Genomic DNA, 57,671 nt, shown 5'->3' with positions numbered 1-57,671 from the left:
AATTGATTACAGCAATATCCATTAGATTTTTCCAGCCTGTTTGATAATGAGAATTCAAAAAGGCCATATCTAAAACTTGATCATTGACTTCACCTAACGGATCTAAATGTTGCACTAAAACGACTCTATCTTCTGTAATCGTCCCAGTCTTATCTGTACAAAGAATATCCATACTGCCTAAATTTTGAATAGATGGCAATTCTTTCACAATGACTTTATGTTTGGATAAGCTTAATGCACCTTTTGCTAAGTTACTGGTTACGATCATCGGAAGCATTTCAGGCGTTAAACCAACTGCCACAGCAATTGCGAAGAAAAAGGCTTCACCCCATTCACCTTTCGTGATACCGTTGATCAAAAATACGATTGGAAACAGGATCATGACCATACGTAGTAAAAATTTGCTCACTTTCGTTAAGCCAATATCAAAAGAAGTTTTTCCACGTTGTGTGGTTGCATTTTTAGCGATATCACCAAAAAAGGTATTTTGACCTGTCTTCAAGATAATTGCTTTTCCTTGTCCACTCAATACATCAGTGCCCATAAAAATCAAGTCCTGCATGTCTAAAGCAGAAACAGATTCGGAATTTTTATCGATTCCTGCATCCACAAATTTTTCGACTGGCATTGATTCTCCTGTTAAAGAAGATTGGTTGATAAATAAATCCTTTGTCCAAATCAGTACAGCATCCGCTGGAATCATATCTCCTGTCGCAAGTGTAACAATATCGCCTGGTACAACTTCATCCATCGGAATTTCTTTGGTTTGACCAGCACGCGTTACAGCTGTTGTGTTTTCGATAAGTTCTTTTAAATTCAAACTTGCTTTTTGGGAACGGTATTCTTGAATAAATGCAATAATAACACTAGCTAAAATCATGATTCCCATAACAAGCGCTGCTTCAAAATCTTTTGTTACAGCTGAAACGACCATCAATAATGCTAATACATAAACAAATGGATCTTTAAAGGCTTCTAAAAACATAATAACTGCAGGTGTTGGTTTTTGTGCGGATACTTCATTTGGTCCATATTCTTCTAAACGATTTTTAGCATCTTCTTCGGATAAACCATTTTCTGATGTACGGAGTTCCATCATTAATTCACGTTCAGACAACATTGCTAATTTTCTTAATTCTTGGTCTTTTGTTGCTTTTTTTGTATCTGCTATTTTTTTATTCATCATTTTCTTTTCCTCCTTGTGCTTCATCTTATCTAGAAGGAGAAGAGAATTATTATTTCAATTCCATCGTTCCTAATAAGATGAAGGGGACATTTAGTTTATTTTTCGACTGACTGGGGTCTTCCATGTGGCTCTTCCTCTCTTTTGTTTATTTTAAAACGATGGATTTTTTTTAACTGTTAGGTTCGCATTTTATTATCTGGCTTACGTTTTTCTTCACGCTACTTGTTTCTTTTGGCGGAGACGCCTCATTATTTCAAATCTTGAAGCTTTCGCCTTCTGACTTATGTTTGCTTTCTGGCTGTTTGTTTCTTTTTGCGGAACTTCGCTCCCTATGGTCGCCAAGTACTGTTCATCATCAGCTCTGGCGGAGACGCCTCATTATTTCAAATCTTGAAGCTTTTGCTTTCTGACTTAGGTTTACTTTCTGACCGTTTGCTTCTTGTTGCGGAACTTCGCTCCCTTTGGTCGCCAAGTACTGTTCATCATCAGCTCTGGCGGAGACGCCTCATTAATAYAAATCTTGAAACTTTCGCCTTCTGACTTATGTTTACTTTCTGGCCGTTTGCTTCTTGTTGCGGAACTTCGCTCCCTTTGGTCGCCAAGTACTGTTCATCATCAGCTCTGGCGGAGCTGCCTCATTAATACAAATCTTGAAACTTTCGCCTTCTGACTTATGTTTACTTTCTGGCTGTTTGTTTCTTTTTGCGGAACTTCGCTCCCTTTGGTCGCCAAGTACTGTTCATCATCAGCTCTGGCGGAGCCAGTCGCTGTGATTCACAGCAAAAACGCACACTCAACAATAGAGTGTGCGTAAAATAGCAACTTAAATAAAAGTTTCTCTATCGTTGAGCTTTAGCACTATAGGGCGTAGATAATTTCTTATCAGCTACGTTATGAATGACCTTCACGATCATTCCTGTTAAACCAACTAAGAGTCTCTCGATTCTTTCGCGGCAGCAGCATGTGTCCAAATAGGAGCCTCACCTAACAATTATTCAGTTCTTAATCCTTAACCATCATAGTTCATATTTTTACAATTGTCAAAAGAAAAATGATTACTTTTACTTTTTACCCAAGCTCTCCCCTACCTTGAGCAATTTCCATTCTTGAAAAGTTTGCCATTTCTAATTCTTCATCGGATAAATTCTCCACCAGATCATAAAACCAATTACCTAAATCAAGAAATTGAGCGTTAGTCATCTGGTCAGATTCTGCAAATAGGATATTTTCAGCTTGATTTACTTTTAATGTCAAAATCAGTTCTGAGAGATAGCTTTGAATCGGTACCGAATAGTTTTCTCCAGTACCTTCATCGGTTACTAGAATCGTTGGCATAACTTGAACCTCTGATGCTTTTTTAAAAGGGTTAAACACTGCCGCTTTTACTTGTCTCATAAACCAATCTTCTTCGTATTCCATCGTAACACTCCACTCCTTTTCTAAATTGTCATTAAAATACTGAGCAAAATTCCCCTCATTGTTTTCTAATATTACTTTTAATTTTACCATTAATACTAGGAATTGCTAGGGCAAACTCAATAATACATCAAAATTAAAACTCATAATATGCGACAGTTTCTACCAAATAATCATATTTTTCAACACTGATCTTTTTGAAATAGCGAATCATTCCGGAAAATCTGTCTGTATTTTTTCATTATTGACGATTTCTTCGATCGTTTTAAAATTTAGACTCATCGGCTTCACTGCCTTTAATCAAATAAAAATAGATCTAAATCAAACCTTAGAAAGGTTTGATTTAGATCTTGTTCAGTCGATTGATTACTTAACTTCTTCAACTTCTGCCATATCTTCAATGTATTTGTAAACTTGTTGTCCAGCAATTCCGCCTTCACCAACTGCCGTCGTGATTTGACGTAATGTTTTTTCACGCACATCGCCAATTGCGAAGACACCAGGTATGCTTGTTCTCATTTCTTGATCTGTTTCGATCCAGCCTTCTGCATTAGTTAATCCAGCTTTTTTGAACGGTTCTGTCAAAGGATCAAGTCCAACATAGATGAAAACACCATCTGCTGAGATTTCTTTCACTTCATTAGTCAAAGTGTTTCTTAATTGACCGCCTGTCACAACCATATCATTTCCAGTGATTTCTTCAAGAACTGTGTTCCATTCGAAAGAAATCTTTTCATTGGCAAACGCACGATCTTGAATAATCTTTTGCGCCCGTAATTCGTCACGACGATGCACGATCACCACTTCTGAAGCAAACTGTGTTAGGTAAATGCTTCTTCAACAGCTGAATCGCCACCTCCTATCACCAAAAGTTTTTTGTTACGGAAAAAGGCGCCATCACAAACCGCACAGTAAGAGACACCACGACCAGCAAATTCTTCTTCTCCCTTAACACCCAATTTACGATGTTCACAGCCTGTAGCAATGATCACAGTTTTCGCTTGATAGGTTTTGTCATCACAAATAACTTCTTTATAAGAACCTTGGTCTTTGATATCCATCACGATACCATAGGCATTTTCAGTACCAAATTTTTCAACATTTTCGTACATTTTATAAGCTAACTCAGGTCCCATGATCGAGTCAAAGCCTGGATAATTTTCAACCTCAGCTGTATTATTCATTTGACCGCCTGGTGCACCTCGTTCGATCATCAATACTGAAAGATTAGAACGTGACGCATATAGCGCTGCCGTCATACCAGCAGGACCTGCTCCAATTATAATTACATCATACATCATTTTTTCAACCTCCGAATTTTTCAAGTACATTTACTTTACAACTTAACTAATGGATTGTCTATCTTTCTGCCCAATGATAGTAACTGTAAAAAAGCAGCTTCAATAACTTATTTTCGTTCTCTATTATATCATGCTTTTTTCTAGTTAACAGCATTTTTGCACTTACTTTTAATAAGTAAAAAAAGAGGTCGGGTCAGAAGTGTTTAACCCCGAGAAATAAGAAGGGGTTGCTTCTGATCCCACCGTTTATTCGGATTTAAAGTCCGAAACAAAACTGATTTTTAGTTTTGTCCCGGACTCTTCTTTATTCTAGCCCTCACTATTTTGCAGCTTATACATATCTGCGTACAATCCATTTTGAGATAATAAATTATCATGATTTCCACGCTCTACAATCCGTCCTTTATCCAATACTAAAATCAAATCAGCATCACGAATGGTAGACAAGCGGTGAGCAATCGCAATCGTTGTTCGTCCTTGACGCATATTGGCTAAGCCTTCTTGAATCAAGCCTTCTGTTTCAGTATCGATATTTGCAGTCGCTTCATCCAGTACAAGAATTTTTGGATCTGTTACAATCGTTCTGGCAAATGAGATCAACTGACGCTGACCACTTGAATAACTAGCGCCACGTTCGATTACTTTTGCATGATATTTTTTGGGTAAGGTTTCAATAAATTTATCCGCCTGAACAAATTCAGCGGCTTCCTTGATTTGTTCATCTGTGATTTCCGGATTCAACATCCGAATATTTCCAGCAATATCCCCATAAAACATAAAAGCATCTTGTAAAACCAATCCCATTTTTTTCCTTAGCTCTGACAAAGAATAATCACGAATATCACGATCATCGATCAATATTTCACCTTCATAAAACTCATAAAAGCGCATCAAAACATTGATGATCGAACTTTTACCGCTTCCTGTGTGTCCAATCAATGCAACTGTTTCACCTGGATTGGCAATAAAACTGATATTGTTCAATACTTTATTCTTACCATCATAAGAAAAGCTGACATTACGAAATTCAATTTTCCCGCGAATAATCTCTGAATTAGCCCCAACATTTTGCTGCGGCATTAATTCATCGTTGTCAAAAATTTTCAAAATCCGGCTGCCAGCTACCATACCATCTGTAAACACACTTAGAAAGTCCATCATTTGCGTCATAGGATTAAAGAACGCTTGGACATATGTCACAAATGCGTAGATCAACCCAACTCCTACAGGAGAATGAAGTGCATCATAGCCAAATAAAGTCAACGTTAAACCAATTGCAAGCGTATAAAGAAAATTAATGATTGGGCCTAACAACAATGAATTGGTTCTAATCATTGAAAAGCGAGTGCGCAAATAATCATTGTTCGTTTCTTCAAACTCTTTCTCTAAGCGATGTTCTTGCCTAAACTGTTGAATAATTTGCATCCCTGAAATATACTCATTCAATTTTGTATTCAACTGACTTAATTTTTCCCGCATACTTCTATAAATTCTTGAACTAAATTTTTGATAGTACCAAATCACAATCAGTAAAATAGGTAAGAAAATCAAATTATACAAGGCAATTTTCCCATTGATTTGAAACATCGCAAGAAATGAGGAAACCACAGCAAAAATCCCTGTTAAAACCATCAGAAAGACATACCAAAATTCAAATAATGTTTCCGTATCATTCGTTACACGAGAAACGATCGAGCCTGCTGGCGTTTGATCAAAATAACGCATGCCTAATGTTTGTAGTTTTTCAAACAACTTCACGCGAATATATTGATAGGTCTTCAGTGAAGCAGTCGAATATAAAAACCATTGGAAAAACCAGACAATACTTTTAACAATCACACCGAACAGATACAATCCAGCAAATAAGAAAATCACTTGAGTTGTGGCGGTCTTCGGCGTTAAATAATCATCCATAAAAATTTGAATGATCCTTGGCAAAAGAATGTTAATAATAGCCAGGACCAAAGCAAACAAAATTGCAGTTAAAAACGTCCGACGAAACGGTTTAGCAAATTTTAGCAATCGTTTAACGATCGAAACTTGTTCTTTTAACGGAACCGATTTTGTCCATTCTGATTCATATTTTTCTTCCATTATGCTTCACTCCCTTCAATTTTCGCTTCTAATTGTTGCTTATCCCACATCCGTTTGTACCATCCAGCAAGCCTTAGTAGCTCCTGATGCGTCCCACGTTCAATGATTTTTCCTTCATCCAAAACAATGATTTCCTTAGCATGCATCACACTACTTAGTCGATGTGCTGCAATGATCGTTGTTTTTTCTTTTCTTGCTTCTTTCAAATTAGAAAGAATTGCTTCTTCTGTTTTAGCATCTACCGCGGATAACGCATCATCTAAAATCAATAATTCCGGATCTAAGATCAAGGCTCTAGCAATTGAAATTCGTTGCTTTTGACCGCCAGATAAAGAAACACCGCGTTCTCCAACTAAGGTATCATATCCCTTTGGAAAAGCTTTGATCTCATTATTGATAAAGGCCATTTCTGCTGCTTGCTCAACTTGGGCTTCCGTGAAATCAGGATCAGCAAAACGAATATTATCTCGTACTGTCATTGAAAACAAGAAATGATCCTGAGGAACATAACCAATCGAATGCATCAATGCATCCAATGAATAGTCTTTGCTATTATGCTCACCAAACATTACACGTCCTTGATAATGATCATATTCACGCATCAATAATTTTAAGATCGTTGTTTTCCCAGCACCTGTTTTTCCAACGATTCCTAAAGTTTCGCCAACACCGACTGTAAATTTGATTTGCTCTAAGGTTGCATGGTCATCTTTAGGGTAGGTGAACTGAGCAATTTCCATTGATAAGCGACCTTTCGCTGGTGTTTGGATCGCATCTTTTTTCTCGATGATATGGGTTTTTTCATGCAATAGTTCGTTCACACGATCATAGCTTGCATTTCCACGTTCCAGTACATTAAACAAACGACCAATCGCAAACATCGGCCAAACAAGCATCCCTATATAACTTATAAATGAAATTAACTGACCGATCGTGATGGTGCCTTCCATGATAAAGCGTCCGCCCATAATAATTGTCAAAACATAAGAAATCCCAATGATCAACGTGATAAACGGATCAAATAATGCATCCAGAAAATTTACTCGTTTATTTTTGACGATAGCATCATCGATTTTTTCAGTAAAATTTTGAATATCTTCCTGTTCCTGACCAAACGTTTTAATTACTTTCATCCCAGTAATACTTTCTTGCGTTTTATCATTGATCGTTGAAAAAGCGGCTTGTGAATCTCGAAAAGCATCGTGTAATTTTGAACCTAAAACTCTCGATGTCACCGCTAATAATGGTAGCGGAATCAACGCAATCAACGTCAATCGCCAATCAACAAATAAAATCATCGCAATAATCGTTGCTCCACCTGTTATCAATGAATCCGCAAAGGTTAAAATCCCCGCTCCAGCAACATTTTGAATTGCATTCAAATCATTCGTCGCATGTGCCATCAAATCACCTGTCCGATACTTCTGATAGAAAACACTATCCATTTTGGTAAAATGATGGAAAAGTTGACGTCTCAAATCCTTTTCCAGTCTTGCTGCACTCCCCCAGATATAAATCCGCCAAATATAGCGAAAAATATATTGCGCTAAAGCTGCAACTAGCAACACACCAATCCAAAATAAAATAGGTTTGATCGTCAGATTTTTATCTGCTATTTTATCAACAACGATCCCAATTACTTTTGGTGGAACTAATTGAACAAGTGCTACCATTACTAATGAAAAAACCCCAATAATATAACTTTTTTTCTCTTGTTTGAAAAACCACCCTAATTTTTTAAATATAGACATGTATCATTCTCCTTTTCTAAATTGACTACTGTGCGCTCACATCTTTTATTTGTTGTTTTCCCATTTCAATACAACTCCTTTCATTTATTGAAAAATAAGTGCAAAAAAAACGGACCAAAAATCGGCCCGCTGTGCTCTTGAATTATGAATAGCAATAAAAAACCTTATTTATCTCCTTGGTTCTTCATTTGCTGCATCATTTGACGAATCTTCTTCTCAGAAGGTTTTTGTCCCATAGACATCATCATCATTCGTAACATTTCCTCATTAACGGGAGGATTCTTTTTAAAATAGTCTTGCATATATTTGCGCGCAAGGAAAAATCCGCCTGCTGCACCTGCTAATAAAGCGATAATCGCGATCAATACTACTAAACCTGTTGACATATAAATCTCTCCTTTCTACTACAAAGCTGAATAAGAACTTCTGCGAGTTTGTTATGCAGTCACTATTCTTACCAGATTCATCATTTTTCATTCTCGATGGGATATTATACCCTATTTTAATAAATTGCTCTCAAGAAACCATTTTACTAGAAACAGCCCAAAAAGAAAAGCTCTTTTGTCATATTCCTCACAAGAAATTTACAAAAGACCATTTCTTTTCTATTCCTACTGTTGATGTTCAATTTTATCCAATAAATCTGGATCAAATTTTTGTGATTTTAACATTGCAATCTCATAACCATATGGTGCTTTGCTGGTCTTTTTATCAGCACCTACATACGGCGTTTCTAAAATTTTAGGTAGCTCCTTCAATTTTTCATGATGAACCACTTTATTTAATGCATCAAAACCAATCGTTCCAAAGCCGATATTGGCATGTCGATCTTTATGGGAACCCATTGGATTTTTAGAATCATTGACATGGACTACTTTTAGACGATCTAATCCAATGATTTTATCGAATTCTTCTAAAACACCATCAAAATCATCTTTCACATTATAGCCAGCATCATTGATATGACAAGTATCCATTGTGACAGACAATTTTTCATTCAACTTTACACCTTCAATGATCGTTGCCAACTCTTCAAATGTACGGCCTAATTCAGTTCCTTTACCTGCCATTGTTTCAAGGGCAATTTGCGGAACTTGCTCTTTCCACAACACTTCATCAAGACCTTTGATAATTTGTTTTAGTCCAGCATCTACGCCAGCACCAACATGTGCGCCTGGATGTAGTGTGATTTGGGTTGCACCTAGTGCATGAGCTCGCTCAATTTCCTGACGTAAAAATGACGTTGCAAAACCAAAATTTTCTAATTTGATCGTATTCCCTAAATTAATAATATAAGGCGCATGGACAACGATATTGCTTAAATCATGCTCCGCCATAAATTTTTGACCTGCTTCAATATTCATCTCTTCAATCGGTTTACGGCGTGTATTTTGTGGTGCGCCCGTATAGATCATAAAAGTCGTCGAACCATAACTCGCAGCCTCTTCCGCTGAACCTAATAACATTTTTTTACCACTCATACTAACATGTGAACCTAATAACATAATGATCCTCCTAATTTTAAAAGCGTAGCGGGCTCGTTCAGTCTCGACTGGAAAATAGGAAAATATGACTGAGATGCTTTTTGTCTCATTCATTTTTTATCTTTTTCCCGAGAGACTAGCCCGTGAAGCTAGATAGTTTTAAAAGCGTAGCGGGCTCATTCTGCTCTGACAGAAAAATAGGAAAATATGAGGGTGGCGCTTTTTGCCACAATCAGATTTTATCTTTTTTCCGAAGAGCTAGCTCGTGAAGCTAGATAGTTTTAAAAGCAGAACGAGCTCGTTTAGCTCTGACAGAAAAATAGGAAAATATGAGGGTGGCGCTTTTTGCCACAATCAGATTTTATCTTTTTTCCGAAGAGCTAGCTCGTGAAGCTAGATAATATACGCATAAATCTTCTACTGAATTTTGCATCCTCTAAAAGAGTACGTGAAACGATCAGAAAAAACAATCTTTTTGCTTCTTTAAAAACTGTATCTACTTCTTATTTTTTTCTGTAAAACGAGTATAACTAGCGACCCATTCTGCCATCGAAATCTTACCCACTAATTCCCCAATCAACTCATAAGGAATATTTTTCGGATTACTGAACCGAATACAACTTTTACCCATGTTCAGCTTCGTTGGGACCACCTTTTGATATTCTTCTTGAAACCATGCCAATACTTCTTTATTCCCCATGATTCCCATATGATACAATGATAAATGTCTTTTCTGAGCACCTAAACTAATAAATGGCAATGGTTCATCTATTCTATTTAGATATCCTGCTGGAAAATCGTTCAAAGGAACCACATAGGTCGGCATTCCATATTGCATCTGCAACACAAATCCTTCGGGTATATTTTCAGCAATAACCTTAGCAAGACAGCGATAGGCCTCTTGCCACTTACCATCAATGTTCTCAATATACATTTGTATCTCATCCAAGCTGCGATCCTCCTTTAATTAGCTAAGAACTGCCGATATAACTCTTTAGATTTAAACCCTTTTTCTAAGATATCGATCATTTCAGCTTTTCTTTTTTCTTGCGTTGTGGCTTGTTTGGCACTAAATATGTATCTAGCCCAATCTTTTTTATAACCTGGAGTCAATTGATCAAACATTCTTTTGGCTTCCTTGCTATTTTCAAGTAATACCTCTACTGCTGGTATAAACTGAATATAATCCTCTACACGAGCACTGTTGGCAGATATTGATTTAGTTGTCCGTTCAACATTTTTCATGCCCGTCACTGTAAACGTTTCGTCCAAACTAACCATACGATTGAATTTTAGTGTACTATTTTTTATGTAGCCATCCTGATCGTCAACTTGCAGTGTGGGAAAAATTTCATCCCGATGAACGAAGGTTGGGTAACTCTTATTGCCTTTTTTTGGATATGCCACAAAAAGAACACCATCTTTAAGAAGCAACTGTTTCAAAATAACTTCTGATACAATTTGCTCAAATTCTGCCATCGATGTGACAAATACAAAAATCAAGTCCACTGGTGCTGTTGGAAGTTGGTTTGAAAACTCCTTTAGTTCTGGTAGATACGTATCATTCGGACGATTCACTACTACGCTACTTGAATAACGCATTAAATTCAATTTCTCAATAATCGATTTCCCCATTATGTCCAGCCTCTCATTCTGATTTCGAATCCACTGATAGTGTACCATAAAACGATTACTTCTTTCACTTTCGCTACATTCTAATCAAAAGAGATCCATCCTATAACATAGCATGGTATACTCAAATCAATCCCACTAAAAAGGCAGGTAAACACTATGACTATCATTGAAAACTATATCTCAAACATGCCAAAAGATCGTCAAGAAAAACTCCAACAACTTTATACTATGATTAAACAACTTGCCCCTCAAGCTACCGAAAAAATATCTTACGGTATGCCGACTTTCTACTTGAATGGTAATCTAGTCCATTTTGCTAATATGAAAAATCATATTGGATTTTATCCTACCCCTGCAGCTATTGAAGCGTTCAAAAATGAACTAACTGACTTTAAAACAAGTAAAGGTGCGATCCAATTTCCAGTTGATCAAGAACTTCCAATAGAGTTGATCAAGAAAATTGTTTTATTTCGGTTAGACGAACAACAAGTTAATAACAAATAATAATCGATGGCTAAACAGTGTGTTTAGCCATCGATTATTTACAAGTTTCTATTAAGTTTTTTTGATTAAATCCCTATAAATACCTGAACAACTGTTCATAATAGATTTTTTTTGCTATAATATCACGGAATGTATCATTTTATTGAGGTGAAGCTTTTGGACAATCAGGATAATTCCCACAGAACGGAACAACATTCTAATAAAGTACCAGAAAAGAAAAAGATTTTTTTGATCATAAATGTAGTGATTCGAGTGCTGCAATCATTGTTTGTCTTTGCAGTTGTTATCCTACTTTTAGGCGGTGCTTTAGGCATGGGGATCGGTATGGGCTATTTTGCATTTCTAGTAGAAGATACTCAACCGCCGACAAAGGAAGAACTCCAGACTGAGATCAGCGACATTACAGAAGTCTCACGAATGACTTACGCTGACGGAACAAATATCGCTATGATCAAATCTGATCTTGTCAGAACACGAGTTGATGGGGACCATATCTCTCCATTACTCAAAAAAGCAATCATTTCTACTGAGGACGAATACTTCGAAGAACATAAAGGTGTCGTTCCAAAGGCGGTCATACGTGCTTTGGTTTCAGATGCCACAGGTTTGGGCGGTTCATCAGGAGGTTCTACGTTGACCCAGCAGTTGGTCAAACAACAAATCTTGACTGATGAAACAACCTTTAAACGTAAGGCTAATGAAATATTGTTAGCTTATCGAATCGAAAAATATTTCTCCAAAGATGAAATCGTTACAACGTATCTAAATGTTTCCCCGTTTGGCCGTAATAATAAAGGTGAAAATATTGCAGGTGTTGAAGAAGCCGCAAAAGGTCTATTTGGGAAAAGTGCGAATGACTTAACGCTTCCACAAGCTGCCTTTATTGCAGGGCTTCCACAAAGTCCGATCATCTATACACCTTATAGCAACACAGGTGCATTGAAAGATGACGAAAATCTAGCTTATGGTATGAAACGAAAAGATTTTGTTTTATTCAGTATGTATCGTGAAAAAGCGATCACTAAGGAAGAATATGAAGCCGCTAAAAACTATGACTTGAAACAAGATTTTCAACCACAGCAAGAATCGAATCAAAACACTGAAGGCTACTTATACTACGCAGTATTAGAGCAAGCAGTTAGCGAAATAATGGATATAAATATTGAAAAAGCTGGTGTAAAAAAAGAAACACTAGATACATTAGGGCTTTCTCAATATGAAGATCAAGCGCGAAAAGAAATTCAAAGTCGTGGCTACACGATTCAATCAACCATTGATCAGGGCGTTTATGATACCATGCAAAATGCTGTTGCAAACTTTGGTTACATGCTAGATGATGGTTATGGCGCAGGGCTTGTTGAGACTGGAAATGTTTTAATGGACAATCAAACAGGAAAAATTATTGGTTTTGTCGCTGGTCGTGATTTTAATGTCAGTCAAAGTAACCATGCGTTAGATACAGTCCGACAAGTTGGTTCTACGATCAAACCAATTTCAGTTTATGGACCTGCGATCGATCAGGGAATGGTTGGTTCAGAAAGTCGTTTAGCCAATTATCCTACCACGTACAGTAGTAGCGGCAAGCCGCTAGAGAATGCAACAAATTCTGGGACAAATACATTTGACACCGTCCGTCATTCATTAGAATGGTCTTATAATATTCCAGTTTACCATCTAAATGAAGCCATGAAAGCACAGATGGGCGATGATAATTTCTCTTACAATAACTATCTTAGCAAAATGAATTATCCTGCTAGCGATGCTTGGGCTTATCAATCCGCTCCTTTAGGATCTGTTGAAACCACCGTTTTAACTCAAACAAATGGGTTTCAAGCACTTGCTAATAAAGGTCAATATCAAAAAGGCTATATGATCGATAAAATCACAGATAATAGTGGAAAAGTTATTTATGAACATAAAGATGCACCCGTTCGAGTCTATTCTGAAGCGACTGCTTCGATCATGAATGACATGATGCGTTCTGTCTTAGATTCAAAAATAACGACGCCTTTCAAAAATATGGTCAATGGGCTTAATCCTGCTTTTGGAAATGTTGACTGGATCGGTAAAACAGGAACCACCGATTTGTACAAAGATGCTTGGTTAGTTGTTTCAACACCGACTATTACCTTAGGTTCGTGGACAGGTTATGATATTCCGACAGCAATGAGCCCAAACAGCGGCGATCAAAATAGTGCCTACTTAGCAAATCTGGCAAATGCAATCTATTCAGTTAGACCGGATCTGTTTGGTGCCGGTGAAAAATTCACTCTTTCAAAAGACGTAATCAAGTCAACTGTATCGAGCTTTACAGGAGAAAAACCAGGCACGTTCACTTATAATGGTGGAACTTATACTGCTCCTGGTCCAAATATCGAATCATTTTATGCAAAAGACGGCGCTCCAAAAAGCCAATACAAATTTGGCTTCGGCGGATCAGATGCAAACTACAGTGCTTACTGGGGCCGCTATGCAACACCGTCCTCTTCAAACTCGGGTTCAACCACCCCTTCTTCTTCTGAGAAAAAAGAAGAAAAGAAAAAAGAGGATGATAAGAAAGAAAATAATAATTAGATATAAGAACGGTCATTTGTTTTTTTAAGATTAATAAAACCCCTGCAAAAGTTTCATTTTGCAGGGGTTTTAAATTATTTAGTTGAGCCTTTTTTATCCATACCATATGGTAAGATAACTGTTTTATCTTCAATTTCTTCTTTATTCATTAATTTTGTCAATAAACGCATTGCTACAGCACCAATATCATACAAAGGTTGCGTCACGCTTGAAAGACGTGGACGAGCAACTTCTGTTAGTAATGAGTTGTTGCTTGTAATGATTTCAAATTCCTCTGGTACTTTCACACCAGCATCAATCATACCGTCCAATAAACCGATAGCCAATTCATCATCTGTTACATAAGCGGCTGTCGCCCCACTGTTACGGATACGTTCAGCTAATGAGATACCTGCTTTAAATTTATACTCAGATTCAAAAATCAAGCCTTCATTATAAGTTAGACCATTATCAGCTAGAGCTTCTTTGTAGCCCTTAATACGGTTTTGACCATTGATTGGATCGATCAACGCACCACTGACAAAGGCAATTTTTTTATTGCCATTTTTAGCCAATATATTCGTTGCATCTTTTGTTGCTTCTGCATAGTCAATATTTACACTACCAACTTGTTCATCTGGATCGATCGAACCAGCCAGGACAACAGGTGTTTTGGAGCGAGAAAACTCACCACGGATCTCATCTGTGATATGATGACCCATAAAAATAATTCCATCCACTTGCTTAGCTAAAAGATTATTCAATACATTGACTTCTTTTTGATCGTTGCTGTCAGAATTTGCTAAAATAATGTTGTATTTGTACATTGTTGCAACATCATCGATTCCTCGAGCTAAAGAAGCAAAAAAGATATTGCTGACATCAGGGATGATAACACCCACCGTTGTTGTCTTTTTACTTGCTAAACCACGAGCTACAGCATTGGGACGGTAATCTAAGCGGTCAATTACTTCTAACACTTTTTTGCGTGTAGCTGGCTTCACATTTGGATTGCCGTTGACTACACGAGATACAGTCGCCATGGATACATTTGCTTCACGCGCAACATCATAAATTGTAATTGTTTGTTTTTCCATGTCTATTCTCCTAAATCGTTATAGTTGTCTTCATTTTCTGAAAACGCTGTTTACATTTCTCAATAAGAATAGCAGAGTTTTTTTGTTTTTGCAACCGTTTTATCCTATTTTCATGAAATTTACTTTATATTTCAAAAAGCGCTTTAGCTCATTTCATGGTATGATAAAGATAAGTTTTTTAGTAAAATAGTTTTAAAAGAAAGAAGGATATCTATGAACCAAGAAAAAATCAATGAACTAAAAAAATGGATGGCCGAAACGAATACTGATCTTACTTATATCAGTGATCCTGGGCATATTGCTTACTTTTCAGGCTATAAAAGCGATCCCCATGAACGGGTGTTAGCTTTATTTATTTCGTTAAATCATGATCCTTTTTTATTTACCCCAGCGTTAGAAGTAGACGATGCTGCAAATAGTTCATGGAATTATCCAGTCTATGGCTATCTAGATAGCGAAAATCCTTGGGAAAAAATTGCTCAACTCATCAAAAAAAATGAAACACCAACTAAAATCGCAACAGAAAAAGATGCTTTGACCGTTGCTCGTTTTGATCTTTTAAATCATTACTTCCCAACTAGTGATTTCTCGGCAAATGTCACGCCTATCATTGAAAAATTGCAATTGCTGAAGACACCAACTGAAATTTCTACACTTATGGAAGCTGGTAATTGGGCTGATGTTGCTTTAGAAATTGGCTTTAAAGCTATTCAAGAAGGTGCTAAAGAACAAGAAATCTTAGCAGAAATCGAATATCAATTAAAGCGTCAAGGGATTCGGTCAATGAGTTTTGATACCCTCGTTTTGACAGGAAAAAATGCCGCAAGTCCTCACGGAAATCCTGGAAATACAGCAGTTGCTAAACAGGATTTCGTTTTATTCGACTTAGGTGTTGTTTACAATGGCTACTGCAGTGACGTTACTCGAACTGTTGCTTATAAAGAGCCAACAGATTTCCAAAAAGAAATCTACTCAATTGTTCTAGAAGCTCAATTAAAAGCAATGGAAGCTGTAAAACCAGGGATCACAGCTGGTGAGTTAGATGAAGTTGCTCGCGGTGTTATTATTGGCTACGGCTATGGTGAATACTTCAATCACCGATTAGGTCATGGAATTGGAACGACTGTCCATGAATATCCTTCACTTGTGACTGGAAATGATTTAGTTATTGAAGAAGGCATGTGCTTCTCTATTGAGCCTGGCATATACATCCCTAACAAGGTTGGAGTACGTATTGAAGATTGCTTACATGTAACTGAATCCGGTTGTGAAGCTTTTACAAAAACATCAAAAGAATTAATGATCCTTGATTAGTAGAAAAAACAAAGCCCGCATCCTAACTAGAATGTTGGCTTTGTTTTTTGTCTGTTCTATTTACCCTTAACGTCTTCTATTGTTTCTTTAACTGCTTTTTTTGTATCTTCTTTTGCTTCTACTGCTTTTTCCGGAACATCTTGCGTTGCTACTTTTGCTTCAGAAACACCTTCCGAAACTGTTTCTTTCGCCTTTTTCGCAGATTCTTTAACGTCTATAAAAATGTCATCAGAGGCATCTTCTGCGATATCGCCTAATTCGTCAACTTGATCATTGACGTCTTTAGCAGTCTTTTTAAAACGATCAGATAAATCGCCCGTTTGTTTTTTAAATGATTCTAACACTGTATCCGAAACACCTTGAGCTTTATCAAGAGAATCTTTTGTCTTGTCTTTTACATTCCCTGCTAAATCTCCCGCTTGTTCACCTAACACACTCGCTTTATCTTTAGCAATCGATGATAACTCTGAACCTTTTTGAACAGCGTAATCTGTATAATCCGTTGCCTTATCTTTAAAATCATCTGCTTGATTGGCTAAATCTTCACGTAATTCTTTACCTGATTTTGGCGCCAGTAAAAGTGCTGCTACCGCTGCTGCTGTTCCACCAATAATTGCTCCTAAAAAAAGCCGCCTTTTTTTGCCATGTCTATTCCTCCATTATTTTCTATTATTTGGTTGTTTCATTTACCTTTGATGATTTCTTGGGACGAAAGGCTCTAAAAGCTGCTCCGCCTACTTTGCTGACAACTCCTGCTTTAGCTGTTGTTTTACCGACAGAGCCAACTTTTCCAAGTAAATTTCGACTAGAATAGTTTAATTCTGAAACACTTTCGCTTAAATCTGCCACTGCGGCAAACAATGGGTCAATCGTTGCTACTTTCTTATTGACATCATCTAGCAACTCATTACTTTTTACCAAAAGCCCTTCGACTTGTCTGGATAAAATATCTACATCTTTTGTTACAACCTCAATCGTTTTATTCGCCTCATCAACTGTAGTCGTAACTCTTTCTACTGTTTTCCCGATTTTTATCAATACTAAAACAATAAATACTACTAACACAGCAAACGCCACTGCAGCAATAATCGCTGCAACCTCTCCACCTGTCATATTCTTGCTCCTTCCATCAATTATTCCATGTTCTTAGAATAACACCAACTGCTCTTTTTCACAAATCATTCAGTTAGCTTTGTTATCTTAATTATACCAATTTACAGACTGAGTCTCTACTGAGTATTTCAAAAATCCTCACTGTAATTTATAAAAAAGGCAGAACAAACTTCGCTCTGCCTTCAAGTGAAAAAATCGTATAGATCATTTTCGTCTATTTATCTTTAGGTGTATCTTCTTTAGCAAGTTCAGCACCTAATTCAATAATGTATTCACGCAGATTGTCCTTCACTTCTGGGTGAACTAAGCCATATTCAATACTTGTTTTCATAAAGCCAAATTTATCCCCTACATCGTAACGTTTCCCAGTAAATTCTCTGGCAAAGACACGTTGCGTTTTATTCAATGTATCAATAGCGTCCGTTAGTTGAATTTCTCCACCAGCACCTGGCTCTTGTGATTCCAATACATGGAAAATTTCTGGTGTCAGTAAGTAACGACCGATGATTGCCAAATCACTTGGCGCTTCTTCTGGTGTTGGTTTTTCGACAAAATTGTTCACATTATACAATCCTTTAGAAACTTCTGCTTCTGGATTAATAATGCCATATTTTGAGGTTTCTTCATGTGGAACTTTCATTACCGCAATGGTAGACGCATGCGTTTCATCATAATCATTCATTAATTGTTTTGATAAAGGGACTTTGTCTTCCATGATATCATCACCAAGCATCACAACAAACGGCTCATTTCCAACAAATGCTTTGGCTTGTAAAACAGCATGTCCTAATCCTTTTGGATGAGATTGACGAATAAAGTGAAGATTTACATCTGTCGTTTCTTCAACTAATTTCAATAGATCCGTTTTATTTTTTTCACGAAGATTACTTTCTAATTCAAAGTTTGCATCAAAATGATCTTCGATTGGACGTTTTGCTTTTCCTGTAACGATCAAAATATCTTCAATACCTGAAGCTAGTGCTTCTTCCACGATAAATTGAATCGTTGGTTTATCTACGATTGGTAGCATTTCTTTTGCCATCGCTTTTGTCGCTGGTAAAAATCTTGTTCCCAGTCCAGCTGCTGGAATAACCGCTTTTTTTACTTTCATGCCATTGGCCTCCTAATAATTATATGGAAAATTCATTTTCCGTTTTACCATCTCGCAGCATAATTTCTTTTGCTGCTTGTTTTACATCTTGTCCTTCGTATAACACTTTATAAATCGCTTCTGTAATTGGCATATCAACATTTAACTCTCTCGACAACTCATACGCTGCTTTAGTTGTCGAAACACCTTCAACGATCATTCCCATATTTTCAAGAACTTCGTCCAAGCTATGCCCTTTTCCAAGCAGATTGCCTGCACGCCAATTACGCGAATGTACACTTGTACAAGTAACAATCAAATCACCAACACCGCTCAATCCAATAAAGGTCAAAGGATTTGCTCCCATGGCTACACCTAAACGACTGATCTCAGCCAAACCACGTGTCATGATCGCAGCTTTCGCATCATCACCAAAACCCAATCCATGAATCGCACCCGCACCGAGCGCAATGATATTTTTCAATGCAGCCCCGGTTTCAACTCCAATCACATCATCATTGGTATAAATTCTAAAATAATCATTCATAAATAGAACTTGGACATATGTAGCCAAGGCTAAATCTTCACTTGCAGCGGTAATCGTTGTAATATCATGAACAGCTACTTCTTCAGCATGACTTGGACCAGATAAAACAGCTACACCACTTCTTTTTTCAACTGGAATTTCTTCCATCAAACTTCCGATATACGTTTATGAGTCCCTTGTTCCAAGCCTTTACTTGCATGAATGATCAATGGCTGATTTTTGCACTTCGCTGTAAATTCTTGTGCAACTGAACGAATCGCTTTAGTCGGAACAACAAACAACACAGCATCTGCATCCGCAATACATTCCTCTAAAGATATTTTCCCTTGTATTGACTTTGGAATAACCAAATCAGGAAGATAATGACGATTCGTATGATCGTTGTTGATTTCATCAATCTGTGCTTTATTATGCCCCCAAATGCGAACCTCATGACCATTTTCTGCTAAAACTTGAGCCAATGCAGTTCCCCACGAACCAGGACCTAAAACGGCAACTTTTTGTTTCATTGGTGAAAATCTCCTTTCGAAATAAGAAAAGCTGAATGAATTGTTTTGCTCTGACTGAAAAATAGGGGAAACAATTAAGTCGTTCTTTGACTTAGTTCGTTTACATCTTTTTTCCGAAGAGCTGATTCGGTGAAGCTAGATTACTCATCCCTTATTCCTTTAAATAAACAAACTAAATTATTAATTTCATAACTTTCATACCCACATAACATTTTAACATAGCTTAACAAGAATAGGCAGTTCTAAACAGCCTTTTTTGTTCCTTTTTCACGGTCATAAAATGGTACTGAGCCTTTTTTACGTCGAACGATCATAATTCCAATTGCACCGAAAAATAGAACTAGAGAAAATAGTTGAGAAACTCGAATATCTCCAAAGGCATATAAACTATCTGTCCGCATGCCTTCAATAAAGAAACGGCCGAAAGAATACCAGACGATATAACTTAAAGCAACTTCTCCTTCCTTTAAGAAGTTTTTCTTTTTCCTTAAAAGAACCAATACGATAAATCCTAGGACGTTCCAGATAGATTCATATAAAAAAGTTGGCTGATGATACGTTCCATCAATATTCATATTATCGATAATAAATTTTGGTAAATGTAAACTTTCTAAAAAAGTACGCGTTGTAGCTGGTCCATAGGCTTCATGGTTCATAAAGTTTCCCCAACGACCAATTCCTTGCGCTAAAATCACACTTGGTGCTGCAATATCTAAAAATGTCCAAGTTGAAATAAAACGATGTCTTGTGAAGAAAAATAATGCCAATCCCCCACCAATCAAGCCACCATAAATTGCTAGACCACCATTTCTGGTCAGGATAATTTCGATTGGATTATCTACATAATCCTGCCACTGAAAAATCACATAATACAAGCGAGCACCAATAATCGCACTTGGTAAGCCCCATAACATAAAGTCGATCACGTCATCTTCTTTCAAACCAACGCGAACTGCTTCCCTACTACTTAGCCAAACAGCTAGTACGATTCCTGAAACAATAATAACTGCATACCAGTAAACAGATATTCCAAAAAGATTAAACGCTACTGGATTTACTTGACCTAACATTTGGCTTCCTCCCAATTTAAAAGCGAAGCGGACTCGCTCAGCTCTGACAGAAAACAGGAAAATAGGAAGGTGGCACTTCTTGCCACAATCAGATTTTATCTTTTTTCCGAAGACCTTCAATTCTTAGAACTTTAGCTCTTAGAAATTGTTGAGATCGAAACAGAGCGTAGTGCTAGCCCGCGTAGCTAGATAGTTTTAAATGCTGAACGAGCTCGTTTATCCCTGACAGAAAAATAGGAAGGTGGCGCTTTTTGCCACAATCAGATTTTATCTTTTTTCCGAAGACCTTCAATCCTTAGAGCTTTAGCTCTTAGGAATTATTGAGATCGAAGCAGAGCGTAATACTAGCTCGTAAAGCTAGATAGTAAATGGTCACAATATTTTGCTTTACTACTCTACACCAGAGTTCTCTTCAATCAATCGAGTCAAACGCTCTTCAAATGCTTTCGTTGCATCATACCCCATAGTCTTCGCACGGAAATTCATTGCGGCAACTTCAATAATGATTGCCACATTTCGTCCAGTTTTAACAGGGATACGGATTTGCGGAACATCCACACTAGCGATTTCCACCATTGCATCATCTGAACCTAAGCGATCATATTTTTTATCTTTTTCCCATGCCTCTAAATAAACCACCAATTGGACCTGCATAAAGCCACGGACGGCACTTGCACCAAATAAATTCATTACATCAATAATACCAATTCCACGAATTTCGATCAAATGCTGCAAGATTTTTGGTGGCTCACCAACCACAGTCAATTCGTCTTGTTGATAAACATCTACACGATCGTCTGCGATCAATCGGTGACCACGCTTGATCAATTCTAATGCCGTTTCGCTCTTTCCAATACCACTGTCCCCTTGAATCAAGACGCCTAAGCCATAAACATCCACTAAAACGCCATGCACACTGGTTCTCGCAGCTAGTCGACTATCTAAATAACTTGATAATTCCCCTAATAATCTTGAAGTTGAAATTGGCGAGCGTAAAACTGCCAAGCCTTTTTCTTTGGCTGCCTGTACCATTTCTTCAGGCGCTTCCAGGCCTCTAGAGATAATAAAAGCGGGTGTATCCTTCTCACATAAACGACGCATAACCATCAATCGTTCTTCTGGTATCATCCGCTCTGAAAACGTGATCTCCTTGCTGCCAAACAGTTGCAAGCGATTATGAGGATAGTAATTAAAATAACCTGTTAACTCCAATCCAGGGCGTGAAATATCGCCAGTTGTGATTTCTCTATTTAAACTTTCTTCATCGCCATAAACGACTTCTAAAGAAAGCTTTTTTACCAGTTGATGAATTTTTACAACTTCTTCCATGTCTATCATTCATTCCTTTCCTCTACTCGTACCATTTTATCATTTCAAGTAGGAAGTTTCTAGCTATTCGAAAGATTGTCCTTGTTTTGTTTATGTTCTTTGTGCTAAGACTCGCTTTATGTTTATTATTTAGCAGAAAATAGTCGGCCATATCCGTAAATGATTGACTATCCTACATTAATTTGTATACTTAATTTGTATGACTATATCCAGCCAAAACAAGCGATTGGATGTGCGCCTTTATGAAAGAACAACTGAAAAATCAAGTAAAAGCTCTACCTTTGACCCCAGGTGTGTATTTAATGAAAGACAGGTATGGAGAGATCATCTATATCGGAAAAGCAAAAAAGCTGCGAGAACGTGTCAGCAGTTACTTTGTTAAAAATAAACAACACTCCAGTAAAACACTACGTTTAATCCAGCAACTAACTGCTTTTGATGTGATTGAAGTAGAATCTGAACTTGATGCTTTATTACTGGAATGCCAACTGATCCAAACACATCGCCCAATCTATAATCGGCAAATGAACGCTTTTGAGAAATATAAATATATCGAAATCAATACCGAAACTGAAAAACTTTCAATTAATATACTTTCTGTTCCTACAAAAACAAACTGCTTTGGTCCATTCTCGATCAATAGAAAACTGTCTGAATTAAAGTTGATTTTAGAAAACTTATATGGATTGAATCAACAGAACTACTGGCAGCACTCTCTTTTAGAAAATACGCCCGAACCTTTAGAGCTAGACATTGCCGCAAAAGAACTATTAGGTGCCTTTACATTGAGCAACAAATTGCCTCAAAAACGTTTAGAAGTAAAAATGAAGTCAGCCTCAGACAATCAATCATTTGAAAAAGCACTAAAATTGCGTGAAGACTGGCAATTTCTTACTCGTTTCTTTATTCATAATGAAAAATTGATTTTAGCAAACCAAACCACTTGGCAATTATTATCCGTTCCAGTCGATTCAAAAAAATAAAATACTATCTGATTCATCAGGGACTTGTGATAAGCGATCGAACAATTACCCAACGAACGTTTACTAAGTATACGCCTGGTGAGCTAGCGAAAAAAATCCTACCTAAACGTACACCTGAAAATATTCAGCATTTTTCCAAAAACCAAGTTGATTTTATTAATATTTTATATAGTTACATCAATCAACACAAAGAATGCCAACTAGTTGATCTCTCTGATCCGTTTGCATAAAAAAGACCTGCAGCATAACTCTTTGAGCTATACTGCAGGTCTTTAAAATCCGAATAAAGGACGGCCACTCTTATTCACTTCTGAGATGAACACATCTATCTACTCTTCTTATTCACTGTATTTATCCATATTACGTTCACTGACAATTGCATTGACTAATGACATAATGACGGCCATTAGAATCGCTGCCCCAAAGCTAGAAAAACCAAAATTCATTTCTCCAACGAATGAAGAGGTCATCTTCAAAATTGCCGCATTTATAATAAAGCTAAATAACCCAAATGTCAGTAAGGTCAATGGAAGCGATAGAATCGTCAACACTGGTTTCACTAGCATATTCAATATAGAAAGAACAAATGCTGCGATAATCGCCATCCAGATACTCCTTACATAAATCATATTCGGGAAAATCACTGAGAGTGAAACAAATGTCAACGTGTTAACAACCAGACGTTGAAAATAGCTCATTAAAAGTCACTCCAGTCATCGTCGTTCACTTTTTCAGCTTGCTTTCTTTGCTTTTGATCATTCGCATAAGGGTTGGCATTACGAGTATTTCTGTTATATGGGTTTTGGTGACCATAGCTGTTATTTCTCGCTCTACCTGAAGGAATCAATACAGCTAAGACAATGTATAACAAAATTGGGCTGCCGATAAAGATAAAGCTCGCTACCACATAAATCACACGTACGATTGTAGGATCGATACCTAACCATTCTGCGATTCCCGCTAGTTCCTGTTAATACCACATTATTGGGAGATTTTGTCAATCGTTTTCTCATGTTTTTTCACCTCTCCTTTCTTAAATTTTACAATAGAATGGATAAAGAATCATCCTTTTTTTGTATTTTTTTGCCTATTAATAGTTAAGAGCGTTGCCTACTTTAGACTACCACTCTTAACTACCTTTAAGCAGTCGACACCTTTTTAAATAGTCAATATTCTACACATTTATTTATCTGTGTCTTTTAAATAAATGTTTCCTGTTGTTGTAGAAGCATTGATTTGTGCCATATTTTCATCATCTAATCGTCTAAATTGCAATAATTGATTGGTTCTTTCTTTCTTTTCACGAACTACTTCGTAATCACTTAGGCGACTATTGACGCTACCTAAACTTGTTTTTACTGTACCTTCGACTCCCAGTTCAACTGGCAACGCGATTTTCACATTTCCATTAACAGAACTTGCTTCGACTTTACGCAATGTGTGCTCTTTTGCTGTGATGCGAACATCGCCATTGATCAATGAAACACCGATCGTTTGAGGTGTTGCAGCAATCGTTACGGTCCCATTGACCGTTTCGATGATATTATCTAGAATTTCACCATCCAAGACTTTAATATCACCATTCACGCCTTCAATTTCAAGCATTGTCGCATCGATTTTGTTAAATGTAATTGAGCCATTTGTTGATTTTGTATATACATCTTTCGCTTTTAATGATTCGATAGATACATTTCCATTCAATAACTTAATCGATACATGATCAAATGTGCGCTCTGGTAAGTAGAAAATCAAGTCTGCACGAACACGTTTATTTGGAATTTGGAAAGAAATCACTTCGTCATCCACATCGATTTGGCTTCTTTCTAAGAAAGCTTCCAGCGGTGTTTCAGCATCCATTTTGCCATAAAGTTTGATTTTACCTTCTACTTTGACATCTGGTTGATCCCATGTTTTGAATACGATATTACCATTCGCTACTTTAACGTCGATCAAACTTGCAAGTGGTGCTGGATAATTAAATTCATGTTCAAATTTCGTTGTTGCAACGCCAGGAACTTTGAAGCTAACATCTTTCCATTCCATATTGTCATTCATCGTTTCTGAGAATGAACTGAATGTTTTCTTAAGGAATGAGCCTAATTGTGAACCCGCCTCACTCATTTTTTCTCCGACTTGGTTGATTGTATCTGTTGCTTGATCTTTCCAGTCATCAGGAATATCAAATTTTGAAGTGACACGGTCTTTTGTTTCTGACCATTGTTCTTTTCGAATATTTTTCAATTCTGCATCTAAAGCAACTTTTTCTTGGATTCTTTCATCTAGAGAATCTTCTAGTGATTTGATTTCAGTTTCTAGTGATGTTCTTAATTCCAACTCTTCAGCTGTTAATTCACTCAACTCTTCTTTTGTGTTTAATTCCATCAATTTTTCTTGTGCTTCTTTGATTTCTTCTTTTACACCAGCAATTTCTGCATTGACTTCATCTAACTCTACAGAAGCTCGATTTGCTTTAGTTGCTAAATCATCTAGAATTTTTTCTAAGCGTTCATGATCCGCTGCTTCTTTTGCTTTTAACTCTTCATCAGTGATCTCAGGTTCGATGGTTTCATCTTCTTCCTGATTTTCTAACTTATTTAATAATTCTTCGACTCTGTCATTTTCTTTTGTGTCAACTGTTGGATTTGTTACATTTACTTGGTCGGCAGCTTTTTTGATTTGCTTTTCATCTTTTTCTGTTGCCATATTTTCTAATAATACTAAAGCTTCCTCTGAAGATAGGATACCTTTTTTGACTAAATCTAATACTCTTTCTCTTTCTTTCATGGAAATTGCCTCCTTAGCAAATTTTTCACCCGAGGGTGTTTTCCTTATGTACCTATTATGCCTTCTTTTTGATTGTTTGTCATAGGACTTAAGAATGAATTTTGGGTAGTCCTAAAGGGTAATCGTTCCTTTATTTAATAATACTACCGATTTTGATACATTTAATAGGAAGAACACTTCATCAAAAAAAGAAAAGATAGGGACATACTTCCTAGAGTTAAACTCTAAGGCCCCAATCTCTTCTATAATATACATGCGCTTTTTATTTTTTTAACTACTTAGACTAATTGTGGATCTCACGATAAATCAATTTACTTTCTTGAACATCTGATCCTATACGGATATTCTCCTTGATCATCGCTACAACGTCAGCAACCTCTTGTTGATTAGCAAAAATCGTTACTAAGCTGTCACCTTTTTTCACTGGATCACCAACTTTTTTTCTTAAAATCAACCCAACGGCTAGGTCAATATCATCTTCTTTTGTTTCACGACCAGCGCCAAGTTTCATTGCCGCTACACCGATATTATCTGCGACGATTTCTGAAACAAAACCATCCGAATCAGAAGTAACTTCAATTTCAAAGTTAGCTTGTGGCAATCGTTTAGGCTCATCGACCCAGTTAGGATTGCCCCCTTGGTTTTTGATAAATTGTTTGAATTTGACTAACGCTGAACCATCTTTGATCACGCCTGTTAACAGCTCTCTAGCTTTTGCTAATGAATCCGTCTTACCAGAAAGAACAACCATCTGACTACCTAGCGTCAAGACCAATTCAGTTAAATCTTCTGGGCCATTTCCTTGTAAGGTATCGATTGCTTCTTGCACTTCTAATGAGTTCCCAATTGCATTTCCTAAAGGTTGTGACATATCAGAAATGATCGCCATAGTATTTCTACCAACTAAATTACCGATTCTAACCATTGCAGACGCTAGTTCTACTGCCTCCTCCTCGGTTTTCATGAATGCACCCGCACCTGTCTTAACATCTAAAACAATGGCATCTGCACCTGCTGCAATTTTTTTACTCATGATTGAACTTGCAATCAAAGGGATTGAGCTAACTGTTGCTGTAACGTCTCGTAAAGCATAAAGTTTTTTATCTGCTGGTGTGAGATTACCTGATTGACCGATCACTGAAATTTTATCGCGATTGACCATTTCAGTAAATTCATCATCCGTCAATTCTACATGAAACCCTTCGAAGCTTCCAATTTATCAATGGTGCCGCCTGTATGTCCTAAACCACGCCCTGACATTTTTGCAAATGGAATATCCAACGCTGCAACTAATGGTGCTAAAACTAATGTCGTCGTATCACCAACACCGCCTGTTGAGTGTTTATCGACTTTGACACCTTCTATATTCGATAAATCAATTACATCACCTGAATGAACCATAGCCAATGTTAAATCCGCTCGTTCTGCATCTGACATGTCTTGAAAGTAGACCGCCATTAAAAAGGCACTTGCCTGATAATCCGGAATTGTTCCATTTGTTAAACCTTCAACAAAAAATTCGATTTCTTCTTTACTCAGTTCATGACCATTTCGTTTTTTTTCAATGATATCGACCATTCTCATATTTTGTACCTCACAATCTTCATTGTTTAAATTTTAATAACCACCTGTGGTATCATTCATTGATCCATCTACTATGCAACGCTTGAACTTGCCCCTACTCTTGATGCGCCAGCGTGAATCATAGCTTTTGCATCTTCGGCTGTGCGAACGCCACCTGATGCTTTTACGCCAATCGTTGGACCAACTGTTTTACGCATCAACGCAATATCTTTGATCGTCGCGCCACCAGTTGAAAAGCCGGTTGACGTTTTCACAAAATCTGCACCTGCTTGAACAGATAGTTTTGAAGCCGTGGCAATTTCTCTGTCTGTTAACAAACAATTTTCAAGAATCACTTTGACCAATGCTTTGCCTTGAGCTGATTCGACAACAGCTTTGATATCTTTTAACACCGTTTCTTCATCACCAGATTTTAGTGCGCCAACATTAATCACCATATCAATTTCTGTTGCCCCATTTTTAATAGCATCTGCTGCTTCAAAGGCCTTTGTTGCTGTTGTGTTTGCTCCTAGGGGAAAACCAATAACTGTGCAAATATCAACAGAGGTACCAGCTAATTCTTTACTTGCTAAAGCTACCCAATATGGATTCACACATACTGATGCAAATTCATACTTTTTGGCTTCCTCAATCAAGAGTAATACTGCATCCTCATCTGCTTCTGGTTTTAATAATGTGTGATCGATCATTTTGTTTATGTTCATTGTACTCTTCCTTTCAGAAATTCCGTTCTATACAAATGAAATTTCGTTCATAATAGCTATTTATAAAAGAGTAGAAAATAATGTCTACTCCGCGTACCAAATATAATTAATAACTTAACAGTTTCAGTGCTGTAAATTTATCGATCAGTAAAACATTGGCATATCCGCCAACTAAAGCACCATGAATGGCCTTGATTTTACGATCTCCACCCGCAATTAGAATAGATTTTTCTTTAGTCTTGAGTTCTTCAAGTTCAATACCGATCGTACGGCTATTGATTTCCTCATCACTGATTTGTCCATCTTCATTAAAGAATCTAGAACAGATATCACCAACCGCATTGGCTTTGAGCGACTTTTCTTCTTGCTCGGTGAAATAGCCCAATCGGAAATGCAGTGACTCACTTTGAACTGTTCCAACAGTAAAGACCGCAATATTTGCTTGTCTACCTAATTCGATGACTTTACTGATATGACGATCTTCAACGACCAAGTCCTTTGCTTTTTTACTATCTAAAATAACTGGCAAAGGAAATGTTCTTGCTTTTGTATTTAGAATCTCAGCAAAGAGTGTAATCGTCTCAAATGCATAATTGTTAACATCAAAGTAGGCAATCCCACCTTTTAGCTGAACAACTTCGACTCCTTTGACATCCATCCGACTCATCTTTGAAACCGTCTTGTGCATTGTGGTTCCCCAACTAACGCCGATAATATCTCCGTTTTTGATTGTATCTTCAAGATATTCAGCTGCATAAGCTGTTAAGTATTCCGAAATAGAGTTGTAATTGGGATCTGGTGAAAAAGCCACATGAACTTCTGCCAGTCCATATTTTTCTTTCAATTTTTTTTCGATTCCAAATAAATCAGAAAAAGGATCAAAAATCGTGATTTGAACATAGCCTTTTTCTTTGGCATAATTCAGTAAGCGCGAAATCGTTGGACGTGATACATTTAATTTCTCGGCTATTTCCTGCTGACTAAGTGAAGATTGATAGTAGAGCCTTGCAACTTCAATACTAAGTTGTTGTTTTTCTTTATCCATACTCATTGTCCGTTCCTTATTATTTAAGCCCATTATAGCAAGAACAAACAAGGAAGACAAATTGCACTTTATTCGTCAGTCAAATAAATATTTTTTAATTCAGAAAGTTTTTCTTGATCAAAATTCAAACATTCAGCTGCATACTTTTCTGCTGTACCAAAATTTTCCTCAATCAAACGAAAGGCATGATCCAGATATTCTTCTTTTACATAGAGTGCTGTCGCTAAGGATTCAAGTTGTTCTTCTGTAAATCCTTGCTCTCTAAATTGCTGCACTAATTCATCGTTGGCTTGCTTTCTTTCGGTATTTGTAATCAGAAAATCTTTATAAATTTCTTTCTTTTCTACCTCTAATAACATGAGCAATAATGCTGAAGCATAGCCTGTTCGATCTTTACCAGCAAAACAATGGAAAATTGTCGCACCATTTTTATTTGCTAAAATATATTCCATAAATTCTGTAAAACCTTCTTGTGCACCTGGATTCAAGACCAAATCCTCATAAACACCTAACATATGCTTGTCAACAGCATCAATTGATTTAAGTTTAGCAAAGTCAGCTAAACTTGCATTTTTGGCGTTCATTTTTCCAAGGAGATCTAAATTGACATATTCAACATCAGCGATTGGTGTATCTGGTGATTCACTGATTTCAAATTCTCTTCTAAAATCAATGATCCTTGTTAAACGAAAGTCATTAACTAAAGCAGTCTGTGTTTCTTGATCTAAATCGACTAGATGACCCGAGCGTAATAATTTTTTTTCTTTGACTGCTTTTCCTGCTTTATTTTTAATACCACCCAAATCTCTAAAATTTGTAATTTGTTTGTTCATTCGTCTTTTCCACCTTTATGCGTTTACTTTTTTTCTTCTTTTTTCTTCTGCCAATGCAACGATTCCTAAAAGAACAGCAATGATCACGATCGAAATGTAAAAGATGATAAAGGTATCATTCCAACCATGTAGTACATGTCCAAAGAAATTCACCCCATCTTTTGATGGATCAGAAATCTTAGCTAAAAGAATTTTTGCCATCGAATCACCAAATAGGTAAGCAAACGCTCCTAGTAACCCACCAGATACAACTGTCGCTTTTTTCGGAACAAAGCCCAACATAGATAAATTGATTAATAGTTGTGGACCAAAAACCATCATCCCTAACATAAACAGTGAGGCGTTGATCACAAATTCTGTTGTTCCCAACTGATACCCAATAATCCCAATCGGTAATAAGATCGTGCTGATCGTTGCGACTAAAGCCGGACGTCCTTTTAGCAAGTCTGAAATATAGCCCCAAGCCAGGCAACCGATCAAAGCACCCATTTCAAAATAAAAAATAGTTTGAGCTGCTGCTTCTTGTGAGAAATTCAAATGCTCTGTCACATATAACGGTGCCCAGTTATCAATGCCAATTCGCACGATATAAACAAATACGTTGGCTACACAAAGCACCCAAATATAAGGATTCGTTAGCAAATATTTTTTGAAAATCTCCCATTTTGTTAGATTTTCAGCGTCAACATTGGCTTCTTCTACTGGTTCACCAAAGATTTCCTCGCTTGAATTCCAACCTAAATCTTCAGGTCTATTCTTACCAATAAAGAATGTTACAACAGCTACAACAGCCGCTACCAACGCTGGAATAATAAACATTCCCGCAACTTGTCCCTTGAAAAAGGTCTGAGCACACCAAACAGCAAAAATTCCAGCAAAACCGCCGCCAATATTATGTGACGCATTCCATAACCCAATATATCTTCCACGATTACTTCTAGTTGTCCATTGCGTAATGACAGAAGCACAGCTAGGTCCACCCACACATTGAAACAACCCATTCAATGACCACAAAACCACGATCCAGCCCATCGGAACATTATTCATTGTAAACAATATTCCCATACACAAAACGGTAATTGAAGACAATAACAATAAAATAGATAAAATTTTCTTCGTGTTTTTGCCATCCACGATATAGCCGACAATAAATTTACCGAAACCGTACACGATAGAAAAGACAAAACCAATGTAGCCAAGATCTGTCGTTGTTAGGCCTAACTGACTTTTCAATAATGGCTGTGCCGCTTTAAAATTATTACGGATCATGTACATTGTGATGTAAATAACCACAACGACCAAAAACGGTTTCATAAATTCTTTGAACCAACGTTTTCTTTGTTCTGTTAACGTCAACTGACTTGTTTCACCAACAACTGCATTCGTTTCTTCCAAATTCACTCACCCCAAAATTTTAATTATAATGGTTAGCGCTTTCCAATATAAGTGTATAATACACGAGCACAGAACAAATGTAAACAGGTTATTGAAATTATGTTCATAATTATTTTTTACATTTTAGTCACTAATATTTTTAGACAGAAAAAATAAGTGTAGGATATAACTCGCGGAGTTATATCCTACACTTAAGGAATCCGAATAAACGATGGGCGTAAAAGTTTGTCTCACCCTCATCGTAATTGATTCTAGGTTATTCATTACTCATCGTGATTGCTATTCAACTCTGTGATTTTCCCTGTTGCCAAGTAGACAATCCACTCACAGATATTTGTCACATAATCACCGATACGTTCTAAATACGTAGCAACATGCAGATAATCGGTTCCACTGACAACCGTTTCCGGATTTGCCTGCATCGCTTTGATCGAATGACTGTAGATGCTGTCAAAATACTCATTCACACGAGCATCCATTTTAGCAATCATACGTGCATCTTTTTGATCAGTTTTCACATAAGCAATCAAGACATTATCAACCATTTTCTTCACATAGTCAGACATATCTGAAATTTCTTTTTCAATCTCAGGAATTCTGGTCTCACCTTTCAAGCGAATTGTTGATTTAGCGATTGATACGGCGTGATCCGCCATTCGTTCTAAGTCTGAGCTTGCTTTCATGACTGTAATGATCATTCTAAGATCTGTTGTCACCGGTTGTTGTAAGGCAATCATTTCAAAACTTTTCTTTTCTAGTTTTACTTCCATATCATTGATTTCTACATCATAATCAATGACTTCATTGGCAATTTTTTTATCATGGTTGATATAAGCACGTACAGACTTATGTACCACATTACTCACCATCATACCCATTTCATAAAATTGATTGTGCAAATTCAGTAATTCTTCTTCAAATTGGCTACGCAACATCTGTGTTCCTCCTTTTTTTATCCAAATTTTCCAGAAATATAATCTTCTGTTTGTTTTTCTTTGGGATTCAAGAATATTTTTTTCGTATCGTTAAATTCTATCAATTCTCCTTGTAAAAAGAAAGCAGTTTTATCAGAAATTCGTGAGGCTTGAGACATATTATGCGTCACCATAATCATTGTATATTTTTCTTTCAGTGTTAAAAGCATATTTTCGATTTTACCACTTGAAACAGGATCTAGCGCACTCGTTGGTTCATCTAATAAAATAATTTCAGGATCAACAGCTAAAACGCGAGCAATACAAACACGTTGTTGTTGTCCACCTGATAAAGATAAGGCGCTTTTATGCAGTTTATCTTTCACGTCTTCCCAAACAGAAGCTGCTTTTAAACTATTTTCCACAGCTTGGTCCAGCACTTGTTTGTCCTTTTCACCTTTTAAACGCAACCCATAGATTACATTTTCATAAATAGAAAAAGGAAACGGGTTGGGCTGTTGAAATACCATACCGATTTCTTTACGTAAATCTACGATATCTGTTTTTGGCCCATAGATATCTTTGCCTTTGTAAACTACACTTCCTGTGATCGTCACACCCGGAATCAAATCATTCATTCGATTCAGCGAACGTAGATAAGTTGATTTACCACAACCAGAAGGACCGATCATTGCAGTGATCTCTCCTTGGTTGATACTTAGATCGATACCTTTTAAGGCTTCTTTTTTACCATAATATAAATGCAAATCTTTTGATGAAATAATCTCTTTTGTCATCTTTCTCCTCCTAACCAAAATGTCCAGAAACATAATCTTCTGTCGCTTGAATTTTTGGTCGTGTAAAGATTTTTCTTGTTTCATCGTACTCAATTACTTTTCCTAAGTAGAAAAAGGCAGTGTAATCACTGATACGGGCAGCTTGTTGCATATTATGTGTAACAATAATGATTGTATAATCATCTTTCAAATTGACTAATGTTTCTTCGACTTTCCCTGTTGAGATCGGATCTAACGCACTTGCCGGCTCATCCAACAAAAGAATATCCGGCTTCATAGCGATAGCTCTAGCAATACATAGGCGCTGTTGCTGCCCACCTGATAAAGCTAACGCACTTTTACCTAGATTATCTTTAACTTGATCCCAAAGTGCAGCTTGTTTTAAGCTCGTTTCAACAATTTCATCGAGTTTTTTCTTGTCTTTTTCACCATGTTGTTTTAAGGCGAAGGTAATGTTTTCATAGATTGATTTACTAAACGGATTCGGGCGCTGAAATACCATGCCGATTCGTTTACGCATTTCATAAACATCAACTTCTTTGGTATTGACGTTCACACCTTTATACATGATATTTCCAGTCACTTTGGTGTTGGCGATTCCATCATTCATACGGTTCAATGAACGTAAATACGTCGATTTACCACAACCAGAAGGACCGATCAAGGCCGTGATTTTATTTTTTTCAAATTCTAAATCAACACCTTTGATTGCTTCATTGTCTCCATACCAAACATGTAGATCATCGGTATGTAAAGCGATTGGCTCTGGTAATTTAATAATATTGGTATCATTTAAATTATATTCTTTCATTCTGATTCCCCTAACATTAGGCTGATGTCATTCTCTTGTATAGTCTGTTTCCAATAAAGCGTGCGCCAAAATTAAAGAGTAACACGACTAAAATCAGAACAGCCGAAGCACCTGCAGAAACAGCTGCCCCATCCGGCATCGTGCCTTCTGTATTGATTTTCCAAATATGAACTGCCAAGGTTTCAGCTTGACGGAAAATACTGATTGGACTTGAAACACTTAGTGGATTCCAGTTGCTAAAATCAAGTGCTGGTGCACTTTGTCCAGCTGTATAGATCAACGCAGCGGCTTCTCCGAAAATTCTTCCAGAACTTAGAATCACTCCAGTTAAAATACCAGGTAACGCTTCTGGTACAACAACTTTCATAACCGTCTCCCAACGAGACAAACCAAGTGATAGACCTGCTTCTCTTTGTGTGTAATGAACAGCTTTTAATGATTCTTCGACATTTCTCGTCAGCAATGGTAAGTTGAAAAATGTTAATGCCAACGCACCTGAAATAATCGAAAAACCATACCCGATCTGTACAACAAAGATCAAGAAACCAAACAAACCAACAACGACTGAAGGAAGTGAGCTTAAAATTTCGATTGATGTACGAATCACATCAGTCACCCAATTTTTCTTTGCATATTCAGATAAATAAATACCCGCACCTAGCGAAATTGGAAAACTGATTAACATTGTAATTAGTAATAAGTATAGCGAGTTGAATAATTGAATTCCGATGCCGCCGCCTGCTTGATATGCTTTAGATGGTTTTGTTAAGAAGTCCCAAGAAATATGGGGAATTCCACGAACCAGAATATAAAGTAGCAAAGCTGCCAAGATCAAAACAATCACACCTGAAATAGCGTACAAAATACCTGTTGCAATTTTATCTGCTTTTTTTGCATTCATTATTTCAAGGCCCCTTTCTTACCGATGATCCGAATAATGATATTAAAGAATAATGACATCAACAGTAAGATCAACGCAAGTGACCAAAGCACATTGTTTTCTACTGTTCCCATAATCGTATTTCCGATTCCCATCGTTAAAATACTTGTTAAAGTTGATGCTGGAGTAGTTAAACTAGACGGCATGATTGCGGCATTTCCGATAACCATTTGAATTGCTAAAGCTTCACCGAAGGCACGTGCCATCCCAAAAACAACAGCTGTCAAAATACCAGGAACTGCTGCTCGTAAGACTACTTTATAAATCGTTTGCCAGCGTGTAGCTCCTAAAGCTAAAGAGGCTTCACGATAATGACGCGGCACTGATTTTAAAGCATCCACCGTCATTGTAGTAACCGTTGGCAATATCATAACAAATAGCACAAAAGTTCCAGCTAAAATCCCAAAACCTGTACCACCAAAAATCGAACGAATAAAAGGAACAATTACTGATAATCCAATAAAACCGTAAACAACAGAAGGAATACCAACTAGCAGTTCAATAACTGGTTGTAAGACTTTTGACCCTTTTTTAGGTGAAATTTCTGTCATGAACACAGCGGCACCAATCGCAAAAGGAGTGGCAATAATCGCCGACAAAAACGTTACAATAAAGGAACCGGCAATCATCGGTAAAGCCCCTACCATTGGCTTACCGTCTGTTCCAGTTTCACTTGGATTCCAATTTGTACCGAATAAAAAATCAGATACTTTGATTTTATTTGTAAAAAAGGTCGCTAACCCTTTGCTTGCAACAAAATAAAAGATCGATAAAACTACCAAAACAATCAAAGCGATACATAGAAAACTAATAAATTTCCCGCGCTGTTCCATTCTGGCGCGCTTTGATTTTGTTAACAATTTCTTCTGCACATCTTCCAAGAAAATTCCTCCTTAAATTAAAAGCTGAACAGGCTCGTTCAGTCTTGACAGAAAAATAGGAAAAATTGACTGTGACGCTTTTTGTCACATTCACTTTTTATCTTTTTTCCGAAAGGCTAGCCTGAGAAGCTAGACAACATTAAAAGCTGAACAGGCTCGTTCAGCCTTGACAGAAAAATAGAAAAAATTGACTGTGACGCTTTTTGTCACATTCACTTTTTATCTTTTTTCCGAAAGGCTAGCCTGAGAAGCTAGACAACATTAAAAGCTGAACAGGCTCGTCCAGTCTTGACTGGAAAATAGGAAAAGTTGACTGAGATGTTTTTTGTCTCATTCACTTTTTAACTTCCAAAAAACATCCAGATTCTCAGCAATTCCCATAATAAATTCAGTGTAACTTTTGAACATCAATTTGTGTTTAATAACATGTAAATCTTATGTTAAGTTTGTAAATTTTGTGTAAAGGTCGATTATTTAACAAGATTTCCTTGCCAATCCCGTTCTACTTTCATTTTAGATACAGGGATATAGCCTAATTGAGCAATAATTTTTTCTTGTACATCATCTGATAGCATAAATTCCAAGAATTCATCAGTCAATTGCTTTGGTTTTCCTAATGTATACATATGTTCATAGGACCAAATTGTCCATTTATTGGTTATAACATTGTCGTCAGTTGGTTTTACACCATCAATGCTTAACGTATTGACTTCATCATTAACATAAGAAAAAGCAGTATAACTGATTGCTCCTGGCGTATCAGCCACAATCGAACGTACCATTCCACTTGAATCTTGTTCTTGGGCTTGGATCGCTGTTTTACCATCTAATACCCAACGTTCGAAAGTCACACGTGTACCACTTCCTGCGGCACGATTTAGCATGACGATAGGAATATCTTTTCCACCGATTTCTTTCCAGTTGGTTATTTCACCTAGAAAGATTTTTCTAAGGTTTTCTAATGAAATATCTGATACCCCAACATTTTTGTTGACGATTGGTGTGATTCCAACTACAGCAACCTTATGATCTGTTAGTTTAGCTGCATCGATCCCCTTTTTTTCTTCAGCGAATAAATCTGAATTTCCAATGTCTACTGCGCCAGACTGAACTTGGCTCAATCCCGTACCGCTTCCGCCTCCTTGGACATTGACAAAACGTCCTGGGTTTTGACTTTGAAATTCCTCTGCCGCTGTTTCAACTAGGGGTTGTAGTGCTGATGAGCCGACTGCTGTAATCGATTCACCTCGATCGATCCACTTAGCACAGCCTGATAAAGTTAGTATTCCAATTAGACTAAAAAATAATAGCATTTTCTTTTTCATTTATCTGATAATCCTCCAAACTCAATTCAATCAATTCATTTTAACATTAACTGTTTCCCTTGAGAATTATAAGTTGTCGACATTAGCAATTTTTTAGAATAAAATAACAAAAAAGGGAAAGTAAAAAGCACAGCTGATCACACAAGCTGCACTTTTTACATTTGTTTATAGTAATGGCGAAATCAAACGGGCTAATCCTTCTTTTAATTTGATGAATACACCACGATTGCGGTATTTTTCTTCTGTCAAAAGTTCGGACACTTTAGAATCTTCATAAAAAGCATCACGGACTTTTTTCGAAAATTCTTGATCATAAATAATCGTGTTGACTTCAAAATCAAGTCGGAAAGAACGAACATCGATATTCGCTGATCCAACAGAAACGATTCCTCCGTCGATGATCATTGTCTTCGCATGAATAAATCCCCGTTCGTATGTCTCAATAATCGCTCCATATTCCAATAACTCAGCCGAAAATGAATACGTTGCCCAGTAAACCAACATATGATCGGGTTTATTAGGGATTTGCATTCGAACTTTGACGCCTGATAGTAGGGCTAATTTTAATGCTTCATGAATCGAAGCATCTGGTATATAATAGGGCGTTTGAATCAAGATTTCTTTTTTCGCTATTGAAATCATTTTTAAATAGGTCATCTTGATTTGTTCAAGTTCTGAATCAGGACCACTAGTTACAACTTGAACAGCTTTTTTCCCATCAGAGTGAATTGGTGGAAAATACGCTGCGTCATAGCTAAGTTCTTTTCGATGTTGTGAATTCCAATCCATCAAAAAACGATTTTGTAAGCTGTAAACAGCTTCACCATGAATCCGTAGATGATTATCGCGCCAATATCCAAATTTTTCAACTTCACCTAAGTATTCATTTCCAACATTAAAACCACCCGTGTAACCGACTTCACCATCGATCACTACTATTTTTCGATGATTACGATAGTTGATTCTTGGATTTAAATAGGGAACAAATAATGGGAAGAAAAAAGCAATTTCCCCACCATTTTTCTTTAATTCTTCAAAAAATTTCATATTTACCTGTGTTGAACCCCAAGCATCCAACAGTAAACGGACTTTTACACCTCTTTTTACCGCTTCAATCAGCTCTTGCCGAATTTCTTTTCCTAAGGTATCTCCACGATAAATGTAATACTCCATATGAATATGATCAACCGCTTTGCGAATGTCTTCGATCAATCCGTCAAACTTCTCTCTTCCATCTGTATATAAACGAATGTCATTACTCGTTGTATATAATGAACTTTCAAAAATAGTCAGCATGTATATTAGTTGCTTAGGGTCCACTTCACCTGTTGGCGGATGCGGAAAAAGTCCCCTTAATAGTGATTGTTTTTCCGATTCTATTTCGGCATTCATTCCAATTTTTGCCTGCATTTTCATATCAAATATCTTATCTTTAGAAATTCCTCGACCTAAAAATATATACAGCACAAAGCCTAAAACTGGAATAAACATCAGGACCAGTAACCATGACCATGTCTGAGCCGTTTGTTTTCGTTCCCTAAAAACGATGATTAGCGATAATAGCATATTAGCAATAAAAATAATAACAAATAAATTATCATATAAAAATTTCATTTATTCCCCCCTACCATACTCTCATTTAACCCCATTAAAGCATATCGAACTTATGAAAATAAGTAAAGAAAAAGCAGACAAAAATGTCTGCTTATGTTTGTTAAATTTTTAAGAAACGACGCATTGATATAATTGAACCTAAAGATCCGATAGTCATACCAATCACAACCATTAATAAGTCTAACTGCCAAACAAATGATTCTGGTTTCAGTAATGAATAATTCGATTGTAACAATTGACGGTTAAATATATTATAGAATTGTTGATACCCGAAAGTTAATAATAAGATTGGAATGATCGAACCTAATAAACCGATCCAAGCACCTTCTATAAAGAACGGCCAACGAATATATCCGTTTTTAGCACCAACTAAACGCATGATTTGGATTTCTCTTTGACGTGAAAGAATAGTGATACGAATCGTATTAGAAATCAGGAATACTGCAACAAACAATAGTAATAGAGCCGCACCCAATCCCCATGTTCTAACTTTTCCGGCAAGACTGAAGATCTTATCCGAAGAAACACCACCATAATCTGCTTTGAACACATTTGGAAGTTTCGCTGCTTTTTCAGATATTTTCTTTGTATCTGCTGGATCTTTAGCACTTACTAAATAGACATCATAAAGTGGATTGCTATCTCCTTCAAATAAATTCCACGCTTCACCCATTTGTTTTTGGATTTTCTTTAATTGTTGGTCTTTATTTGAGTAAGAGATAGTCTCTACATCTTTAATCTTATTTAGTTCTTTTTCTAATTTTTGCATTTCGTCGGGTGTTGTACCGATATCAACGAAAACCGAAACGGTTACGTTCTCTTCAATATCTTTTGCTAATTTTGTTGCATTGAAAATTACTGCCATAAAAATCCCAACAAGGACTAAAGTAATCGTAACGGCACTGGCAGAAGCGATCGTCATCCACCCATTACGTTTTAAACTTTTGATACTTTCTAGGACGTGAGAAAAGAACGTTCTAATCATCGTAGCCATAGTCTCCTTCCGCTTGGTCTCGAATAATTCGGCCATTTTCAATGGCGATTACGCGATGACGGATCGTGTTTACAATCGTGCTGTTATGTGTCGCCATAACGACAGTTGTTCCTTGTGCATTGATCCGATCTAACAACTTCATGATTTCCCATGAGTTTTCTGGATCAAGGTTCCCGGTTGGTTCATCGGCAATTAGAACTTTTGGTGTATTTACGATTGCGCGTGCAATTGATACACGTTGTTGTTCACCACCGGATAATTCACTTGGAAATACACGAACTTTGTGTTTTAGACCAACTAGGTCAAGCACTTCCATAACTCTTTTCTTGATATCTCTTGGTTTACGTCCAACAACTTGCATCGCATACGCAACGTTTTCATAAACCGTTTTTTTCGTCAATAATTTATAATCCTGAAAGACGATACCGATTTCTCTTCTAAGATAAGGAACTTCGGCATTTTTTATTTTCATTAGATCATGACTCGCAACTTTCAAACGACCTTTCGTTGCTTTTTCTTCACGGTACATCAATTTAATAAAGGTTGATTTTCCGGCTCCAGAAGGGCCAACAACATAAACGAATTCACCTTGCTTTATTTCTATTGAAATATTTCGGATAGCAGTCGTACCATTCGAGTATTTCTTCATTACATCTTTCATTTCAATCATGGCGTATTCTCTCCATCTCTGTTTTCTAGACTATCAATCATTATAACATGACTTTGTTTCAAGGCTCTTTCAACAGTTTACAATTTTGTTTCATTTCTGTGAATTGATCAATTTAATTTTTGTTTTAAGTAAGCATCGATAAACCCATCTAAATCTCCGTCCATTACTGCTTGAACATTTCCAGTTTCATAATTGGTACGATGATCTTTGACCATTGAATAGGGATGGAAAACATATGAACGAATTTGCGAACCCCAACCGATCTCCAATTGCTCTCCACGTAACGATGCGGCTTCTTGCGCCTTTTTATCCATTTCTAATTGGTAAAGTTTGGCTTTCAACATGCCCATTGCTTGTTCACGGTTTTTTAATTGAGAACGCTGTGCTTGACTAGCAACAACGGTCCCTGTTGGGATATGCGTGATCCGCACAGCTGATTCTGTTTTATTGATATGCTGTCCACCAGCTCCACTAGCACGGTAGGTGTCGACTTTTAAATCGTCCGTATTGATATCGATCTCAACATTTTCATCCAATTCAGGCATGATATCAACAGAACAAAAAGAAGTATGCCGACGTTTTGCTGAATCAAATGGTGATATCCGTACTAAACGATGAACACCTTTTTCCGATTTTAAATAACCATAGGCATTATAACCTTTAATTAAAAGCGTCACACTTTTAATGCCTGCCTCGTCTCCTGATTGGTAATCAAGAGTCTCTACTTGAAATCCGTGACTTTCAGCCCAGCGTGTATACATTCGAAGCAACATACTGCCCCAATCTTGTGATTCAGTCCCACCAGCTCCTGGATGAAGTTCCATGATAACATTATTTTTGTCATAAGGCTCGTTTAACAATAAAGATAGTTCATAAATACTTAACTTTTCTTTTAAAGCAAGTAGACGTTCTTCTAATTCTACTTGCGTATCTGAGTCGTATTCTTCTTGTTGCATCTCACTCATGATTTCTAATTCTTCTAGCTCATCCGCAAACTGGTGAAATTGTTGATATTTTTCTTTGTAGGAATTGGTTTCATTGATCAATTGCTGTGCCGTTTCTGAATTGTCCCAAAAACCTGGCTCTGCCATTCGATTTTCAGCTTCCGCAATATCTTCTTCTAACTGATCTAAGTCAAAGAGACCCCCTGAAGCTTGTAATTGATTGATTCATTTCATCTAAAATAGTTCGGATTTCAGCATTTTCCATGATATTTTCTTCCTTTCATTTTCAATACTCTATTACGCAAACAAATGAAGGCGAAGCAAACGCCTCACCTTCATTGATTCTTACAGTCCTTTACCGTGACAATTTTTGTATTTCTTGCCACTGCCGCATGGACAAGGATCATTACGGCCAATTTTTTCGTCAACATGGATTGGTTTTTTCTTAGCACTTGTATTACTTTGCGGCTCTTCTTCATCTGATGAATGAACAGCTTCGCCTTGCGCTACTTGTTCACGCTGAACATTTTGACGAATTTCTGATTTCATGAATAAGCGAGTCACTTCGTATTCAATTGCTCCAATCATTTCTTCAAACATATTGTACCCTTCTGTTTGATATTCAACTAATGGATTGTTTTGACCATAAGCACGCAAACCAACAGATTGACGTAATTGATCCATTGCATCAATATGATCAGTCCATTTTGTATCTACAACACGTAAAATAACAACTTTTTGGAACTCAAGAATTTGCTCTGCTCCATTTAACTGCTCTACTTTTGTATCATAGACTTCTTGGGCACGCGTTACTAAATATGCTTTGATTTCTTCTGGCGATTTAGTCTCAATATCTGCTTTAGTAATAGAATCTTCATGAACTAAAGTTGAAGCAGCAAAATCGACAATGCCATCTAAGTTCCAATTTTCTTTTTCTAATTGCGTGTGACTCTCCACAACACGTGTGATCGTCCGTTTTACCATATTCAATAACACTTCAGTCAAATCGTTTTCTTCCATAATGACTTCTTGGCGTTGTGCGTAAATGACTTCACGTTGTTCACGCATTACATCATCATATTGCAAGACATTTTTACGTGTATCATAGTTGTTTCCTTCCACACGTTTTTGAGCAGACTCTACTTGTTTGCTGAACATTTTACTTTGAATCACTGCATCTGACTCTTCAACGTTCATACGATCCAAGAACGCTTTGATTCGATCTGAACCGAAACGTTTCATCAGATCATCTTCAAGTGACAGATAGAATTGAGAAACCCCAGGGTCTCCTTGACGTCCAGCACGTCCACGTAATTGATTATCGATACGACGAGATTCATGACGTTCAGTCCCAATCACAGCTAAACCACCAAGTTCGATAACACCCAGACCAAGCTTGATATCTGTACCACGACCAGCCATATTGGTAGCGATCGTAACCGCACCTTTTTGACCAGCATTCATGATGATCTCCGCTTCTTTAAAGTGATTTTTCGCGTTCAATACTTCATGCGGCACTTTTTCTTTATTTAATAACTCTGATAATAATTCAGACGTTTCAACAGCCACTGTACCAACTAAGACTGGTTGACCGTTATGGTAACGTTCTTTGATGTCTTGAACCACTGCTTTAAATTTACTTTGCAGTGTTGGGTAAAGTAAATCTGCACGGTCATCACGAACGATTGGACGGTTCGTTGGAATTTGGAAGACTTGAATATTGTAAATTTCACGAAACTCTTCTTCCTCGGTTTTAGCGGTACCAGTCATCCCAGATAATTTCTTATACATACGGAAATAGTTTTGGAACGTGATTGTCGCCATTGTTTTAGTTTCATCTTCGATCTCTACGCCTTCTTTGGCTTCGATTGCTTGGTGAAGACCATCTGAATAACGACGTCCATCCATGATACGACCAGTAAATTGGTCAACGATCAAGACTTTGCCTTCTTGTACCACGTAATCAATGTCGCGAAGCATGATGAAGTTTGCACGCAACGCTTGATCCATGTGATGAGTCAAGGCAGTATTTTCAATATCATAAAGATTTTCTAAACCAAAGTTTTCTTCCGCTTTTTCGATACCCGCTTCTGTTAAGCTGATCGTTTTAGATTGAACATCGATTTTATAATCTTCTTCTTCTTTTAGACGCTTAACAAAATTATCCGTACGCGTGTATAGTGCTGTTGATTTTTCAGCTTGACCTGAAATGATCAACGGTGTACGAGCTTCATCGATCAAGATCGAATCGACTTCATCCACAATTGCATAGTTCAATGGGCGTTGTACCATTTGATTGCGGTAAACAACCATATTATCACGTAAGTAGTCGAAACCTAATTCATTGTTTGTACTATAAGTAATATCACAATTATAAGCATCACGTTTTTCTTCCGATGATTTTGAATTAATGTTTAAACCAACTGTCAAGCCTAAGAAATTGTATAATTCTCCCATTTCATCCGAATCACGAGTTGCTAAATATTCATTTACGGTTACTACGTGAACGCCTTCGCCTGTCAATGCATTCAAATAAACTGGCATCGTAGCAGTCAAAGTCTTCCCTTCACCTGTTCTCATTTCAGGAATATTCCCATCGTGTAAAACGATCCCACCCATTAACTGAACATGGTATGGATATAATCCTAAAACGCGTTTCGCTGCTTCACGAACAACAGCAAAAGCTTCTGGTAGTAGTTGATCTAGTGTTTCTCCCTTTTTGTAACGAGCTTTGAACTCGTCTGTCTTTGCTTTCAATTCTTCATCGCTTAATGCAGCAATAGCTGATGCATGAGTATCTACTTGTTTGGCAATACCATCCAAGCGCTTTAGTTCCTTTTTATCATTTTCAATTATCTTTTTTAAAAAATTCGCCATGTTTTTAAGTGTTCCTTTCAGTAAACTCTAATTTATTTTTTGCACTAAATGCACAATCATCCTTTCTATTTTATCACTAGTTGCTAAGAAAGGAAATAACTTCTCTTAATATTAATAATATATTAGTTCTTTTTTTATGTACACAAGAAGGAAATGAGGAAAGAGACTGCGGCAAAACGTGTGCCGTCCTGCTTCAGTCTCTTAAAAATCGAATATTCGAAAGGAAATAATTCTTGATAATAATTTTCTAAAAATACCTTTTCTTTTAATCTTCCAGTTATTTCAGAACAATTTTATTAAATCAAAATTATTTTCCCACATTGGTTCAATCTAGTCTGTTTCGATCAAGCCATATTTGCCATCTTTACGACGGTAAACAATACTTGTTCCGTTTGTTTCTGAATCTTCAAAGATAAAAAAGTTATGTCCTAACATGTTCATTTGTAAAACAGCTTCTTCACTATCCATTGGTTTTAATGAAAGACGTTTTGTACGAACAATGTCTAATTCTGGCGTTTCTTCAGGTGTTTCTTCACCATTTAAGAAAATAGCTGCTTTAGCAGTATTCATCCCTGTTTCACGAGATTTACGGTTAATTTTTGTTTTAAATTTACGAATTTGTCGTTCTAACTTATCTACAACTAAATCAACACTTGCATATAAATCAGGTGATGTTTCTTCCGCTCGTAAAACTAAATAAGGTAGAGGAATCGTAACCTCAACTTTTGCTGTTTTTTCAGTATAAACTTTTAAATTTACATGTACAGTTGCTTCAGGTGAATCACTGAAATAACGCTCTAATTTGCCTACTTTTTTCTCTACATAGTCACGGATAGCTTCAGTAACTTCGATGTTTTCTCCACGCACATTATATCTAAACATAACGATTACCCCTTTCATCTGCCACTAAAGAAGGAATAAAAGGACCACTCTGTTATCCTTCTTCTTAATTCTATTATAACGAATTATCCTGCTTTTGCCAACATAATTGCAGTCGTTTTTTTATTTTAATTTCTCTTTCACCTCGCGAGAGAAACGTATACAGTTTTGCAGGTTCTTTTTCTAAAATAACTTGTGCTGCATGGAAAATCGTCCGCCCGGTTGTATAAATATCATCAACCAAAAGAATGTCTTTATTTTCAACTTCTCTGAGCCCTTCCTTTGTAAGCTTAAAGGGCTGTTGTAAAGTTAATCGTTCTTTTCTTGTTTTTTGAACTTGAGAAACACCCTCTGCAAAGCGAATAAGATAGGGCTCGTATGAGATACCAGCAGCATCTAGTATTCCTTCGACCTGATTAAATCCGCGCATTTCCATACGTTTCGTTGAAATTGGCATCGGGATCACTAAAAAATTTTTCTTTTTTTCAAAGTACCGCTGTAAAGCTGAAGCAAAGCTATACCGAAGACGATAATTCCCTTTAAATTTATATTCTTCAAACCATTCTTGCATCGCTTGATTGTAAGTGTATATCGCTTCATGATGAAAGTCATAACCTGGATAATACTGTTGCCACTTTAAGCAATCCTCGCAATACGTATGCTTAGTCTGCCGTTGACAGCCATGGCAATTTTCTTTTTTCCCCAATAATTGAAATTTTACGACACATTGTGAACACAATTGTTCAGACATGATTTTTTTAGGCAAAAAAATTTCTTTTATAGTTAAATTTCTAGTGATCGTTTGCCTGCAATAATTACATTTCATCAATCAAGCCCCTCTCCACTCCTAGCCTATTCATCCTTTTGATTTGTCTGATTGCCTCTTTCATGCTTTCGTACAGCCATCATGTAAAAACCAAACCTCACCTGCAGTGTAGTTCATTCTTCGATCGACTCTACCAGCAATTTGAACAAGAGCTGACGTTGCAAAAACAGAATGATTTGCTCCTAAAACAATCACCGAAACACCATCAAAAGTCACCCCTCGTTCCAAAATAGTAGATGTTATTAAAATTCTATATTTTTTATTTCTCATTCCCAGCACTTTTTCCAATCGCTCTGAATCTTGTGAATGAACGCAAGCTAGTGGTACTTCTGGAAATTCCTTTTCTATAGCGTTCTTTAATTGTTCCATCAAAGAAATGCTTGGACAGAAAATCAATACATCATTTTTATTCATCAACATACGGATTTTAGTCACAAGTTGCTTTGGACTGCGACCTTTTTTGATTTTTTCATGCCAGTGACGACACCATTTTATTTTAGGAACGGGTAGTGCTCTCCGATGATAACGGGCAGGTAAGATGCTGATTTTCAAGTTCGTTTGATCATTTCTTTTAGTTGATGCATCTGTCGGAGTTGCAGTTAAATAGATGAGTGAGCTCTTGTTTTTGCTTGATTGTTTTACAGCATATTGCAGTAATGGATTGTTCACAAAAGGAAAAGCGTCCACTTCATCAATAATCAATACATCGAAAGCTTGAAAAAAACGTAATAATTGATGCGTAGTACATACTAGTAATTTAGTATAATAATATCTTTCGTCCATCTTTCCATGAAGCAAGATAGCTGGTTCATCTGGAAACACGGCTTGGATTCTAGGAAAAAGCTCTAAACAAACATCTACTCTAGGTGAGGCCACCCCAACGCGATAGCCACATTCCAAAGAATAATGAATCGTTTTAAATAGCATCTCTGTCTTTCCTGCGCCTGTCACCGCCCAAATCATTCTAGATTCCCCTTTTTTTACAGAAGCTAATAGCTCATCTGATACAGCTTGTTGTCCATCAGTAAGCTTTCCTTCCCAGGCAAAATGAACTGTCTTTTTTATCGACTCCGGCTCTGGTAAATGATAAAATTCTTGCTAGTATCTACTCTGCCTAGTTGAATACACTCTGGACAAAAATAATTTCCATTACTCAATCGGACAGTCACTTTCCTTTGAATTTGACCGCATCGTAAACACTGGATTTCCTTATCATTTAACTCCTCCATTGTTGGCATATTTTGGCTAGAAACTTCAATGATTTTGTCATTGTCGATCTCTTTTTTTAAAACTTTTCTTCCCCATAATTCTTGCATATTTCCCCCCTTCGTAATATAACTACGCACTTTTCGTGAATTATTTTTTTGAGGCACAAAAAATGAGTAAGAAAAAACGAATCACGTTTTTTTCTTACTCATTTTTTATTTATTCATCATTACCAATCAAATTTAACGCTTGCTGTAAAACTTTTTCCCCATTCATCATGCCATAATCTGCCATATTGATGACTTCAAGAGGAATTCCTTTTGGTGCTAAACGCTTTTCAAAATCGCCTTTCATAAAACGAACTTGAGGGCCTAATAGTAACACATCTACAGGTTTACTTTCTAAATTGTTATCCGCGTCTGAAGCAGATACTGCGAATATGTCCGCGTCTAAACCTTGTGCATCCGCTGCTTTTTGCATTTTTGTTACGAGTAAACTTGTGCTCATTCCAGCTGAACATACAAGCATAATTGTTTTTTTAGCCATTCTATCCATCTCCTTTTTCAATTGGTTCAATCAAATCATGTTCTACATCTCTAATCTTAGTATAGTAAAAAACGGCTTTTTGTCAACGCTTCCTACTTTTAGCTATTACTTATCAATCGTTTAAAACAGCCAATTGGATTTAAGTAGCTTGTTAAAAACGACATATTCTTTTTCAATATTTATTTGAACCACTTGATAGCTTGCGTTAAGCCAACCATAGGCTCCTTTTTCTGGATGCTTATGGTCATTTGCCCACCAGTCAACATCGGTCCTTGCTGTTTTAGGTAGTCCGGAATGAGGAAAAAGTAACTCGTCAAACTGAGTAAACGTTAGAGTTACTTGTGAACCACCATTGGTTGTTAAATAATGGGTAACGCTATCATATTTCTTTTGACGCTCTTTTGCCAAATTTCCCACCCCTTTGTTCGATCAACTCTACCTGAAAGAAATCGATTTTTGCTAAAAGCTATCCATTCTTTTAATCATTATCTCATATATTTTCCAAGAAGCAAACGCACGCACTTATCTTTTTTTAAAGAGAGTGGTTGCTTCTCACCCTGATTTTTTTTATACTTAAAATAATATGTAGAAAAGGAATGAGGAAATGCTTGAAAGTTATTTTACCATTCGTTCTGACGGAGAAAGTGAAATTGAAATAAAGAAATCACGCTTTATTTGTGCGCTCAAGCGTGTCTATTCAGAAGAAGAAGCCAAGCTCTTTATTGCACAAAAGAAAAAGGAACATTGGAAAGCCACTCATAATTGCAGTGCTTTTGTAATCGGCGAAAAAAGTGACATCCAGCGCAGCAGTGATGATGGCGAACCAAGTGGTACAGCTGGCATACCGATGTTGGAAGTATTAAAAAAACAAGAACTGATCAACGTTGCTGCGGTCGTTACTCGCTATTTTGGCGGCACAAAATTAGGCTCGGGCGGCTTGATTCGAGCATATAGCCATGCAGTTTCTCATGCATTAGAAAAAATTGGATTAGTAGAAGGCAAGCTGCAGCAGGAAATCCGATTAACCATTAGTTATCCGAATTTAGGCACTCTCCAGCATTTTATGGAGCATAATCCTTATACATTACAAGACACGATTTACGCAGAACAAGTGGAAGTAATTTGCCTTGTTGATGAACCAAAAACAGAATTATTTATGACAGAGATCACCGAACAGTTGAATGGCCAAGTTGTATTCACAAAAGGTGAATGTTCTTATCATGAATTATCAATTATTGAAAAGGAGCAAACACATGACATTTGAAGAAATATTGCCGCTGATAAAAAAAGGGGCTAAAGCTGTACGAACAGGATGGGGCGGTTTTGAACTGTATATTGAACTTAGGGATGAAATTGGCACATCGGATGGAACTTTTCTCCAAGTTACACCTTATTTTTTGATCAAAACATCTGATGAAGGCTATAGTATGTTTTCACCAACTCCATGTGATGTACTGGCTGAGGACTGGAAAATCGTCAGCACAGATTAAAAAGATAAAAAGAAGCTAGGACACTTGAAATAAGTCGGTCTAGCTTCTTCTATTTGTTAGGAAAAGAGGAACGATTATGGAATTTACTGAATACCAAGGAAAAACAATTTTTATAACAGGAGCCGCTTCTGGTATAGGACAAGCACAAGCTGTCGCTTTTGCCAGCCAAGGTGCCAATGTCTTAGGAATGGACCTCGATACAAAAGGGTTAGCTCAAACACTTGCTAAAACAACAGACTCACCTGGAAAATTCATTCCTTATACTGGAGACATTACAAAAAAAACAGAAATCTGTTCCGCCATAGAACAGGTAAATAAATCGTTTGGCAGTGTACATATTTTACTTAATACTGCCGGTATCTTAGATAATTACACTCCTACCTTGGAAACAACAGAAACGATGTGGGATCATGTTTTATCCGTCAATCTGAAAGGAACCTTTTTGGTCACCAACCAGATTTTACCCCAAATGCTGCAGCAAAAATATGGTGTCATCGTCAATATGTCTTCAATTGCTGGTATGGTGGCAGGTGGTGGCGGCGCTGCTTATACAGCATCAAAACATGCAATCATCGGTTATACAAAGCAATTAGATCACGACTATATCAAACAAGGAATTCGAGCAAATGCCATTGCTCCTGGAGCCATTCAAACACCCATGAATGCTGCTGATTTCGCTGGTGATGGGAAAATAGCAGCATGGGTCGCAAACGAAACACCCGCTGGACGCTGGGCCAAGCCTGAAGAAGTTGCAGCCTTGACACTCTTTTTGGCTAGCCAGCAAGCAGATTACATTCACGGAACCGTCATGCCAATCGATGGCGGTTGGCTAGAAAAGTAAATGAGCTTGACTCCATACTTTGCTTTACAAGCTATCGAATATTCGGTAACATAAAAGCAGTGAAATGATTCACACTATGACACTTCAGCTGGCGGTATTGTTCTGTCACTTCCTTTGGTCATAGTTATTACTAAAACAGGAAAACTGTTTTACAAAGGAGAACACATATGAATAATCCAAACACCCAGACTACTGCTTGGTCTGTCATTAGTTTGACAAAAATGGCTATGATCACCACACTTTATGTCGTGGTTACAATCTTTTTAGCTCCATTTGGTTTTGGCGCTATTCAACTCAGGCTTTCCGAGTTGTTTAATTATTTGCCGCTATTCAACAAACGTTACATTATAGCCGTGACTTTAGGTGTAGCTATCTCAAATTTCGCATCACCTTTAGGATTAGTTGATGTTGTCATCGGCAGTTTTTCGACGTTTTTCGTTTTACTTTTCTCTTACTCGGTCACCAAGCGGTTTAAAAGTCCGATCAAAAAAATGAGTATCACAGCCATTATCTGTTCACTATCGATGTTTACAGTTGCTGCTCAGTTGACTTATTTTTATCACCTGCCATTTTTCTATACATGGTTAACTGTTGCTATTGGGGAGTTATTGTCTATGTCTATCGGTGGTATTTTGGTTTATTGGATCAATCAAAAAATCGATTTAACAAAATAAAAAAACGAAAATGAACATTTTCAGCTACTCCAAATGAGAAATCTGAGAAACGTTCATTTTCGTTTATTTTTCTAAATAAAATTCAAAGCGATTGCCCACATATTGGGTTCTTACATATTCAAACGGGGTGCCATTTTCAAAATAGGAAATTTGGCGTAAGCGAAGGATCGCATCTCCTCGTTTGATTTTTAAATAATCAGCGATTTGCTCCGATGCCAACATGGCTGAAATCGTCTGATTTGCGTGTCCGATTTTATTGCCGCCTTTTTCTTCTAAAGTCTTATAAAAAGAATTGGTGATCTCAGCTTTGCTATATTGATCAACTAGAGAATATGGAACACTAGCTACTTCAAAACAAATCGGCAGATCATCTGCAAAACGAACCCGTTCCATCCGAACGATCTGTTCATTTTCTTTAAGATTTAGCTTTTCCATCTCACTAGAGCTTGGTTTAGCTACATAATAAGAAACTGTGCGGCTAGAAGGCACTCGATTTTGCGAAAGCATAATATCAGTAAAGCTGGTTGTTCCCGTCATTTTTTCTTGCACTTTTTTCCGGGCAACGTAAGTGCCTGAACCAATCTTACGTTCTAAAATCCCCTCATCAGCAAGTGTCTGGATCGCCTGTCTCAAGGTCATTCGGCTCACACTAAACTGAGTCGCCAGCTCACGCTCTGATGGAAGTCTGTCTCCAATCTTCCAAACACCATGTTCAATGTCATCTTTAATCTTATCGTGTATTTGAATATAAACTGGTAAACTTGACACCATCTTACTTCCTCCTTTTTATTCACTTCTATTATAACTGGTATATACCTCATAAACAACCAAAAGTTCCAAAATATAGCGAAGGAAACGTTTTACAAAATAATTTGGTATAATATAGTTAAGGTTTGGGTAATTTGTTTAGAATCATTTTTATTCCTATATCTTATTATATATTACCTGCCATACAAAAAGAAAAAAATAAAATTATATTGTTTTTCATTCTTATTGGCCATGCAAAAATTAAGGCTGGGACATAACTCTACGAGTCACATCCCAGCCTTAAGGAATCCGAATAAACGGTGGAAGTAAAAGCTTTCTAATCTCAAAAACTCAATTATTTTGTTTGATCAGTTATATATTTTAAGAACCTATTTTTTCTTCTTCCATCATTTTATTTGCTGTCGCCATCATCAAACGGATGCGGTTCAGCTGATTTACCAATGAAACACCTGGATCATAATCGATCGGTGCAATATTCGCTTTAGGATATTGGCGTCGCAGCTCTTTTGTCACACCCTTACCAACAACATGATTTGGCAAACATCCAAAGGGTTGCATACAAACAATATTATTTACATCTGATTTCAACAGCTCGATCATTTCTCCTGTCAAGAACCATCCTTCACCTGTATGATTTCCAATTGAAAGGATTTTTCCTGCATCTTCTGCTAATTCATGAATAGAGCTTAGACCTTCAAAGCGTTTAGAATTTCTTAAAGCTTTGTCCATCGGCTTTTCAACATATTCAATGATACGAATCGCAAATTGAGCTAAGTTTTTGCTTTGTTTAGACATGCCCATATTGTCGTATTTCCAAATTTGATTGTAAAGAGAGTAATTCATAAATCCAACAATATCTGGAACAACAGCTTCCGCCCCTTCTGCTTCCAACAAACGGACAATATCATTATTCGCAGTTGGGGAGTATTTCACAAGTATTTCACCGACAACGCCGACTTTAGGTTTCTTGATTTGTCGAAGCGGAACCTCATCAAATTCCGTGATAATTTTTTTCATGTTGCGGTTGAACAAAGTCAATGAACCATTTCGAACATTTTTTTCGATTTGTTTCAACCATTTAGCGTGAAGTGCATCGATCATGCCGGTTTCTGTTTCGTATGGACGTGTTCGATAAACCACACGTTCAAATAGATCCCCATACAAAAAGGCCACCGCAACCCGTTTTAGCATCGGTAATGTAAATTTAAATCCTGGATTAGATTCGACTCCTTTATTTCCCATCGAAACCGAAACAACAGGAACTTGAGGGAAGCCTGCATCGTTCAAAGCTTTTCTGAGTAACGGAATATAGTTTGTCGCACGGCAACCGCCACCTGTTTGGGTCATCATCACACTGACATGCTCTAAATCATATTCCCCGCTTTCTAGAGCTTCCACTAATTGACCAATTGAAATGATGGCCGGATAACACGCATCGTTATTCACGTATTTCAGACCAACATTAACAGCCTCACGATCATCCGCTGGTAAACAAACAACATTATAGCCCGAAGCTTTTAAAGCAACATCCACTAAACCAGATTGATGAATGGGGCTAAGCATCGGTAATAATAACGTGTGTGTCTTTTTCATTTCTTTAGTAAAAATGATTTTTTCTGGTTCTTCATGCTGCAATTTTGGTTCAAAATTCATTTTCTCCCGTTCACCGACAGCGGCTTTCAATGATCGTAATCGAATTCTGATTGCTCCTAAATTCGATCCCTCATCAATTTTTAAAACAGTATAAATCTTACCATACTGATCCATGATTTCTTCCACTTGATCTGTTGTGACAGCATCTAAGCCGCAGCCAAATGAATTCAGTTGTACGAGCTCAAGATTTTTTGATTTTGCTACAACACGAGCTGCTGCGTATAGCCGAGAATGATAGACCCACTGATTAACAACACGTAAATTCCCTACGTCACTTAAATGAGAAACACAATCTTCCGTCAACACATGAAAGCCTTCTTGTGTGATCACATCAGCAATCCCGTGGTTGATTTCAGGGTCTAAATGATACGGACGTCCAGATAAAACGATCCCTTTTTCCCCTTTTTGATTCAACATCACTAAGGTTTCTTCCCCTTTGTTGCGGACATCTTCTTTGAAGGCATCTAATTCTTCATAGCCATGTCGTAATGCTTGGGTCACTAGTTCTGCTGAAATACCCAGATCCGCAAACGTCTCACTTAAAACTTTCGCTACAGACGCTTCATTCGCTAAATTAATGTACGGATTACGATAATCGACTTTCCCATCGCGAATGTCGTCCACATTATTGCGAATCACATCAGGGTAACTTTGAACGATTGGACAGTTAAAATGATTATCCGCTTCCGCTGACTCTTGACGTTCAAAGACAACACCAGGATAAAAAATCATCGGTACGTTTGAATCGATCAGTGCTTGAATATGTCCATGAGAAATTTTAGCAGGATAACAAGCTGTATCACTTGGGATCGTCTCCATCCCTTGCTCATATAACTCTTTATTTGAGCGTGGAGATAACTCCACTCGGAAACCCAAATCCGTAAAGAACGTATGCCATAATGGATAATTTTCATACATATTTAAAACACGAGGAATTCCGATTCTGCCATGAATAGCATCTTTTTCTTTCAATGGACGGTATTTAAATAATTTCCGATATTTATAATCAACCAGATTAACTTTACGATCTTCTTTTTTCACTTTGATTCTGGCGCCACGCTCACAGCGATTTCCTGTGACAAATTGACGTCCATCAGAAAAGATCGTCACGGTCATCATACAATTATTTTCACACAAACCACAATGGGTAAATTCTTTATCCGCAGTAAACGTATCTAGCTCATCAAGTCCAAGAATCGTTGTTTCTTGACCTAATTCATAATTTTCCAACGCAATCAGTGCCGCACCATAAGCACCCATTAATCCTGCAATAGAAGGACGAACAACTTCACGTTCACTGATCATTTCAAAAGCACGTAAGACTGCTTCATTATAGAATGTTCCACCTTGGCAAACGATTTTTTTGCCTAATTCTTCTGGACGTCGAACTTTGATCACTTTATAAATCGCATTTTTAATTACAGAATAAGACAAACCAGCAGAGATATCTCCAACGGATGCGCCTTCTTTTTGTACTTGTTTTACTTTTGAATTCATAAAAACAGTACAGCGAGAACCCAAATCGACCGGCGCTTTAGAACTTAAAGCTTCGATCGCAAAGTCTTTTACATCAAAATTCAACGATTTGGCAAAAGTCTCAATAAAAGAACCACAACCTGATGAACAAGCTTCATTTAATTGGATCGAAGATAAGACACCATCTTTGATGGTCATAGCTTTCATATCTTGACCACCGATATCTAAGATAAAATCAACTCCAGGTTGAAAATGATTCGCCGCTTTATAATGAGCCATTGTTTCAACTTCACCAATATCGACTTTTAGAGCATTCTTGATTAAATGTTCGCCATAGCCTGTAACGGCAGATTTTCCAATGAAAACATCTTGTGGTAGTTGTTGATATAACTCTTTTAAAACAGTCATCGTTGTTTCCAATGGCTGTCCTTGATTATTTCCATAAAATGAAAACAGCAGATTACCATCTTCATCAATCAGAGTGACTTTCGTCGTCGTCGATCCTGCATCAATGCCTAAGAAAGCTACACCATGATGGTCAGATAATCGTTTTTCTTGTGCTTTGGCTTGATCATGACGAGCTCTAAATTCCTTTAGTTGTGTTTTATCTTGAAACAATGGTTTTAAGGTATCTGTTGGTTTTAATTGTTCTTGATCGCCTTTAGTCAAGCGATGGATCAGATCCGCTAGTGTGGTTGGCTTAGCACCTTCAGAATAAAGGGCAGCACCCATTGCTACAAATAGTTGGGGATTTTCTGGAAAAATCACATCTTCTGGCTGTACATCTAAGGTTTCAATGAACCGTTTTCTAAGTTCTGACATAAAGAAAAGCGGTCCGCCTAAAAAGGCGATCTTCCCTCTAATTTTACGACCGGCAGCAAGACCTGCAATGGTTTGGTTGACTACTGCTTGAAAAATACTCGCTGCGATATCCTCTTTAGCAGCACCCTCATTGATCAATGGCTGAACATCTGTTTTAGCAAAAACACCGCATCTGGAAGCAATAGGGTAAATCGTTTGATAGTTTTTAGCTAATTCATTGACACCATTCGCATCCGTTTTTAACAAAACAGCCATCTGATCGATAAAAGCTCCAGTTCCTCCGGCACAACTACCATTCATCCGTTGTTCTAATGCACCTTCAAAAAAAGTGATTTTTGCATCTTCTCCGCCTAATTCAATAGCAACATCTGTTTCAGGTATGATTTTTTCTACTGTTTTTGTACAAGCAATTACTTCTTGAACAAATGAAATATTCAAAACATCTGCTAATCCCATTCCGCCTGAACCTGTGATCGTCATTGTAATCGGTGTTGCTTCACCTAATTCATTCATCGCTTCATTCAATACTTTTTCAGTTGCTGCCTTCACATCTGAGTAATGTCGTTCATATTTGGCGAATTTTGTATGATTCTCTTCGTCAATAATTACTAATTTCACAGTTGTTGATCCAACATCGATTCCTGCTCTGATTGTCATACGTTTGATCTCCTTAAATTTCATACCCTTTTATTTCACAACACTTTGTTGATTATCCTACAAGGTGTCTGATATAATACTTATGTATATTTTAGAAAGATTCTAAAGTAATTGCAACAAGCAAAACACCCAAATTTGTGAGATAAGCAACAAACTTTTAAAATCTGTTGATTATTTCGAAAGGAAATTTTTATGTCGAAGAAAACGGACCTACGGGTAAAACGAACACACAAAATGATTATCGAAGCTTTCTTTCACTTAGTAGACGAAAAAGGATATGATTGTATAACGATTCAAGATATTGCCGATGAGGCAATGATCAATCGCGCAACTTTCTATGCTCATTTCAAAGACAAACAAGACCTATATGAACAAATTTTTGATTTTGCGATCAATGCCTTTACCTCTGTTATCGATACTGAACAAATCGTTGTCAGCAATCGAATCAAAGTCAAACAAATCGAGTTTTTGCTTACACACATTTACATCAATATTCAAAAAAATAAAAACTTTTTTCTGACGATCATGGACGGCAGCTCAAATGAGTTGTTAAGGAAAAAACTCGCAGATATCATTTATGAAAAATATGCAGATATTTTTTCCAAGCTAAAAATCACAGAAAATGATATCGAAGTGCCTATTGATTTTATCATCGAATATATGACGTCTATATTTATCGGAACTCTTCATTGGTGGATCACAAGTGACACTGACATGGCCCCTAATCATTTAGCTAGACTTGTCATCAAACTCGTTGGAAATGGTCACCTGACAGTTTTAGGCCTTGAAATCGATAAATAGCATCTAAATAAAGCAAATAGCCTGAAACAACGTGTAAATGATGTTGTTTCAGGCTATTACTCTTTATTCTCTTTAGCGGTTCTTAGAGCGCCACTTTTTCGTGTGTGCCGTATCTCTAACTGTTATAATTTCAATTCCTTTTGTTTTCTCACTGTTTTTCTTTTTAGTAAAAAGATTGACGTTGACATCGTACTTTCTGTCACGAGCTAAATCATAAACTTTTTCAGCTGTTTCAGTTATTTTCTCTTTAAAATTCATTGGGTTCACTCCTCATGCTTTTCATCCACTTTATCACATATTCTAAAAAAAGAGAACCAAAGCTACCACTAATTTTTTAGAAAAAAAGAACAACTCTATCTGAGTTGTTCAAAGAAAAAAACTGGGGTAGCTGGATTCGAACCAACGCATGACAGGATCAAAACCTGTTGCCTTACCGCTTGGCTATACCCCAATGGTCAAAATGGAGGAAAGTGGATTCGAACCACTGAACCCTAAGGAACGGATTTACAGTCCGTCGCGTTTAGCCACTTCGCTATTCCTCCAGAAGGTTTTTAGTAACAAACCTGACTTAGTTATAATACAAAACTTTTGAAGAAAAAGCAAGCCTTTTTCGAAAAAAGTTGTTATTTATTTTAGTCGTTTAAATTCCATTGGCGAATAATGTATTCTATCGCTTCATCAAGCGTTTTCACAGTTGCTTCATTGCGTCCATCGATCACGACAGCAAATTTTTTAGTATCTTGTGCTAAAACTTGACCAATTTCTTTTTTACCGATTGTTAAGGTGCTGACTGTAATTGTCTCACCATTTATTTTCTTTTCTGTTTCTTCTATTTTTACTTCTATATCTTTATTTTTTTTGACATTTTCATCCCTCCAAAGCTCTATGGTATCATGTTACATGAAAAAAGGAAAGCGTATCAAACGTATTTGCTTTTCATTACT

At 37.0% G+C, this 57,671-nt stretch carries 48 protein-coding genes, 2 tRNA genes, 6 pseudogenes and 1 riboswitch (1 of these 57 only partly in view); of the genes and pseudogenes, 10 read left to right on the top strand and 46 right to left on the bottom strand.

Features of this window, described 5'->3' with window-relative positions:
* The 9 genes and pseudogenes from mgtA to V192_RS0105235 form a co-directional block, all read right to left on the bottom strand.
* A protein-coding gene (mgtA, locus tag V192_RS0105275; protein ID WP_082265971.1) for a magnesium-translocating P-type ATPase crosses the window boundary here: on the bottom strand, positions 1-1,210 show its 5' end (the start). Its footprint begins 1,427 nt before the window's first position; 1,210 of the gene's 2,637 nt are visible here — the first part of the coding sequence; it begins with the start codon at positions 1,208-1,210; its stop codon lies off the left edge, out of view.
* An 806-nt stretch (positions 1,211-2,016) separates the two neighbouring features.
* Positions 2,017-2,185, bottom strand: a riboswitch (M-box (ykoK) riboswitch).
* Between the two features lie 69 nt (positions 2,186-2,254).
* The gene (locus V192_RS0105270; RefSeq protein ID WP_025869275.1) at positions 2,255-2,605 is read right to left on the bottom strand and encodes a DUF6483 family protein; all 351 of its coding nucleotides are present in this window, start codon (positions 2,603-2,605) and stop codon (positions 2,255-2,257) included.
* A 363-nt stretch (positions 2,606-2,968) separates the two neighbouring features.
* Positions 2,969-3,900: pseudogene (gene trxB, locus V192_RS19365) on the bottom strand (thioredoxin-disulfide reductase).
* Positions 3,901-4,212: 312 nt separating this feature from the next.
* Entirely contained in the window at positions 4,213-5,997 is a 1,785-nt protein-coding gene (locus V192_RS0105260; RefSeq protein ID WP_025869273.1) for an ABC transporter ATP-binding protein, read from the bottom strand.
* Positions 5,997-7,748: an ABC transporter ATP-binding protein gene (locus V192_RS0105255; RefSeq protein ID WP_025869272.1), complete on the bottom strand. Its 1,752-nt coding sequence runs from the start codon at positions 7,746-7,748 to the stop codon at positions 5,997-5,999. The genes V192_RS0105260 and V192_RS0105255 overlap by 1 nt, the downstream gene beginning before the upstream one ends.
* A 164-nt stretch (positions 7,749-7,912) precedes the next feature.
* Positions 7,913-8,134 (bottom strand): YneF family protein, encoded by a 222-nt coding sequence (locus V192_RS0105250; protein WP_010760812.1) that lies wholly within the window; start codon positions 8,132-8,134, stop codon positions 7,913-7,915.
* 225 nt (positions 8,135-8,359) lie between these two features.
* Positions 8,360-9,253, bottom strand: coding sequence for a deoxyribonuclease IV (locus V192_RS0105245; RefSeq protein ID WP_035010905.1), 894 nt, complete (start codon positions 9,251-9,253; stop codon positions 8,360-8,362).
* 475 nt (positions 9,254-9,728) lie between these two features.
* Positions 9,729-10,166, bottom strand: coding sequence for a DUF1801 domain-containing protein (locus V192_RS0105240; RefSeq protein ID WP_029948134.1), 438 nt, complete (start codon positions 10,164-10,166; stop codon positions 9,729-9,731).
* A gap of 29 nt (positions 10,167-10,195) precedes the next feature.
* Positions 10,196-10,867, bottom strand: coding sequence for a YdeI/OmpD-associated family protein (locus tag V192_RS0105235; protein ID WP_025869267.1), 672 nt, complete (start codon positions 10,865-10,867; stop codon positions 10,196-10,198).
* 156 nt (positions 10,868-11,023) lie between these two features.
* Between V192_RS0105235 and V192_RS0105230 the strand changes: the two genes are divergently transcribed.
* Together V192_RS0105230 and V192_RS0105225 are read left to right on the top strand one after the other, a co-directional pair.
* Entirely contained in the window at positions 11,024-11,371 is a 348-nt protein-coding gene (locus V192_RS0105230) for an iron chaperone (protein ID WP_025869265.1), read from the top strand.
* Between the two features lie 129 nt (positions 11,372-11,500).
* The gene (locus V192_RS0105225; protein WP_025869263.1) at positions 11,501-13,945 is read left to right on the top strand and encodes a transglycosylase domain-containing protein; all 2,445 of its coding nucleotides are present in this window, start codon (positions 11,501-11,503) and stop codon (positions 13,943-13,945) included.
* A 74-nt stretch (positions 13,946-14,019) separates the two neighbouring features.
* Here the strand turns inward: V192_RS0105225 and ccpA are convergent, their stop codons facing one another.
* Positions 14,020-15,021, bottom strand: a complete 1,002-nt coding sequence (gene ccpA / locus V192_RS0105220; RefSeq protein WP_025869260.1) for a catabolite control protein A — start codon at positions 15,019-15,021, stop codon at positions 14,020-14,022.
* Between the two features lie 213 nt (positions 15,022-15,234).
* On the opposite strand from ccpA, the gene V192_RS0105215 reads away from it, so the two are divergent.
* Complete coding sequence (locus V192_RS0105215) at positions 15,235-16,335, top strand: aminopeptidase P family protein (protein WP_025869259.1); 1,101 nt, start codon at positions 15,235-15,237, stop codon at positions 16,333-16,335.
* 56 nt (positions 16,336-16,391) lie between these two features.
* Here V192_RS0105215 and V192_RS0105210 read toward each other — a convergent pair.
* The 6 genes and pseudogenes from V192_RS0105210 to hprK all read right to left on the bottom strand — a co-directional run bounded on the left by V192_RS0105210 (position 16,392) and on the right by hprK (position 21,993).
* Positions 16,392-16,981, bottom strand: a pseudogene (locus V192_RS0105210) (YtxH domain-containing protein).
* A gap of 23 nt (positions 16,982-17,004) precedes the next feature.
* A complete protein-coding gene (locus tag V192_RS0105205) occupies positions 17,005-17,448 on the bottom strand; it encodes a DUF948 domain-containing protein (protein WP_025869249.1) in 444 nt (147 codons plus the stop codon).
* 214 nt (positions 17,449-17,662) lie between these two features.
* Positions 17,663-18,559 carry a UTP--glucose-1-phosphate uridylyltransferase GalU gene (gene galU / locus V192_RS0105200; protein WP_025869247.1) on the bottom strand — a complete coding sequence of 299 codons (897 nt, stop codon included), beginning with the start codon at positions 18,557-18,559 and terminating at the stop codon, positions 17,663-17,665.
* A 19-nt stretch (positions 18,560-18,578) separates the two neighbouring features.
* Positions 18,579-19,594 (bottom strand): annotated as a pseudogene (locus V192_RS19360) (NAD(P)H-dependent glycerol-3-phosphate dehydrogenase).
* A gap of 242 nt (positions 19,595-19,836) precedes the next feature.
* Positions 19,837-20,664, bottom strand: coding sequence for a prolipoprotein diacylglyceryl transferase (lgt, locus tag V192_RS0105190; RefSeq protein WP_025869246.1), 828 nt, complete (start codon positions 20,662-20,664; stop codon positions 19,837-19,839).
* Between the two features lie 390 nt (positions 20,665-21,054).
* Positions 21,055-21,993 (bottom strand): HPr(Ser) kinase/phosphatase, encoded by a 939-nt coding sequence (gene hprK, locus V192_RS0105185; protein ID WP_025869243.1) that lies wholly within the window; start codon positions 21,991-21,993, stop codon positions 21,055-21,057.
* Positions 21,994-22,235: 242 nt separating this feature from the next.
* On the opposite strand from hprK, the gene V192_RS19355 reads away from it, so the two are divergent.
* Together V192_RS19355 and V192_RS21950 are read left to right on the top strand one after the other, a co-directional pair.
* Positions 22,236-22,976 (top strand): GIY-YIG nuclease family protein, encoded by a 741-nt coding sequence (locus V192_RS19355; protein WP_239644575.1) that lies wholly within the window; start codon positions 22,236-22,238, stop codon positions 22,974-22,976.
* Between the two features lie 26 nt (positions 22,977-23,002).
* Positions 23,003-23,206: a hypothetical protein gene (locus V192_RS21950; RefSeq protein ID WP_239644574.1), complete on the top strand. Its 204-nt coding sequence runs from the start codon at positions 23,003-23,005 to the stop codon at positions 23,204-23,206.
* Between the two features lie 108 nt (positions 23,207-23,314).
* Here V192_RS21950 and V192_RS0105175 read toward each other — a convergent pair whose 3' ends face one another.
* The 24 genes and pseudogenes from V192_RS0105175 to V192_RS0105060 form a co-directional block, all read right to left on the bottom strand.
* Positions 23,315-23,674 (bottom strand): phage holin family protein, encoded by a 360-nt coding sequence (locus V192_RS0105175; protein WP_025869242.1) that lies wholly within the window; start codon positions 23,672-23,674, stop codon positions 23,315-23,317.
* A pseudogene (locus tag V192_RS19350) lies at positions 23,674-23,989 on the bottom strand (PspC domain-containing protein). The gene V192_RS0105175 and the pseudogene V192_RS19350 overlap by 1 nt, the downstream one beginning before the upstream one ends.
* A gap of 169 nt (positions 23,990-24,158) precedes the next feature.
* Positions 24,159-25,760: a daptomycin-sensing surface protein LiaX gene (gene liaX, locus V192_RS0105165; RefSeq protein WP_025869241.1), complete on the bottom strand. Its 1,602-nt coding sequence runs from the start codon at positions 25,758-25,760 to the stop codon at positions 24,159-24,161.
* Between the two features lie 283 nt (positions 25,761-26,043).
* Positions 26,044-27,344: pseudogene (locus tag V192_RS19345) on the bottom strand (pyrimidine-nucleoside phosphorylase).
* 71 nt (positions 27,345-27,415) lie between these two features.
* Entirely contained in the window at positions 27,416-28,048 is a 633-nt protein-coding gene (gene deoC, locus V192_RS0105155; protein WP_029948131.1) for a deoxyribose-phosphate aldolase, read from the bottom strand.
* 106 nt (positions 28,049-28,154) lie between these two features.
* Positions 28,155-29,093 (bottom strand): sugar-binding transcriptional regulator, encoded by a 939-nt coding sequence (locus V192_RS0105150; RefSeq protein WP_025869239.1) that lies wholly within the window; start codon positions 29,091-29,093, stop codon positions 28,155-28,157.
* A 68-nt stretch (positions 29,094-29,161) separates the two neighbouring features.
* A complete protein-coding gene (locus V192_RS0105145; RefSeq protein ID WP_025869238.1) occupies positions 29,162-29,926 on the bottom strand; it encodes a tyrosine-protein phosphatase in 765 nt (254 codons plus the stop codon).
* Positions 29,927-29,941: 15 nt separating this feature from the next.
* Positions 29,942-31,327: a hexose-6-phosphate:phosphate antiporter gene (gene uhpT, locus V192_RS0105140; protein WP_239644573.1), complete on the bottom strand. Its 1,386-nt coding sequence runs from the start codon at positions 31,325-31,327 to the stop codon at positions 29,942-29,944.
* 257 nt (positions 31,328-31,584) lie between these two features.
* Positions 31,585-32,256: a phosphate signaling complex protein PhoU gene (gene phoU, locus V192_RS0105135; RefSeq protein WP_025869236.1), complete on the bottom strand. Its 672-nt coding sequence runs from the start codon at positions 32,254-32,256 to the stop codon at positions 31,585-31,587.
* Positions 32,257-32,273: 17 nt separating this feature from the next.
* A complete protein-coding gene (gene pstB, locus V192_RS0105130) occupies positions 32,274-33,032 on the bottom strand; it encodes a phosphate ABC transporter ATP-binding protein PstB (protein WP_025869235.1) in 759 nt (252 codons plus the stop codon).
* A gap of 10 nt (positions 33,033-33,042) precedes the next feature.
* Positions 33,043-33,843: a phosphate ABC transporter ATP-binding protein PstB gene (gene pstB / locus V192_RS0105125; protein ID WP_025869234.1), complete on the bottom strand. Its 801-nt coding sequence runs from the start codon at positions 33,841-33,843 to the stop codon at positions 33,043-33,045.
* Positions 33,844-33,859: 16 nt separating this feature from the next.
* A complete protein-coding gene (gene pstA, locus V192_RS0105120; protein WP_025869233.1) occupies positions 33,860-34,744 on the bottom strand; it encodes a phosphate ABC transporter permease PstA in 885 nt (294 codons plus the stop codon).
* Positions 34,744-35,664 carry a phosphate ABC transporter permease subunit PstC gene (pstC, locus tag V192_RS0105115; protein WP_025869230.1) on the bottom strand — a complete coding sequence of 307 codons (921 nt, stop codon included), beginning with the start codon at positions 35,662-35,664 and terminating at the stop codon, positions 34,744-34,746. Before pstC ends, pstA begins: the two co-directional genes overlap by 1 nt.
* Positions 35,665-36,134: 470 nt before the next feature.
* On the bottom strand, positions 36,135-36,989 hold the full coding sequence (locus V192_RS0105110) for a phosphate ABC transporter substrate-binding protein PstS (protein WP_025869229.1): 855 nt from the start codon (positions 36,987-36,989) through the stop codon (positions 36,135-36,137).
* A 165-nt stretch (positions 36,990-37,154) separates the two neighbouring features.
* A complete protein-coding gene (gene cls, locus V192_RS0105105; protein ID WP_025869226.1) occupies positions 37,155-38,603 on the bottom strand; it encodes a cardiolipin synthase in 1,449 nt (482 codons plus the stop codon).
* A gap of 100 nt (positions 38,604-38,703) precedes the next feature.
* A complete protein-coding gene (gene ftsX, locus V192_RS0105100) occupies positions 38,704-39,588 on the bottom strand; it encodes a permease-like cell division protein FtsX (RefSeq protein WP_035010893.1) in 885 nt (294 codons plus the stop codon).
* Positions 39,581-40,267, bottom strand: coding sequence for a cell division ATP-binding protein FtsE (ftsE, locus tag V192_RS0105095; protein ID WP_025869221.1), 687 nt, complete (start codon positions 40,265-40,267; stop codon positions 39,581-39,583). Before ftsE ends, ftsX begins: the two co-directional genes overlap by 8 nt.
* A 107-nt stretch (positions 40,268-40,374) precedes the next feature.
* Positions 40,375-41,476 (bottom strand): peptide chain release factor 2 gene (gene prfB, locus V192_RS0105090; RefSeq protein ID WP_179190858.1). Its coding sequence is split into 2 segments (ribosomal slippage): positions 40,375-41,403 and positions 41,405-41,476, totalling 1,101 coding nucleotides; the frame shifts between segments, so codons are not numbered across the junction.
* An 80-nt stretch (positions 41,477-41,556) separates the two neighbouring features.
* Positions 41,557-44,088 (bottom strand): preprotein translocase subunit SecA, encoded by a 2,532-nt coding sequence (gene secA / locus V192_RS0105085; protein ID WP_025869220.1) that lies wholly within the window; start codon positions 44,086-44,088, stop codon positions 41,557-41,559.
* A 330-nt stretch (positions 44,089-44,418) separates the two neighbouring features.
* Positions 44,419-44,970: a ribosome hibernation-promoting factor, HPF/YfiA family gene (hpf, locus tag V192_RS0105080; RefSeq protein WP_025869219.1), complete on the bottom strand. Its 552-nt coding sequence runs from the start codon at positions 44,968-44,970 to the stop codon at positions 44,419-44,421.
* A 73-nt stretch (positions 44,971-45,043) separates the two neighbouring features.
* On the bottom strand, positions 45,044-45,793 hold the full coding sequence (locus V192_RS0105075) for an amidophosphoribosyltransferase (protein ID WP_025869218.1): 750 nt from the start codon (positions 45,791-45,793) through the stop codon (positions 45,044-45,046).
* Positions 45,783-47,109: pseudogene (locus tag V192_RS19340) on the bottom strand (ATP-dependent helicase ComFA). The gene V192_RS0105075 and the pseudogene V192_RS19340 overlap by 11 nt, the downstream one beginning before the upstream one ends.
* 109 nt (positions 47,110-47,218) lie before the next feature.
* Positions 47,219-47,545, bottom strand: a complete 327-nt coding sequence (locus tag V192_RS0105065) for a PTS sugar transporter subunit IIB (RefSeq protein WP_025869217.1) — start codon at positions 47,543-47,545, stop codon at positions 47,219-47,221.
* Positions 47,546-47,665: 120 nt separating this feature from the next.
* Positions 47,666-47,953 carry a DUF7662 domain-containing protein gene (locus tag V192_RS0105060; RefSeq protein WP_025869216.1) on the bottom strand — a complete coding sequence of 96 codons (288 nt, stop codon included), beginning with the start codon at positions 47,951-47,953 and terminating at the stop codon, positions 47,666-47,668.
* A 196-nt stretch (positions 47,954-48,149) separates the two neighbouring features.
* Between V192_RS0105060 and V192_RS0105055 the strand changes: the two genes are divergently transcribed.
* From V192_RS0105055 to V192_RS0105040, 4 genes are all read left to right on the top strand, one after another.
* Positions 48,150-48,809, top strand: a complete 660-nt coding sequence (locus V192_RS0105055; protein WP_025869215.1) for a YigZ family protein — start codon at positions 48,150-48,152, stop codon at positions 48,807-48,809.
* Positions 48,799-49,035, top strand: coding sequence for a DUF2829 domain-containing protein (locus V192_RS0105050; protein ID WP_025869214.1), 237 nt, complete (start codon positions 48,799-48,801; stop codon positions 49,033-49,035). The genes V192_RS0105055 and V192_RS0105050 overlap by 11 nt, the downstream gene beginning before the upstream one ends.
* A 76-nt stretch (positions 49,036-49,111) precedes the next feature.
* Entirely contained in the window at positions 49,112-49,876 is a 765-nt protein-coding gene (locus tag V192_RS0105045) for a 3-oxoacyl-ACP reductase (protein ID WP_025869213.1), read from the top strand.
* Between the two features lie 167 nt (positions 49,877-50,043).
* Positions 50,044-50,550, top strand: a complete 507-nt coding sequence (locus V192_RS0105040; protein WP_025869212.1) for a QueT transporter family protein — start codon at positions 50,044-50,046, stop codon at positions 50,548-50,550.
* A 63-nt stretch (positions 50,551-50,613) separates the two neighbouring features.
* On the opposite strand, the gene V192_RS0105035 is transcribed toward V192_RS0105040, so the two are convergent.
* Together V192_RS0105035 and V192_RS0105030 are read right to left on the bottom strand one after the other, a co-directional pair.
* Positions 50,614-51,321, bottom strand: coding sequence for a GntR family transcriptional regulator (locus tag V192_RS0105035; RefSeq protein WP_025869211.1), 708 nt, complete (start codon positions 51,319-51,321; stop codon positions 50,614-50,616).
* A 357-nt stretch (positions 51,322-51,678) separates the two neighbouring features.
* Positions 51,679-55,926, bottom strand: coding sequence for a 2-hydroxyacyl-CoA dehydratase (locus tag V192_RS0105030; protein WP_025869210.1), 4,248 nt, complete (start codon positions 55,924-55,926; stop codon positions 51,679-51,681).
* A gap of 192 nt (positions 55,927-56,118) precedes the next feature.
* Between V192_RS0105030 and V192_RS0105025 the strand changes: the two genes are divergently transcribed.
* Positions 56,119-56,727: a TetR/AcrR family transcriptional regulator gene (locus V192_RS0105025; RefSeq protein WP_025869209.1), complete on the top strand. Its 609-nt coding sequence runs from the start codon at positions 56,119-56,121 to the stop codon at positions 56,725-56,727.
* Between the two features lie 72 nt (positions 56,728-56,799).
* On the opposite strand, the gene V192_RS0105020 is transcribed toward V192_RS0105025, so the two are convergent.
* The 4 genes from V192_RS0105020 to V192_RS21140 form a co-directional block, all read right to left on the bottom strand.
* The gene (locus tag V192_RS0105020; RefSeq protein WP_025869208.1) at positions 56,800-56,985 is read right to left on the bottom strand and encodes a hypothetical protein; all 186 of its coding nucleotides are present in this window, start codon (positions 56,983-56,985) and stop codon (positions 56,800-56,802) included.
* Between the two features lie 121 nt (positions 56,986-57,106).
* Positions 57,107-57,178 (bottom strand) — tRNA-Gln (locus tag V192_RS0105015).
* A 10-nt stretch (positions 57,179-57,188) separates the two neighbouring features.
* Positions 57,189-57,269, bottom strand: a tRNA-Tyr gene (locus tag V192_RS0105010).
* Between the two features lie 90 nt (positions 57,270-57,359).
* Positions 57,360-57,614, bottom strand: a complete 255-nt coding sequence (locus V192_RS21140) for a DUF2969 domain-containing protein (RefSeq protein ID WP_082265969.1) — start codon at positions 57,612-57,614, stop codon at positions 57,360-57,362.
* Positions 57,615-57,671: the final 57 nt, after the last annotated feature.

It is taken from the genome of Enterococcus crotali, from assembly GCF_000633635.1.
Taxonomy (GTDB): domain Bacteria; phylum Bacillota; class Bacilli; order Lactobacillales; family Enterococcaceae; genus Enterococcus_L; species Enterococcus_L crotali.
This window is presented reverse-complemented; position numbering and strand designations above follow the sequence as displayed.

Bases quoted from the DNA above. Each gene is read 5' to 3' on its own strand.
- V192_RS0105230 (WP_025869265.1), top strand. From the start codon at position 11,024: ATGACTATCATTGAAAACTATATCTCAAACATGCCAAAAGATCGTCAA.
- V192_RS0105270 (WP_025869275.1), bottom strand. From the start codon at position 2,605: ATGGAATACGAAGAAGATTGGTTTATGAGACAAGTAAAAGCGGCAGTG.
- V192_RS0105055 (WP_025869215.1), top strand. From the start codon at position 48,150: ATGCTTGAAAGTTATTTTACCATTCGTTCTGACGGAGAAAGTGAAATT.
- ccpA (WP_025869260.1), bottom strand. From the start codon at position 15,021: ATGGAAAAACAAACAATTACAATTTATGATGTTGCGCGTGAAGCAAAT.
- V192_RS0105035 (WP_025869211.1), bottom strand. From the start codon at position 51,321: ATGGTGTCAAGTTTACCAGTTTATATTCAAATACACGATAAGATTAAA.
- ftsX (WP_035010893.1), bottom strand. From the start codon at position 39,588: ATGATTAGAACGTTCTTTTCTCACGTCCTAGAAAGTATCAAAAGTTTA.
- V192_RS0105065 (WP_025869217.1), bottom strand. From the start codon at position 47,545: ATGGCTAAAAAAACAATTATGCTTGTATGTTCAGCTGGAATGAGCACA.
- V192_RS0105175 (WP_025869242.1), bottom strand. From the start codon at position 23,674: ATGAGCTATTTTCAACGTCTGGTTGTTAACACGTTGACATTTGTTTCA.
- V192_RS0105240 (WP_029948134.1), bottom strand. From the start codon at position 10,166: ATGTATATTGAGAACATTGATGGTAAGTGGCAAGAGGCCTATCGCTGT.
- V192_RS0105050 (WP_025869214.1), top strand. From the start codon at position 48,799: ATGACATTTGAAGAAATATTGCCGCTGATAAAAAAAGGGGCTAAAGCT.
- V192_RS0105260 (WP_025869273.1), bottom strand. From the start codon at position 5,997: ATGGAAGAAAAATATGAATCAGAATGGACAAAATCGGTTCCGTTAAAA.
- cls (WP_025869226.1), bottom strand. From the start codon at position 38,603: ATGAAATTTTTATATGATAATTTATTTGTTATTATTTTTATTGCTAAT.
- V192_RS0105150 (WP_025869239.1), bottom strand. From the start codon at position 29,093: ATGGATAAAGAAAAACAACAACTTAGTATTGAAGTTGCAAGGCTCTAC.
- V192_RS0105235 (WP_025869267.1), bottom strand. From the start codon at position 10,867: ATGGGGAAATCGATTATTGAGAAATTGAATTTAATGCGTTATTCAAGT.
- V192_RS0105225 (WP_025869263.1), top strand. From the start codon at position 11,501: ATGTATCATTTTATTGAGGTGAAGCTTTTGGACAATCAGGATAATTCC.
- pstB (WP_025869235.1), bottom strand. From the start codon at position 33,032: ATGACAAAAGAGATTATTTCATCAAAAGATTTGCATTTATATTATGGT.
- V192_RS0105250 (WP_010760812.1), bottom strand. From the start codon at position 8,134: ATGTCAACAGGTTTAGTAGTATTGATCGCGATTATCGCTTTATTAGCA.
- deoC (WP_029948131.1), bottom strand. From the start codon at position 28,048: ATGAACATAAACAAAATGATCGATCACACATTATTAAAACCAGAAGCA.
- V192_RS0105020 (WP_025869208.1), bottom strand. From the start codon at position 56,985: ATGAATTTTAAAGAGAAAATAACTGAAACAGCTGAAAAAGTTTATGAT.
- pstB (WP_025869234.1), bottom strand. From the start codon at position 33,843: ATGAAAGAATATAATTTAAATGATACCAATATTATTAAATTACCAGAG.
- secA (WP_025869220.1), bottom strand. From the start codon at position 44,088: ATGGCGAATTTTTTAAAAAAGATAATTGAAAATGATAAAAAGGAACTA.
- V192_RS0105215 (WP_025869259.1), top strand. From the start codon at position 15,235: ATGAACCAAGAAAAAATCAATGAACTAAAAAAATGGATGGCCGAAACG.
- V192_RS0105045 (WP_025869213.1), top strand. From the start codon at position 49,112: ATGGAATTTACTGAATACCAAGGAAAAACAATTTTTATAACAGGAGCC.
- V192_RS0105110 (WP_025869229.1), bottom strand. From the start codon at position 36,989: ATGAAAAAGAAAATGCTATTATTTTTTAGTCTAATTGGAATACTAACT.
- hprK (WP_025869243.1), bottom strand. From the start codon at position 21,993: ATGGAAGAAGTTGTAAAAATTCATCAACTGGTAAAAAAGCTTTCTTTA.
- V192_RS0105030 (WP_025869210.1), bottom strand. From the start codon at position 55,926: ATGACAATCAGAGCAGGAATCGATGTTGGATCAACAACTGTGAAATTA.
- galU (WP_025869247.1), bottom strand. From the start codon at position 18,559: ATGAAAGTAAAAAAAGCGGTTATTCCAGCAGCTGGACTGGGAACAAGA.
- hpf (WP_025869219.1), bottom strand. From the start codon at position 44,970: ATGTTTAGATATAATGTGCGTGGAGAAAACATCGAAGTTACTGAAGCT.
- lgt (WP_025869246.1), bottom strand. From the start codon at position 20,664: ATGTTAGGTCAAGTAAATCCAGTAGCGTTTAATCTTTTTGGAATATCT.
- V192_RS0105040 (WP_025869212.1), top strand. From the start codon at position 50,044: ATGAATAATCCAAACACCCAGACTACTGCTTGGTCTGTCATTAGTTTG.
- V192_RS0105145 (WP_025869238.1), bottom strand. From the start codon at position 29,926: ATGAACAAACAAATTACAAATTTTAGAGATTTGGGTGGTATTAAAAAT.
- phoU (WP_025869236.1), bottom strand. From the start codon at position 32,256: ATGTTGCGTAGCCAATTTGAAGAAGAATTACTGAATTTGCACAATCAA.
- V192_RS0105075 (WP_025869218.1), bottom strand. From the start codon at position 45,793: ATGAAATGTAATTATTGCAGGCAAACGATCACTAGAAATTTAACTATA.
- V192_RS19355 (WP_239644575.1), top strand. From the start codon at position 22,236: ATGAAAGAACAACTGAAAAATCAAGTAAAAGCTCTACCTTTGACCCCA.
- V192_RS0105245 (WP_035010905.1), bottom strand. From the start codon at position 9,253: ATGTTATTAGGTTCACATGTTAGTATGAGTGGTAAAAAAATGTTATTA.
- ftsE (WP_025869221.1), bottom strand. From the start codon at position 40,267: ATGATTGAAATGAAAGATGTAATGAAGAAATACTCGAATGGTACGACT.
- V192_RS0105255 (WP_025869272.1), bottom strand. From the start codon at position 7,748: ATGTCTATATTTAAAAAATTAGGGTGGTTTTTCAAACAAGAGAAAAAA.
- V192_RS0105025 (WP_025869209.1), top strand. From the start codon at position 56,119: ATGTCGAAGAAAACGGACCTACGGGTAAAACGAACACACAAAATGATT.
- pstA (WP_025869233.1), bottom strand. From the start codon at position 34,744: ATGAATGCAAAAAAAGCAGATAAAATTGCAACAGGTATTTTGTACGCT.
- V192_RS0105205 (WP_025869249.1), bottom strand. From the start codon at position 17,448: ATGACAGGTGGAGAGGTTGCAGCGATTATTGCTGCAGTGGCGTTTGCT.
- liaX (WP_025869241.1), bottom strand. From the start codon at position 25,760: ATGAAAGAAAGAGAAAGAGTATTAGATTTAGTCAAAAAAGGTATCCTA.